This is a genomic window from Flagellimonas okinawensis (genome assembly GCF_029194005.1).
GTDB classification, from domain to species: Bacteria; Bacteroidota; Bacteroidia; order Flavobacteriales; family Flavobacteriaceae; genus Flagellimonas; species Flagellimonas okinawensis.
This window is the reverse complement of the sequence record NZ_JARFVA010000005.1, coordinates 230,685-280,339: the sequence shown is the minus strand read 5'-3', so window position 1 is coordinate 280,339 and position 49,655 is coordinate 230,685. Positions and strand designations below refer to the sequence as shown.

General features: G+C 38.6%; 50 protein-coding genes (1 of these 50 only partly in view). 38 read left to right on the top strand and 12 right to left on the bottom strand.

The features are described 5' to 3' along the window. Positions 1-46: 46 nt before the first annotated feature. Entirely contained in the window at positions 47-1,036 is a 990-nt protein-coding gene (locus tag PY091_RS14840) for an IS110 family RNA-guided transposase (protein WP_136567684.1), read from the bottom strand. Positions 1,037-1,272: 236 nt separating this feature from the next. Here PY091_RS14840 and PY091_RS14835 point away from each other — a divergent pair, with 236 nt between their 5' ends. From PY091_RS14835 to PY091_RS14820, 4 genes are all read left to right on the top strand, one after another. Beyond that, positions 1,273-1,569, top strand: coding sequence for a hypothetical protein (locus PY091_RS14835; RefSeq protein ID WP_275650438.1), 297 nt, complete (start codon positions 1,273-1,275; stop codon positions 1,567-1,569). Positions 1,570-1,574: 5 nt separating this feature from the next. Then, positions 1,575-2,138 carry a hypothetical protein gene (locus PY091_RS14830; RefSeq protein WP_275650437.1) on the top strand — a complete coding sequence of 188 codons (564 nt, stop codon included), beginning with the start codon at positions 1,575-1,577 and terminating at the stop codon, positions 2,136-2,138. A gap of 161 nt (positions 2,139-2,299) precedes the next feature. Further along, the gene (locus PY091_RS14825; RefSeq protein ID WP_275650436.1) at positions 2,300-3,040 is read left to right on the top strand and encodes a DUF6090 family protein; all 741 of its coding nucleotides are present in this window, start codon (positions 2,300-2,302) and stop codon (positions 3,038-3,040) included. A 194-nt stretch (positions 3,041-3,234) separates the two neighbouring features. Further along, positions 3,235-3,984 carry a hypothetical protein gene (locus PY091_RS14820; RefSeq protein WP_275650435.1) on the top strand — a complete coding sequence of 250 codons (750 nt, stop codon included), beginning with the start codon at positions 3,235-3,237 and terminating at the stop codon, positions 3,982-3,984. Positions 3,985-4,074: 90 nt separating this feature from the next. Here PY091_RS14820 and istB read toward each other — a convergent pair whose 3' ends face one another. Further along, positions 4,075-4,812 carry an IS21-like element helper ATPase IstB gene (istB, locus tag PY091_RS14815; protein ID WP_127136784.1) on the bottom strand — a complete coding sequence of 246 codons (738 nt, stop codon included), beginning with the start codon at positions 4,810-4,812 and terminating at the stop codon, positions 4,075-4,077. A 24-nt stretch (positions 4,813-4,836) separates the two neighbouring features. Then, a complete protein-coding gene (istA, locus tag PY091_RS14810) occupies positions 4,837-6,390 on the bottom strand; it encodes an IS21 family transposase (RefSeq protein ID WP_275650434.1) in 1,554 nt (517 codons plus the stop codon). A 467-nt stretch (positions 6,391-6,857) separates the two neighbouring features. Here istA and PY091_RS14805 point away from each other — a divergent pair, with 467 nt between their 5' ends. Beyond that, positions 6,858-7,361: a hypothetical protein gene (locus tag PY091_RS14805; RefSeq protein WP_275650433.1), complete on the top strand. Its 504-nt coding sequence runs from the start codon at positions 6,858-6,860 to the stop codon at positions 7,359-7,361. Between the two features lie 218 nt (positions 7,362-7,579). On the opposite strand, the gene PY091_RS14800 is transcribed toward PY091_RS14805, so the two are convergent. Continuing rightward, entirely contained in the window at positions 7,580-8,569 is a 990-nt protein-coding gene (locus PY091_RS14800) for an IS110 family RNA-guided transposase (protein ID WP_136567684.1), read from the bottom strand. Positions 8,570-8,806: 237 nt separating this feature from the next. On the opposite strand from PY091_RS14800, the gene PY091_RS14795 reads away from it, so the two are divergent. The 24 genes from PY091_RS14795 (at position 8,807) to PY091_RS14680 (ending at position 29,733) form a co-directional block, all read left to right on the top strand. Continuing rightward, positions 8,807-9,289, top strand: coding sequence for a hypothetical protein (locus PY091_RS14795; protein ID WP_275650432.1), 483 nt, complete (start codon positions 8,807-8,809; stop codon positions 9,287-9,289). A 205-nt stretch (positions 9,290-9,494) separates the two neighbouring features. Further along, on the top strand, positions 9,495-10,088 hold the full coding sequence (locus PY091_RS14790; RefSeq protein WP_275650431.1) for a hypothetical protein: 594 nt from the start codon (positions 9,495-9,497) through the stop codon (positions 10,086-10,088). Positions 10,089-10,247: 159 nt separating this feature from the next. After that, entirely contained in the window at positions 10,248-10,568 is a 321-nt protein-coding gene (locus PY091_RS14785) for a hypothetical protein (RefSeq protein WP_275650430.1), read from the top strand. 174 nt (positions 10,569-10,742) lie between these two features. After that, positions 10,743-11,279, top strand: a complete 537-nt coding sequence (locus PY091_RS14780) for a helix-turn-helix domain-containing protein (protein WP_275650429.1) — start codon at positions 10,743-10,745, stop codon at positions 11,277-11,279. Positions 11,280-11,397: 118 nt separating this feature from the next. Further along, complete coding sequence (locus PY091_RS14775) at positions 11,398-13,083, top strand: serine hydrolase domain-containing protein (RefSeq protein ID WP_275650428.1); 1,686 nt, start codon at positions 11,398-11,400, stop codon at positions 13,081-13,083. A 157-nt stretch (positions 13,084-13,240) separates the two neighbouring features. Beyond that, positions 13,241-13,849, top strand: a complete 609-nt coding sequence (locus PY091_RS14770; protein ID WP_275650427.1) for a hypothetical protein — start codon at positions 13,241-13,243, stop codon at positions 13,847-13,849. A 74-nt stretch (positions 13,850-13,923) separates the two neighbouring features. Next, entirely contained in the window at positions 13,924-14,538 is a 615-nt protein-coding gene (locus PY091_RS14765; RefSeq protein WP_275650426.1) for a hypothetical protein, read from the top strand. A 604-nt stretch (positions 14,539-15,142) separates the two neighbouring features. Beyond that, positions 15,143-15,322, top strand: coding sequence for a hypothetical protein (locus tag PY091_RS14760; protein ID WP_275650425.1), 180 nt, complete (start codon positions 15,143-15,145; stop codon positions 15,320-15,322). Positions 15,323-15,630: 308 nt separating this feature from the next. Further along, entirely contained in the window at positions 15,631-16,698 is a 1,068-nt protein-coding gene (gene rsgA, locus PY091_RS14755) for a ribosome small subunit-dependent GTPase A (RefSeq protein ID WP_275650424.1), read from the top strand. A gap of 940 nt (positions 16,699-17,638) precedes the next feature. Continuing rightward, positions 17,639-18,319: an ABC transporter ATP-binding protein gene (locus PY091_RS14750; protein ID WP_275650423.1), complete on the top strand. Its 681-nt coding sequence runs from the start codon at positions 17,639-17,641 to the stop codon at positions 18,317-18,319. Positions 18,320-18,530: 211 nt separating this feature from the next. Beyond that, entirely contained in the window at positions 18,531-19,139 is a 609-nt protein-coding gene (locus PY091_RS14745; protein ID WP_275650422.1) for a hypothetical protein, read from the top strand. Positions 19,140-19,192: 53 nt separating this feature from the next. Continuing rightward, on the top strand, positions 19,193-19,576 hold the full coding sequence (locus tag PY091_RS14740) for a cbb3-type cytochrome c oxidase subunit I (RefSeq protein ID WP_275650421.1): 384 nt from the start codon (positions 19,193-19,195) through the stop codon (positions 19,574-19,576). Between the two features lie 66 nt (positions 19,577-19,642). Continuing rightward, on the top strand, positions 19,643-20,074 hold the full coding sequence (locus PY091_RS14735) for a hypothetical protein (RefSeq protein WP_275650420.1): 432 nt from the start codon (positions 19,643-19,645) through the stop codon (positions 20,072-20,074). 81 nt (positions 20,075-20,155) lie between these two features. Further along, positions 20,156-20,698 carry a DinB family protein gene (locus PY091_RS14730; RefSeq protein WP_275650419.1) on the top strand — a complete coding sequence of 181 codons (543 nt, stop codon included), beginning with the start codon at positions 20,156-20,158 and terminating at the stop codon, positions 20,696-20,698. Positions 20,699-20,840: 142 nt separating this feature from the next. Beyond that, positions 20,841-21,338: a hypothetical protein gene (locus tag PY091_RS14725; RefSeq protein WP_275650418.1), complete on the top strand. Its 498-nt coding sequence runs from the start codon at positions 20,841-20,843 to the stop codon at positions 21,336-21,338. Positions 21,339-21,496: 158 nt separating this feature from the next. Next, the gene (locus tag PY091_RS14720; protein WP_275650417.1) at positions 21,497-22,042 is read left to right on the top strand and encodes a hypothetical protein; all 546 of its coding nucleotides are present in this window, start codon (positions 21,497-21,499) and stop codon (positions 22,040-22,042) included. Between the two features lie 116 nt (positions 22,043-22,158). After that, a complete protein-coding gene (locus PY091_RS14715; protein ID WP_275650416.1) occupies positions 22,159-22,953 on the top strand; it encodes a cation efflux transmembrane domain-containing protein in 795 nt (264 codons plus the stop codon). 630 nt (positions 22,954-23,583) lie between these two features. Continuing rightward, positions 23,584-24,234 carry an alpha/beta hydrolase gene (locus tag PY091_RS14710; protein WP_275650415.1) on the top strand — a complete coding sequence of 217 codons (651 nt, stop codon included), beginning with the start codon at positions 23,584-23,586 and terminating at the stop codon, positions 24,232-24,234. Between the two features lie 249 nt (positions 24,235-24,483). Further along, entirely contained in the window at positions 24,484-24,972 is a 489-nt protein-coding gene (locus PY091_RS14705) for a YybH family protein (RefSeq protein ID WP_275650414.1), read from the top strand. A 26-nt stretch (positions 24,973-24,998) separates the two neighbouring features. Continuing rightward, a complete protein-coding gene (locus PY091_RS14700) occupies positions 24,999-25,583 on the top strand; it encodes a hypothetical protein (protein ID WP_275650413.1) in 585 nt (194 codons plus the stop codon). 32 nt (positions 25,584-25,615) lie between these two features. Beyond that, on the top strand, positions 25,616-26,392 hold the full coding sequence (locus PY091_RS14695; RefSeq protein ID WP_275650412.1) for a gluzincin family metallopeptidase: 777 nt from the start codon (positions 25,616-25,618) through the stop codon (positions 26,390-26,392). A gap of 459 nt (positions 26,393-26,851) precedes the next feature. Further along, positions 26,852-27,448: a Crp/Fnr family transcriptional regulator gene (locus PY091_RS14690; protein ID WP_275650411.1), complete on the top strand. Its 597-nt coding sequence runs from the start codon at positions 26,852-26,854 to the stop codon at positions 27,446-27,448. 74 nt (positions 27,449-27,522) lie between these two features. Continuing rightward, complete coding sequence (locus tag PY091_RS14685) at positions 27,523-28,815, top strand: M20 metallopeptidase family protein (protein ID WP_275650410.1); 1,293 nt, start codon at positions 27,523-27,525, stop codon at positions 28,813-28,815. A 93-nt stretch (positions 28,816-28,908) separates the two neighbouring features. Then, positions 28,909-29,733, top strand: coding sequence for a hypothetical protein (locus PY091_RS14680; RefSeq protein ID WP_275650409.1), 825 nt, complete (start codon positions 28,909-28,911; stop codon positions 29,731-29,733). Between the two features lie 24 nt (positions 29,734-29,757). Here PY091_RS14680 and PY091_RS14675 read toward each other — a convergent pair whose 3' ends face one another. From PY091_RS14675 to PY091_RS14665, 3 genes are all read right to left on the bottom strand, one after another. Further along, on the bottom strand, positions 29,758-31,017 hold the full coding sequence (locus tag PY091_RS14675) for a cysteate-C-fatty acyltransferase (protein ID WP_275650408.1): 1,260 nt from the start codon (positions 31,015-31,017) through the stop codon (positions 29,758-29,760). A 124-nt stretch (positions 31,018-31,141) separates the two neighbouring features. Continuing rightward, on the bottom strand, positions 31,142-32,182 hold the full coding sequence (locus PY091_RS14670) for a cysteate synthase (protein WP_275650407.1): 1,041 nt from the start codon (positions 32,180-32,182) through the stop codon (positions 31,142-31,144). A 71-nt stretch (positions 32,183-32,253) separates the two neighbouring features. After that, the gene (locus tag PY091_RS14665; protein ID WP_275650406.1) at positions 32,254-34,392 is read right to left on the bottom strand and encodes a S9 family peptidase; all 2,139 of its coding nucleotides are present in this window, start codon (positions 34,390-34,392) and stop codon (positions 32,254-32,256) included. Between the two features lie 153 nt (positions 34,393-34,545). Here PY091_RS14665 and PY091_RS14660 point away from each other — a divergent pair, with 153 nt between their 5' ends. After that, positions 34,546-34,872: a YbaB/EbfC family nucleoid-associated protein gene (locus tag PY091_RS14660; protein WP_275650405.1), complete on the top strand. Its 327-nt coding sequence runs from the start codon at positions 34,546-34,548 to the stop codon at positions 34,870-34,872. A gap of 195 nt (positions 34,873-35,067) precedes the next feature. Here PY091_RS14660 and PY091_RS14655 read toward each other — a convergent pair whose 3' ends face one another. From PY091_RS14655 to PY091_RS14645, 3 genes are all read right to left on the bottom strand, one after another. Beyond that, the gene (locus PY091_RS14655; RefSeq protein WP_275650404.1) at positions 35,068-35,364 is read right to left on the bottom strand and encodes a GIY-YIG nuclease family protein; all 297 of its coding nucleotides are present in this window, start codon (positions 35,362-35,364) and stop codon (positions 35,068-35,070) included. 375 nt (positions 35,365-35,739) lie between these two features. Beyond that, a complete protein-coding gene (locus PY091_RS14650; protein ID WP_275650403.1) occupies positions 35,740-36,765 on the bottom strand; it encodes a threonine aldolase family protein in 1,026 nt (341 codons plus the stop codon). Between the two features lie 8 nt (positions 36,766-36,773). Next, entirely contained in the window at positions 36,774-39,176 is a 2,403-nt protein-coding gene (locus PY091_RS14645) for a zinc-dependent metalloprotease (protein ID WP_275650402.1), read from the bottom strand. A gap of 197 nt (positions 39,177-39,373) precedes the next feature. On the opposite strand from PY091_RS14645, the gene PY091_RS14640 reads away from it, so the two are divergent. The 7 genes from PY091_RS14640 to PY091_RS14610 all read left to right on the top strand — a co-directional run bounded on the left by PY091_RS14640 (position 39,374) and on the right by PY091_RS14610 (position 47,348). Then, a complete protein-coding gene (locus PY091_RS14640) occupies positions 39,374-40,840 on the top strand; it encodes a circularly permuted type 2 ATP-grasp protein (RefSeq protein WP_275650401.1) in 1,467 nt (488 codons plus the stop codon). Between the two features lie 4 nt (positions 40,841-40,844). Beyond that, entirely contained in the window at positions 40,845-41,792 is a 948-nt protein-coding gene (locus tag PY091_RS14635; RefSeq protein WP_275650400.1) for an alpha-E domain-containing protein, read from the top strand. A 40-nt stretch (positions 41,793-41,832) separates the two neighbouring features. Then, a complete protein-coding gene (locus PY091_RS14630) occupies positions 41,833-42,690 on the top strand; it encodes a transglutaminase-like domain-containing protein (RefSeq protein ID WP_275650399.1) in 858 nt (285 codons plus the stop codon). Positions 42,691-42,743: 53 nt separating this feature from the next. Continuing rightward, positions 42,744-43,839 (top strand): peptide chain release factor 2 gene (gene prfB, locus PY091_RS14625; RefSeq protein ID WP_275650398.1). Its coding sequence is split into 2 segments (ribosomal slippage): positions 42,744-42,806 and positions 42,808-43,839, totalling 1,095 coding nucleotides; the frame shifts between segments, so codons are not numbered across the junction. Between the two features lie 25 nt (positions 43,840-43,864). After that, entirely contained in the window at positions 43,865-44,206 is a 342-nt protein-coding gene (arsC, locus tag PY091_RS14620) for an arsenate reductase (glutaredoxin) (RefSeq protein WP_275650397.1), read from the top strand. Positions 44,207-44,274: 68 nt separating this feature from the next. Further along, positions 44,275-44,757 (top strand): hypothetical protein, encoded by a 483-nt coding sequence (locus PY091_RS14615; RefSeq protein ID WP_275650396.1) that lies wholly within the window; start codon positions 44,275-44,277, stop codon positions 44,755-44,757. 101 nt (positions 44,758-44,858) lie between these two features. Beyond that, positions 44,859-47,348, top strand: coding sequence for a TonB-dependent receptor (locus tag PY091_RS14610; RefSeq protein ID WP_275650395.1), 2,490 nt, complete (start codon positions 44,859-44,861; stop codon positions 47,346-47,348). 183 nt (positions 47,349-47,531) lie between these two features. Here PY091_RS14610 and PY091_RS14605 read toward each other — a convergent pair whose 3' ends face one another. Further along, positions 47,532-47,705, bottom strand: a complete 174-nt coding sequence (locus tag PY091_RS14605; protein WP_014034293.1) for a hypothetical protein — start codon at positions 47,703-47,705, stop codon at positions 47,532-47,534. A gap of 139 nt (positions 47,706-47,844) precedes the next feature. Here PY091_RS14605 and fumC point away from each other — a divergent pair, with 139 nt between their 5' ends. Beyond that, entirely contained in the window at positions 47,845-49,242 is a 1,398-nt protein-coding gene (gene fumC, locus PY091_RS14600) for a class II fumarate hydratase (protein WP_275650394.1), read from the top strand. Between the two features lie 79 nt (positions 49,243-49,321). Here fumC and PY091_RS14595 read toward each other — a convergent pair whose 3' ends face one another. Beyond that, positions 49,322-49,655 carry the final stretch of a hypothetical protein gene (locus tag PY091_RS14595; RefSeq protein ID WP_275650393.1) on the bottom strand. 557 nt of this gene lie beyond the right edge of the window, so only the last 334 of its 891 coding nucleotides appear in the window; its start codon lies off the right edge, out of view — the gene reads right to left on this strand; the stop codon is at positions 49,322-49,324.

The following is a 49,655-nucleotide window of genomic DNA, read 5'->3' as shown; positions in this document are numbered from 1 at the left end:
TCATAGCCGTATTCCAAGATCAAATCCAAACTTATTTCAACCTTTTTCAAGCAGCGAATTTTTGTAAAACCACGTATGGTGTCCCTCTTTTAACCACAGAGAATGCCCTTGCCAAAAGTTTGTTCCTGACATTGTTCAAAGCAACCATCTTAGGCTTCCCTTCCGCTATTTTCCGTTTATAGTACGCCCTGAGTTCCGGATCATGTTGTATCGCCGATATACCGGCCATGCTCAACAAAGTCTTCATCTTCCTGTCCCCTATCCAATGACACTGTTTCCTTTTTCGCAAACTACTGCCGGATTGATGGTCATAGGGAGCCAGGCCACAATAACTCGAAAATTTTCTCCATGAATCGAATTGTCGGAAGTTTTGGGTGTGATAGAGCAGCTGGCACGCCACCACAAAACCAATCCCACGTAAAGAAAGCAACAGTCCGTAATTGCCCGACAATTCCTCATCCTCCCTTAATATCTGATCCATTCTAGCCTCAATGGCCTTGACCTGTTTATCAAGTGAAGCTATCGCCCTCTTGATGGAAATACAGCCTATATCCGTGGAAGGACTCCCCAACAAATGCTCCATCTCCTTTAAGGTGCCCAATAGCCCCGCCCTATTGCGTACCATTTGATCACGAAGGCCCAATAATCTCCCTAACTCCTGATAAACCAAACTCTTTGCCTCGCTCACGGTCAGTTCTTCCCTGCACAACCAGGCATATCTTGCTATGAGCCGGGAATCCACCTTGTCAGTCTTTTCCCTTACCAGACCCAGGGATCTTTTTATCCTCAACGGATTCTCCTCTACATAATCAACACCTTGCCTACTTAAATAGCAAGACAGTTTCAAGGAATAGTTCCCCGTGTTTTCAAAACAGTAAAAAAAGGAGTCCTTTACTTCTTTTCCCACCCAGGACAACATGGAACGATAACCCCTTATGTCGTTCGTAAACACCTTGTGCTTGCCCAATAGATGACAGCTAACGTCTAAAGTCTTCTTTGATACATCGATACCAATGGCTTCTTTGTAATTTTTCATAATTTTAAAATTGACGGTTAAATTATGTTGCAAAAACTATTTCCTTTATTGGGTGCTACAACACCTGGTATTCCAATTGGTTCTATGCAACTTTTAGGAGAAAAGAGGACTGATACGTCTAGTAAGGCTTAACTTAGAGACCGTTTTAGTTCTCCTCTTTCTCTTATTTAATATATAAATTCAAAGTAAAGGAGACCGTTGCCAGTAATTTAAGCACAGCATTAAGAAAATAAAATATGAACTACGAAGAAGCAGTCGACCTAAAGAATAAAAACGAACATTTAATTGGACAAAAGTACAGAGGTGGAACAATTGAGGAATTAATTATACGTCCGACAAATCAAAAAGAATTTGAAGCTTTCTCGAAGTCATATTTGAGAACAATGGACGCTGAATTATCGATTCAACCTTTTATAGGTAATGATTTGACCGTAGATGCTGTTTGTGATAGAGCAAAAATCAGAACTAATAATATTTTCTTTAGGACAGAAATAGGAAACTTATTGGACGAACAATTAGATGTAAAATTTTAAAAATAATGACAGAAACAGAAGCAAGAAATCATTTATACGAACTTTGGCAGAATGGCGAAATCCCAAACAATTTTGACGAAGACCATTCCGATTACGGAAAAGCTGTGAAATTTACCATTAAGCACGGAGAATTTGACTATGAGAAATTTTATGAAAGTATTGCTATTATAAGATTTGGAATTTGGCAAGTGGAATCGGATGCTTTAGTTGGTAAAGGTGGACGAGATTATATTATTGAATGTAGTCGATTTTGGGAAACAAGAGAATATAATGGACATTTAGTTTGGGATTGGTTAATCCACCTTTGCGAAAAAACTTGGATTACTAAAGAAAATGTGAACGATTTAAATACAGCTTTCTTCTTTTGTCAAGACTATTTCAAAGAGAATAAACCAGCAAATCTTCCATACGTGTCGACAGCTCAAACCCTAAACATCCAAAAACAGTTATTGGACATTAGTGAGGAAATGTCGAAAAGGGAAAAAGTTGATGAACGTGGAATAGTTGATATTGACACAGAAGATATGATGAAATACGGAGAACTATTGAACAATATCAAATATTTATAAAAACTACTGGCAACAATGGCTATAATTAATTGCTTGTTCTCGCCTACTTCTGAAAATCCTCGCGGATTTTCAGTTTGGTGTGTACTTGCAAAGTTAAGTGCTAAACCACGCAACTACTCATAGCCCAACCGTTGTGCTTCATTATCAGAAACCGCTAACCAATGATAAAATTCTTTAGAAAAATTAGACAAAATTTACTTTTAGAAGGTAAAACGGTAAACTATTTAAAATATGCTGTTGGAGAAATTGTGCTTGTGGTGATTGGTATTCTCATTGCACTTCAAATCAACAACTTGAACGAAAGGAAAAAAGAAGAAAAATACTTGAATGTAACATATTCACAAATACAAAAAGATTTAAAGGTGGACACCCTGGAAACCTCTCGAATCATAAAAGTTTATATAGAAAAAATAAGTAGGTTGACCGATATAGTTGAACGCAATACCCCTGCTTCTTACTACGATACCATAAATGAAACCAATTATGCTAATTGCGAAAAATGTCTTAATGCGATTGCCTATGCAGACCCTTTTCTAAAGTTGGACAAGGGATATCAATTGTTAAAATCAATTAATACAAACCAAGCCGGTAAGATTGATTCATTATCCTCTAAAATAGATTTCTTCTATAAGACTTTTAGTCCGCAATTAAATGATATAAATGATATTCTGCTTAAAAATGTTAGTGATGAAGTAGATAGATGTCAAAAATACGATTGGTTTGTAGAATGGTCGTATTTGGAACGCAGAAAATATAATAAGGAGTTTGTTAAATATATTTTTGAAAATGAAGAATACCGAACAAGATGTGCCAGAGATTTAATTTACTCTAAATACTATCTCGGGATGCTAAAAGCTTACAAAAAAAATGCTACTGAAATACTGAAATTGTTAGATAAATAATTAAAACAAAACACTATATAAAACATTGAATAACGAAAGCACAACAATGGCTATAAGTAATTGCTTGTTCTCGCCTACTTCTGAAAATCCTCGCGGATTTTCAGTTTGGTGTGTACTTGCAAAGTTAAGTGCCAACCCACGCAACTACTCATAGCCGAAACCGTTGGCATTCATTATAAAAAATCAAACAAGATTTGAGGACTTTAAAAATCATTATTGGATTTCTATTGCTTTGGGGAACGGGAGCTGAATATGTTGCGGCAAGTCGCGAAGCAGGCTCTTGGTACTCGGCTGGAGTTATTGGAGGAGTTATAATTTTACTTTTGGTTTGTACTTGGTTAATCGGAACTGGATTTTCCGCAACTAAATACAAGTTAACCAAGATTCAATTTCTAAAATATTTTGGAATTGCGTTCGGAATTTTCTTTTGCTTCGCTTTCCTTAATGTTGGTCGCAAAATTGTTCCTTCAAATTTCGTCACCGTAAATGGATTAAGAATACCACTTGGCAAGTGTATAGATGGGAATAAAAGACTTATCCCCGATGACAAGCAACGTGAGGAATTTTGTAAATGTTTCGTCGAAAAGTTAACGGACAATACTGAATTAAAAGAAAAATACAAGAGTCGACTTGAAAGTGACAAAATAATTGAGGTTTTCAAAGAGGTTCAACAGGATTCTATCTTCCTAAGTATTGGTTTAGATGATTGTTATGGTCAAAATATGGAATGGACTGAGCGTTTAGCAGATTCTATGCGCAAAAACTGGAAAAATGAACTTGTTGGGACTGAATTTGAAGAAACAAACGATATTGAGAAATATTGTGATTGTCTAATCGATGAATATCAAAAGTACCCCTTTAAAAAGGTAATGGGGGATAACTTTGCAGATAGTCCCGAAGCAATTTCTATTGATGAAAAATGTACTGAACTGTCCAAAAAATAACGAATGCTGGCTATTTCGGAGTGATGGTGCCACCTGTTTCGGTCAAACAGTGCCACTTTGAAAGATCCTTCAATAATACAAAAAAATGTGTCAATCGTTTTTTAAAATTCCTTTTCTTAAGCTTTCCCCTTTTAGGTCCAACCTGTGGGAGGAGTTCACTATCCTGTCCAATATGGCGTCGGCAATTGTGCTTTCCCCGATAATATCGTACCAAGCCGATACGGGTATCTGGGAAGCTATAATGGTGGAAGCCTTGTTGTAACGGTCGTCTATGATATCCATCATGGCCTCCCGGGCATGGTTGTCAAAGCTCTGCAGGCCAAAGTCGTCCAGGATCAACAGGTCGGTTTTCAGGAGCTTGTCCAGTTCCTTTAGATAGGTGCCGTCCACTTTGCAGAGTTTCAGTTTTTTAAGTAATCTTGCCGTATTGGCATATATGGCCCTGTGTTCCATCATACATGCCTGGTGGCCCAGTGCCTGTGCCAGATAGCTCTTGCCCGTTCCCGAGGCCCCTGTGAGGATGATGTTTTCCTTGCGGGCCATAAAATCCAGGGTCCCCAGGCGGGCGAACATGTTCCTGTCCAGGTTGCGCTGTTGGTCATGTTTCACCTCGGCCAGGTTGGCGGACTGTGCGAACCCCGCCTGTTTGAGCAGCCGCTGGATCTTCCTGTTCTGGCGGTCCTCCCATTGGTGGTCCGTGAGCAGGGCCAGGTATTCGTCCGCGGTAATGTCGGGCGAACCGTTGTCCCTTACGTGCTGTTGGTGCAATTGGGCCATGGCGGTAAGGCGCATCTGTTTGAGTTTTTCGATCGTCTGTTCATTGTTCATAATATATCGGATTTAAGTTAATGATCATTGATAAGCGGAGGCGCCACGTATGTTCCCGTGGTCCGGGATGTGGCTCTTGTCCTCTTCCAGGTCCCTGTAGAACAGGGAGCTTTTGTCCAGGTTGTTCTTCAGGATGTTCCTGATGCGCATATAGGTGGCGGCATCCGCCTGAAGGGCCCTTTTACAGGCATTGTCCAGGCGTTGCGAACCGTAGGCCCTATGGAGCTGTATGACCCCCATCGCCCGTTTATATCCTATCTCCGGGTAGTCCCCCTTTGACAGTATCGTCTCCACACAGCCCAGCACATGGTCGCCATGGCGGGCCGCTTTCCTTTTAAAGAACTCCGGGCTCCAGTCGCTATAATATTTATGGGTACTGCCCAGGTGCTCTTTTTTGGTATTATAGCTGCCCTTTTCCGGGTGGCGCCCGTGCAGCGCGATCCGCCGCTGGTGGTAATGGACCTCCACCGTGGAACCCGTATAGTGGATCGTGGTCTCCTTCCCGATATAACGGTAGGGGACGCTGTAATAGCTCTTGTCCGGGGAGAAGTACACATAGCCCATCTTCTGGACCTTTGCCCTGCGATAGTCCTTTAGCTGGTAAGCACTCCCGGGCAGGGGCTTGAGGTATTCCCGTTCCACGGATTGGAACAGTTCCCTGCGACTGGCCTCCTTGCGTTTGAACAATAGACCGTTATAGGCCACCAACAGGCGCTTTATCTCCCGGTTCAGGTCGGCCAGGGAGAAGAACACCATTTCCCTCATCGGGTAATAGATGCGCTGATAGGCAAGGTGCACGGCGTTCTCCACCAGGGCCTTGTCCTGCGGGGAATACCCCCGGGCGGGGTTTATGGCGCAGTTGTAGTGCCGGGCAAAATCCTTGAAGCTCCGGTTGATGTCCGCCTCATATCTGCTCGCCCTTGTCACCGCGGATTTCAGGTTGTCCGATACAATGGCCTTGGGCACGCCACCGTAATAGTTCAGGGCATTGGTGCAACAAGCGATCAGGTCCTCCCGTTTTTGGCTCCTGCAGGCCTCCACGTAGGTATACTGGCTATTGGGAAGGATGGCCACGAACACTTCCACCGGGACCACTTCCCCTGTGTCCCTCTCGACCATATGCAGTTTCTTGCCCGCGAAGTCGATGAACAGTTCCTTGCCGGGGTCGTGCTCGAGCTTCATCGAGCCTTTTATCTTTGCATATTTACGGTGGTAATGTTCCAGGAACTGGGTATAGCCATAGGGATCCTTGGCCGTTCCGACATAATCCCGGTAATGGTGGAGGAAGGTGAAGCCGGGGTGGTTCCTGGCCCTGTTGATTCCCTCGAAACAGCGCATGAGCTCGTCGTAGCGAACATTGTCTATGGTCGTATGGGATGGGAAGAGTGCCTCCAGGGCCCCATTGTCAAGGGCGAGCAATTCCTTAAGGGAGCGGTCGCAGGCCCCGAACAGGCGCATATAGCTGTTCACCGTGTTACGGGATATCCCTAGGGTGGCACCTATCTTGCGGTTGCTCAGCCCATCGAGGTGAAGGGAAATAATCTGTTTTAGGTCCATCGGATCAAGTGTATTGGCCATATCGCTTGTTTTTGAGCGACAAGGTAATTGTTACTTGATCTTTCAAAGTGGCACGGATCGAACCGATATCACTGGCACAAAACGAACCGAAACGGATCGGGCCGCCCGCCAAAAGTGGCACAGATCAAACCGAAATGCCTGGCACTATAACTCCGAAATGGGTGGCACAAAACGAACCGAAGTATCCAAATGCCAACACTGGCTATAATTCATTGTTCCCTCCTTCCCTGAACTAAATTCCCTATTTTTAAGAAAACTATAAACCACGGGAATGCTTTTGTTAAGCGGCATTGGCTCGCTGGAAAATCGCACCGGCCCGCGCCGTCGCTCACCAGCCGCCAGCCACAACGAAATCATAGCCGAGAACCGTTACCCAACATTTGAGAAAACGAACTTTCATATTAATTTTAGGTCTGATTTTATCGTTTGGAGTCTATTCACAAACTTACAACGGACAAATCATTGAATTGACAAAAAACAAGGACGAAATAAAAGTTCCCGATTTCAATTATGCGATAATCTACATAGAAACTGACTTACAAAAAATTGAACAAAAAGAAAGTGGGACAATAATTCCATACCAAACTCTTGTTGAAAAGAACGGGAATTTTAAAATTGACATATCTGAATTAAAAGGCGAAACTCTAACTTTATATTTTAGTTCGGAAAATTACTCTTATGTGATTTTAAAAAATATCCCAAAATCAAAATTATCGGAATTCATAAAAGTAGTTCCGATTGTAAGAAATATTTGGAAACCGACTTGTGGACACGACTGTTTTACTGTGGACAAGAAAAAAACCTATAAAAGAAAAAAAATAACAGTTGACAACGGAAAAAACAAAACCGAATTTGAAAGAAAAATAATTGAACCTAAAATAGATAAAGAAAAAGGATATTTAATTCCTCTTCCATTTATGGACATTTGGCCACCTGACAAAGTCTACTTTTACGAATATAAATTTGAATAAAAAACGTTGGGTAACACTGGCTATAATTCATTGTTCCCTCCTGGCTTAAAGTAAATTCCCTACTTTTAAGAAAACAATTAACCAAAAGGAATGCTTTCGTAACGCGGCTTTGGCTCGCTGGAAAATCGCACCGGCCACCGCCGTCGCTCACCAGCCGCCAGCCACAACGAAATCATAGCCGTATTCCAAGATCAAATCCAAACTTATTTCAACCTTTTTCAAGCAGCGAATTTTTGTAAAACCACGTATGGTGTCCCTCTTTTAACCACAGAGAATGCCCTTGCCAAAAGTTTGTTCCTGACATTGTTCAAAGCAACCATCTTAGGCTTCCCTTCCGCTATTTTCCGTTTATAGTACGCCCTGAGTTCCGGATCATGTTGTATCGCCGATATACCGGCCATGCTCAACAAAGTCTTCATCTTCCTGTCCCCTATCCAATGACACTGTTTCCTTTTTCGCAAACTACTGCCGGATTGATGGTCATAGGGAGCCAGGCCACAATAACTCGAAAATTTTCTCCATGAATCGAATTGTCGGAAGTTTTGGGTGTGATAGAGCAGCTGGCACGCCACCACAAAACCAATCCCACGTAAAGAAAGCAACAGTCCGTAATTGCCCGACAATTCCTCATCCTCCCTTAATATCTGATCCATTCTAGCCTCAATGGCCTTGACCTGTTTATCAAGTGAAGCTATCGCCCTCTTGATGGAAATACAGCCTATATCCGTGGAAGGACTCCCCAACAAATGCTCCATCTCCTTTAAGGTGCCCAATAGCCCCGCCCTATTGCGTACCATTTGATCACGAAGGCCCAATAATCTCCCTAACTCCTGATAAACCAAACTCTTTGCCTCGCTCACGGTCAGTTCTTCCCTGCACAACCAGGCATATCTTGCTATGAGCCGGGAATCCACCTTGTCAGTCTTTTCCCTTACCAGACCCAGGGATCTTTTTATCCTCAACGGATTCTCCTCTACATAATCAACACCTTGCCTACTTAAATAGCAAGACAGTTTCAAGGAATAGTTCCCCGTGTTTTCAAAACAGTAAAAAAAGGAGTCCTTTACTTCTTTTCCCACCCAGGACAACATGGAACGATAACCCCTTATGTCGTTCGTAAACACCTTGTGCTTGCCCAATAGATGACAGCTAACGTCTAAAGTCTTCTTTGATACATCGATACCAATGGCTTCTTTGTAATTTTTCATAATTTTAAAATTGACGGTTAAATTATGTTGCAAAAACTATTTCCTTTATTGGGTGCTACAACACCTGGTATTCCAATTGGTTCTATGCAACTTTTAGGAGAAAAGAGGACTGATACGTCTAGTAAGGCTTAACTTAGAGACCGTTTTAGTTCTCCTCTTTCTCTTATTTAATATATAAATTCAAAGTAAAGGAGACCGTTGTGCATAATGTCCGAAAAACGAAATCTGAATTAAAATTTGAGAAAAAAAGAAACATTTTGGCTAATCGGAACAATAGGTTTCGTTCTGATTATATTAATCGGAGTTTTTGGAATTAACGGACTGAAATCAGACGCAGTTACTGACATAAATGTTCACGACACATATTATCTGATTGGGAATATTCATCTGATTGTTCTGATTGTGTCGCTGACTCTCTTTGGTGTTTACCTAATCCGAATGTTACGGCGGAATTTTAAAAACTTGACCGCAAATCTGATCTTTATGATTTCGGACATAAGCCTGATATTGATTTTTACATTTCTAATCTCATTGGTTAATTCTATCCGAGAAATTCCTGGCTCAACCGAATATCCAACTTTGAGTGGGGGAATTGTGGAAAATGCTGGAAATGGATGGAATAATGCTTATTACATTTTATTAATAATCCAACTGATTTTAATAATTCTGCTAACAATAAGCGGAATAAAAACTGGACTGAATTACAAACGAACTGAATAAAAAAAACACTATGCACAACACTGGCTATAATTCATTGTTCCCTCCTGCCTTGAACTAAATTCCCTACTTTTAAGAAAACTATTAACCACGGGAATGCTTTCGTAACGCGGCTATGGCTCGCTGGAAAATCGCACCGGCCCTCGCCGTCGCTCACCAGCCGCCAGCCACAACGAAATCATAGCCGAGAACCGTTGGCACCAATAATATGAAAACGATAACCACGATATTTTTTCTTATAATTTTTGGCAGTTGCTATTGTCAAGAAAAATCCGACTACGAGATTTACTCAACAATTATTGATAACTATTTTAATCGATTAGATATTAAAAAGAAGTATTCTAAAAACGCGGTTATTATTGATAGATTGGATACATTGACTAACTGGGCATCTGAAGGTTACGAATATGTTGATTATGCGTTGTTTGAGACCAGAATTGATAGTGTGACAAGATATGTTTTAAAGGATATGCTATCTATCTTAAAAGAATCATACATTGATAGTCCCAAAATAGATGCAGATAGCTTAAATTGTTCTATTCAATTATCTGAGATTTATCTTAATGAATTCCACGATTTATTCTCAAAAGATATAAATGAAGGTTGGGAGAGATTTTATAAAACTTATCCAAAATCATTAGGTGCATTTTCGTTTTCCAATATAGTTTATTCAGGTGATTTAGCGATACTTTTTGTTGATTTTAAAAGACACGGTTTATTTGCTAGTGGAGACTTTTATATAATGAAAAAGATAGATGATAAATGGATTATTTATAATCTATTTAATATGTATAAAGCTTAATAAGAATTACTGGTGCCAACAGCCAATATAAAACATAGCGGGGACTGTGCTCTGCAGAGCATTGGTACATTTACTATAAATTATCTGTATCTTGATACAGAATTACTTCTAAATCCGCTACGTTTCATATCGGCAAAACGTTGGCTACAATTTAAAGAAATGAGCGGAATTAAAGTTTCAGAACTGAAAAAGATATTTGAGAAGATAATTGAAAAACTCGAATTCGAATACGGAAACGATTCTGAAATGGAATTGAAAACTATTACTTACAGGTTAATTCCCACAGAAAAGTGGAATAAGTTTGAGAAACCTGAAGATTGGTATTCAGCATCTGAAATTGACCAAGGCGACTTGCAAGACGATGTTATGGAATTAAAAAAAATGATTTCTGATGATGAACGTATTGCCACATTTGTAGATTTTGATAGACTAGCAAGCATCTTGAGAGAAATTAGCCAAATTGAAAACCCAATTGAATAATAAAAAAACTGTAGCCAACACTGGCTATAATTCATTGTTCGCTCTTGTCTTAAACTAAATTCCCTACTTTTAAGATTTCATCCTGCGGCTCTGGCTCAACAGCCGCTGGACAAAACGCAATTATACACGCAACGTTGTATGTCGAACAACCATCCTACAAGTTGACAAATAGATATGTCGAAATTAACGGAATATAGAGAGAAGCAAAACTTAACTCAAGAAGAACTTTCAAAGAAGTCAGGAATCTCTGTAAGAACTATTCAGCGTATAGAATCTGGAATAGACCCCAAAGGTTTTACCTTAAAAGCGTTGGCCAAAACACTGAATATAGATGAAATAAATCTGATCAAACAAAAACCGCTCATAACTGAATCCAGCCAAAAATGGGTGAAAATAATTAACTTATCGTCTTTACTTGTTGTATTTATTCCAGTTCTAAATTTTGCCATACCCCTAATCATTGCTTTGAGCAAAAAGCAATTAAATGTGCTAACAAAACAGATAATTACCATACAAATTCTCTGGACACTATTATGGTTAACAATATTCCTTTTAGGTAATATCATCAATTTAGGTGAACTGGGTAGAGATATTGTTATAGCAATTATGGTGATCCTAGTGCTCGCAAATGCTTTTATTATCCTCAGAAACAGTGCCGAAATAAACAAAAACAACCAACTTTTCTATAGCCCTAAGTTTAGTATTATTTAGCCTGAACCCTATGTTGGCATGCCATTGGCGGCCTAGTGGCGGGTAATTGGCGTGGTCTTTTTTTTTATCGATTTGGTTAGTTATTGACTTTTGCATTTTAATCATGTAAAAGAAAATAATGATGAAAATAAGAGTATGTTTTTTAAGCCTGTTTATTCTTTTATTGCACGTCTTCACTAGTTATGGTCAAACAAATCAAATACAGATCCAAAAAATAGATAGTCTTTTTACTTCTTGGAATTCACCAAATCATCCAGGTGGTGCGGTATTGGTTTCAAAAGACGGAAAAACTATTTTTTCAAAATCCTATGGTTTAGCAAATATTGAATATAACATTCCAAACTCCAACCACACACTTTTTAATATTGGCTCTATATCAAAGCAATTCACAGCTATGGGTATTGTGTTGTTAGAAGAACAAAACAAACTTTCTTTCGATGATGACATTAAAAAATACATTCCTGAATTGCCCAGTTTTGGTGAAACCATAACCATTCGCCATTTATTGCAGCATACAAGTGGAATGAGAGATTTACATGGTTTATTAGGATTAGCTGGCTGGAGAAGCGGAGATCTAGAAACAAATGATGATGTATATAGAATTATTAACAATCAAAAAGAACTCAACTTTAAACCTGGAGAAGAATTTTTATACAGCAATACCGGCTACATTCTTTTGGCTAAAATTATTGAGAATATTAGTCAATTAAAATTTGACCAATGGATGAAGCAAAATATTTTTCATCCATTAGGAATGAAAAACACTTATGTAGAAACTTCTCTTAATAAGATTGTTGCAAATAATGCTACATCTTACTATTTGCGAGAAGAATTTGAAAGAGCTTTGGAATATTGGGGGTACTTCGGTTCTGGAAATATACACTCTACCATAGAGGATTTAAATATTTGGTTGCAAAATTTTAGTACCCCCAAAAATAATTGGGAGACAGCGTTTAAAAAGTTGCTATCCACCACACCACTACATAATGGTTTTGAAACCAATTATGGTTTTGGGGTTCGTATTGAAGAATACTCTGGAAGAAAGGTAATACAACATGGAGGATCTGTAGGTGGTTTTAGAGCGTTAGCAAGAACTTTTCCGGAAGAACAACTTAATATTGTAATTCTAACCAATTATTCAAGAAGTAACATTGGCTCTAAAGCAAACAAGATTTCTGATATTTTATTAAATAAAAAGAATAATTCACTAACAAAAACCGCAACTACATCTACCGAATTACCAGCTAAATTTATCAGGTTAACAAAGCAAAGACTTGAGGAGTTTGAAGGTGTTTACTGGAGTGCTTCTGAGAAATCTGGACGAAAAGTTTATATAAAAAATGATACTTTACAATACTCAAGTTCAGCAGGAAACCAATGGCCATTGTTGCCAATAGGCAAGCATACGTTTATAATGAATCATCCATCTATAAAACCAATGGTAAAATTTGATAGTATAACGCGTCAAATGATTATCACAACTGAAAATAATTTACCCGGAATCTTCACCTTTCTTCAAAGTAACCTGGATATAACAACAAATGGCAATAACATTCTTGTTGGAAAGTATTACAGTCCAGAACTAAAAACCATGTATTCAATTTCTATTGATGACAATTCAAATATTTACCTCGAACATGCAAGGCATGGCATATTAAAACTAGAACAATTATATAACACTATTTTTTCAGGTGATTGGCCAGTAGGTACTGTGGAAATCAAAAAAAACGAAAAAGGAAAAGTTATGGGTTTAAGAATGTCAAATGGTCGCACTCGAAATGTATGGTTTAAAAAAATACGCTAATACTGCCTATAAATAATTACTAATTCACACCTACTTCGGAAAATCCTGACGGATTTTCTATTCGGTTTTAATTTGCTAAATTAGGTTCTTAACACGGCACTAATCACGCAACACCTTTGGTCATTGTTGTCAGTATTTTGACCTGCTCAATATTGAAATGAATCTACAACCCCTAAGAATTGAAGCTGGTTGGACGGTAAAATACAACCAACTATATGAAATTGAACCTGTAGTTGGTTTCGAGGATTATTTTGATGGTTCAAGTTTGTTGATGTTAGAAAATTATAGTCGATTAAAACTCATAGATGTAGAGTGGCGACCAGAAAGAGATTTAAATGGTGAATATGAAGTCCAAGTTGTAAACTTCATAGAAAATTTCAATCCAAAAAATAATGAATTTGACATTGTCCCAGATTGGGAGGATCCATTTTTGACTTTTACGACCAAATCAAGAGTAAAGCTTGTTGAAAAACTAGAGGAATTAATGCGGGTACTTCCTGTCCATAAAGACCCAAGAATAACAAGCAAAAGAGGAATTGTTTCTGAGCCATCGGAAACCTACCGTCTGAAATTGCAAGACTCCGGAATCTCAAATGAGTTGGTAGAAAATATCTTAACAAACGGAAATGCTGAAATTCAGAATTTACTACTCGACCATCGAGATATAACACGAAAAATTATAGAGAGATTTGCAATAAACGGGTTAAACAAAAAAGTAAAAAATAAAGCAAATCAAAAATTGAACAACAAAAGATTTAAAGAATAAAAACAACTGGTAAAAACGGTAATAAGTAATTGCTTGTTCATTGCCGAGACCGTTGTATGTAATATGAAAATAACATGAAAATTAAATTTACACTCTTACTTTTTATTACAGTTTTTATTTCTTGCAAAACCGACCCCAACAAGCAAATTGATGAGGGAAAAATTACAGAAAACATATACCATAGTAAAGAAATTGGTTGGACTATGGAAATCCCAAAGGGATGGGAAGTAACTCACAGGAGTATTTTAGATAAAAGAACCGAAAAAGGTTTAGATGCCATAAATGAAACAGCTGGTATAGAATATGATGTCAGTGGATTAAAGCAACTTTTGAACTTTCAAAAAAACCAATTCAATGCTTTTCAATCAACATCCGAACCCTTTGAGTTAGAATATGAAGGTGAATGGGAAGAAAATAATGCTGGATTAAAAGAGCTTATTTACAATACCTATCTTAATAGAGGAATAAAAACTGATTCGACAGAAACTAGAACAACAAATATCGGTGGACTTGAATTTCAGTTTTACGAATTTACCATTTACAGTCCACAAGGAGAGGTTATTCTTAATCAAATTATGTACAGCCGATTAATAAATGGCTTGGACTTTGGTGTAAACATTAACTACAACAATGAATCTGACAAAAACGAAATGTTAGAGGCTTGGTTAAATTCTAAATTTCAAAAATAAAAAGCGTAACCGTTTAGGCAATAATTCATTGCACCCTCCTACCTTGGATTAAATTCCCTACTTTTAAGAAAAGGAAATGATTTCATCCTGTGGCCCTGGCTCATTAGCTGCAAGCCAGAACGACATCATAGCCGACCGTTTGTAGTACATTGGATAAATGAATTGGATCAAGAACATATCTAAACTATTTATTAGTCTTCTCGTTGTAGTATATTCAACTATTTCGTTTAACTATGAGCCAGTTCATGCGTCTGCCATTGAAATCAACAGAACAGAACTTCTCGTATTAAAAAAAGATGTTTCGTCCGCGGTAGCGTATGACTTCGCAAAAAAATTCCAGTTTTTAAACTACGCGAAAGCGGACATAATTATATTCGATCGGCTTACCCAAACACAACAATTAGGCACTAATTCTTTATTAGAATATAAAATACAGAACAACAATCTTTTAGCATACAAATCAAACCTTCTTAAAGTCGTCTTAAACGATATTATTCAACAAAAATCGCATTGGATTTAGTGTGACTCATTTGTTCGAGTCTCGCATTTGAATTTTAAACTCCCTCGCCTTTTGAGGGAACTTATCAATGTAAATCCATTTAAGATGAAGCTAAAAAAGTTTGTACGCTTTGTAATGCTACTCTTCTTTTTCATCATTGCTGCCATAGTTCCAATTCCTATTTCCTTCCATAAGAAAGATAATTTGCCAACTTATGAAATAGAACAACTAGACAAAAAAAAGGATGAAGACGATGAAAGCGAAGAATATCAAGCATTTTCATAATTAAACAATGTACTATTTCAACATTGATAGTGCATGTCCACAGATTTCCTTTTCGAAAAATTATTACTCTTATTTATTGCCAGTTTTAATTTGTTAACTTAGTGTCCAACCCCTGCAACACAGCATACAGAGACGGCTGTATATCATTTTAAATATGAGCTGAAGACCAAAACAATTATGACAATCATTGCCAAATATTTTGTAATCCTCATCAATAAGAGTGCTATCACCATTTTCAATACTCTTGGGAATCGGAATAATTTACTCCACGGTTTAAATGGAAAGTATTTAATTGAGCTGAATCAAAAATGAAACTGGAAGATTTAGGATATACCAATGAATGGGAAGACCATAGAAAGCAATTAAATCTAGACGCTTTTGATGTTGGGAGAGTAATCGCAGAGCATAAAGAACGATACATCGTAAAAAATGCCCAAAAGGAATTTGATAGCGAAATCATTGGGAACCTAAGATATACTGCAACCAGCAGAACCGACTTTCCAGCTGTTGGGGACTGGGTCGCTTTTTCACAGTACAATGACGACGAAGCGCTCATCCATGCTGTACTTCCGCGAAAAACAGTGATTGAAAGACAAGCTGTTGGCAAAAAGGGAGAAAAACAGCTCATTGCCACCAATATTGACTACGCTTTTATAGTACAGGCCGTTGATAGTGATTTTAACATCAATCGTATTGAACGATATCTTACGATTTGTCATTCATCCAAGGTAAGCCCAATTATTATTTTAAATAAAATTGATCTGATTGAAGCATCTGAATTAAAAGAGATACTCCATAAGGTAAACGAAAGAATTAAAGACATTCCTGTTTTTACCTTAAGCAATGAAACTCTCGAAGGCTTTGAAGCGATTAAGAATAGCATACTAAAAAGTAAAACCTATTGCCTATTGGGGTCATCTGGGGTTGGAAAATCAACCTTGTCCAACTTGTTGTTGAACAAACAAATAATGAAAACAAGCGCCATAAGCAATAGTACCAACAAGGGAAAACATACAACAAGTCATCGAGAGTTACTGGTGTTGGAAAACGGCGGAATAATTATTGACAATCCTGGAATTCGAGAGGTTGGACTTACAGACTCATCCAATGGAATAGAAACTACCTTCGACACAATTACAAATCTTTCTGAACAATGTAAGTTTAAAGATTGTACACATACAACAGAAACAAATTGTGCTGTAATCGATGCTGTTAAAAATGGAGTTATTGATGAAACAACGTATCAAAACTTTCTAAGAATGGGTAGGGAAAAAGAACATTTTGAATCTACAGTTGCCGAAAAACGAAAAAAAGGAAAGGCATTTAAAAAAATGGTCAAAAACATGAAATCAAACCATTCCAAGTATGGCAACTAAGGGCAACATAGTATTTGAAAAAAGCTGATGAAAAAATATTTTGTTCTTCAATATAAAATGCTCAATCGAAAAATGATTGCGTTTGGAATACCACTTTTGTTAGGGTATTCGCTTATTCCATTAGCGTTCTTTTTTCTCTCTAAAAGTCTTTTCTCAAAAACAGAATTCGCAGGATACCTTTATGTTTTTTTGGCCCTTGGTATTATTTCCAAAACAAGCGAACCGAAGAAAAATGACTTTCTAAAATCCATTTTCAGTCAACGGAAATACTTAATTGTAAGAAGCGTTGAAAACTTTATTTGGAGCATTCCTTTTTTAACATTTTTGTTGTACAAAGAACAGGTTGCGTTTGCATTGGCGTTGGTCTTATTATCTACATTTATGGCATTGTTCAACTTTCGAGCTAACACTAATTTCACTTTACCAACACCTTTTGGTAGACAACCGTTCGAATTTACTGTAGGATTTAGAAAAACGTATTTCATTTTTCCGATTGCCTATTTTTTAACCTTTATGTCAATATCGGTGAACAACTTTAATCTTGGTATTTTTTCCATGATTTTGGTTGTGTTGGTTTGTATTTCCTATTACACAAAACCGGAGAACGAATATTTTATATGGAACTTTAATCTGTCACCAAAAGACTTTTTAATACAAAAAATAAAAACCGCTATAACCTATTATACATGGCTGTGCCTGCCAATAATCATTGGACTGTCTATATTTTTCATTGATGATATTTTATTCTTGATCGGCTTCTTCCTATTGTCCTATGTCTATTTAATAACCACTATATTGGCTAAGTATTCGGCTTATCCCTACGAAATGAATGTACCGCAGGGCATTTTAATAGCAGTAAGTTTAATTTTCCCACCCATCTTGATTGGCGTAATTCCCTTTTTTTATGCTCAATCTGTCAAAAAACTAAATTCGCTCCTACATGATTCAAATTAAAAATTTGACCAAAAAATATGGACAAAAGACGGTTTTAAATTCCATCAACATCAAGTTCGAAAAAGGAAAAGTTTACGGAATCGTTGGAGAAAATGGAGCAGGAAAAACTACACTGTTTAGATGTATTGCGGGGCTCGAAAAATACACGGGAGAAATATTGTCGGATTTTGAAATCTTAAAAAACAGGCTAGGACTTTTACTGACCGACCCCTTCTTCTTTTCCAAAATTACAGGTAGAGAATACATCCAACTACTTGCTAACGCCCGACAAATACAATTAAACGATATTGAATCGAAGAATCTTTTCAATTTACCATTAGACCAATACGCTTCAACCTATTCTACCGGGATGAAAAAGAAATTGGCATTGACTGCCATTCTACTGCAAGAAAACCAGGTTTTTGTATTGGACGAGCCTTTCAATGGTGTAGACATTCAAAGTAATCTGGTTATAACTGAATTGATCAAAAAGTTAAAAGCTACCGAAAAGACAGTATTGATTTCATCTCACATCTTCTCTACTTTGGCAGAAACATGTGATGAGATATTCTTGATAAAGAACGGTGAAATACTCAGAAAAGTAAATCAAAAGGACTTCTCAGATCTGGAAGCGGAAATGAAAGAATTTTCGATAGGAGATCGAATAAATAAATTAGAACTGAAGTAGTATTTGTTGGTATAAACGGCTCTAATTCATTGTTCCCTCCTACCTTGAACTAAATTCCCTACTTTTAAGAAAACTACTAACCAAAAGGAATGATTTTGTGCTACAGCACTGATTCGTTGGGAGAAGATATCAACCAAGATCGTCACTTTATAGCTTTCAGCCTTAACGATATCATGGTGGACAGTTTTAGTACATATTAACAAACATCAATATGAGGTTAAACTTTGCAAAATATTTAATCATAACATTTCTTTTGGCAAGTTGCAGAAATCAGGAAAAGGCAACTCAAGAATATGGGCTTAAAATCAAAGGGGCGAATGATTTAAATGTGGCGGTTCACATGTCTGATTTTGATAATTATAAAATTTTTCTGGATCGCCTTAATGAAATTGTCTGCTCAGATAGTATACCAAAAATTGTTTTAGAAACAGAAAACAAAATTCGCAATATCTATCCTATTGTATATTGTGAAACACCTCTAGTTCATCCAATATTTAAAAACACCTTTTTTATTCGAAGAGATAGTATTGTCAAAAATGAACGAAAAGTTAAATTTTCGGAATTAAGTATACTAATGAAGGAGAACTTTGAAAATATGGGGGAGAAAGCGGATTTTGCTGAAAGTCCTGAGAAAGTTTTATTCATTTTTGAATTCTACAGAAATACAGGAGTTGACGGAATTGAAAGATACCTAGAAATAATAACAAAATCTTATGATTCATTGAACACTAAAGAGGATTTGAAAATTACTTTTTGGCCAAAAATTGATGTTATCATTGAACTTGAAGATGGCGAATTGAAGTATGATAAAATCGAATGAATAAACGCATCACAAAACCACAGCTAATTTTTTTACTCCCTATTCCAATAATTATGTTATTTGGAATCTTGAGCGAAGATGCGGTTTTGGACATCAATGTTCACGATACCTATTATGTGATTACCTATTTACATTTGGCTATACTGCTTTCTGTATTTTTTTTAATGATCGGAGTCGTCTACTGGGTCATGCATAAAGAGAATGGACCACTATCAAGATGGCTTACTTGGATACATATTGCATTGACATTTGGAGGACCAATAGTAATCTGGGTTCTATCCCAATTTTATAGGACAGGAATTATGGAACATGGATTCAACAGTAATCTGACCATAATTATAAATCTGATTCTATTACTGGCAATTATTGGACAAATACTATTCCCGCTAAATATTATTTACGGGATAACAAAAAAGAAAAACAAAACCAGGAGCTAACCAAAAAAATCAAGAACTTAATACCTGAAAATAATGGATATACAAACTGTTAGCGCCCTTTGAACAATGAACGAATCTGAAATCAAAACTGTATTGGAGTTGGAGGAATGGTTAAAAGAAAATTGCTTTTCCCTCCTTAGCTACAGCATAAATGGAAACTTCATTTATGAAGGTTTCGGACTGGAGAACAATGGTGGACTTTTTCAATGGTATTACACAGAAAGAGGTGAAAAAAAGGTATTGGAATACTTTGCTACCGAAAAAGATGCTGTACAGTATGCCCTAAAAACAATTAAAGCAGACAAACACGCAAAGCGTAATTTTTTAGGAATGTATAAAGCTGACAGTGAAGTTAAATCCATCCTTCTGGAACTGAAAAAGCGTGAAATTGAATATTGGACCGATAGAATCCCGTATGGCGGACTAGATGATTGGCGAACAAGAATCTTCGTAATCGGTTGCGGTATTAAAAAAGCAAAGGATTTGATAAAAAAATGAGCTGAAACCATATACATCACAGCGCAAAATTCCCTGTGTATTATGCAACCAGAATATAACATCTTAAAGAATTACAACATCATGAAAAACATAATCCTCCTGACTTCGATTATTCTGATTTCTTGCCAATTCAATTCACTTTGGGCCCAAGAGAACGTCTTTATCAAAGAGTACGTGGAGCGTCTGGAAACTTCAAAAAAATATATGATTCTTGTTGCCGAAACTATGCCGGAAGACAACTATGAATTTAAAGCAACACCGGAATCCATGAGTTTTGCTGAGCACTTGATGCATATTGGATGGGCCATGGATTGGCACAGTCAATCATTAATGGGTGGACGCGAAGCCAGGGATTGGAATACCGATACGGAACTCAAAGTGGACAATAAATCAAAAAAAGAAATGATTGACAAAATCAGTGAAACCTTTGATAAAACCATTGCCTTTATTTCAAATTTTGACCAGAATCGCCTTGGTGAAAGATTGGACTATTTTGGAGCGGATAGAACCAAGAGACAAATTTTGTTGCTACTGGCCGACCATATCACCCATCACAGAGCGCAAATGCTCGTTTATATGCGATTAAATGGACTAAAACCACCGAGATATGTACTTTTCCAATAGTACAAAAGAGAATATAACTTGGTAAGGACGTTCCGAACCTTAACAAAAAAGACTTAATTTAAAAGTGTGAAAAACAACCGACCAAACAATTATGTCCGCTAATAATGCTACTAAACCAATCCTTAACGTAAACCACCTAAAAATGAAAAAAAAGTACGCCCTTGCAACAGGTCTTTTACTCTTAACCCTATGCCTAGGTAATATTTCTGCCAAAGCTCAAAGCAAAACAGGTCAATTTGGTGATGTATTGCCACCCGAATTAAATTCTGAAATATTCTTTGGAATAAGCTTGGCCGATTTTAAAAACGTAAATGGGAGTAACCTTAAACTAGAAAGCGAACGCAATGATGATTTTAGGCTAATTTACACGCAGCCAAACTATTCTCCGGACATTACCTACATTGTTTATTACTTTAACAATGAACAGCATAAACCATTTTATGAGACAATTATAAATTATCGATACGAAGAACAAGCTAAAAAGGCGGGTACTAGGCTTTTTGGGCAGCCCAACTACAATAAAACCGAATGGAGAATTAAGATGGCAGGTATGCCTGAGATTTGGAGTTGGATTTATAAGACAAAACTGGTAATAGTGGCCAAAATCCCCGGTAGTGAATGGTATAATGAATGGAATTAGTATGATTACCCAGATGTTATAACTTTCCATTCCAACCAAAATAAACAATCAAAGAAATCACGGTATAACCATTGGCTTGATCAATAATGAGTCCGCAGCGCTTAAGAATTTTTCAAAAAAAGAAAGGGTTTTATATGTATCCCTATCAATGGTTCGGGGTGTTTTTTACATTGATTCTCGTTGGTACGGCTTACTATTTTTATCAATTCGGTGAATATGATATCCGAAAACACTTGTTTAAAATTGGAGTTGTTTTGTTAATGTACTGGATAGGGTTTGAGATTTATAATTATTTCAGATATCAGAAAGAACGAGGTGAATACAAAGGCGAGCTCATATTTTATAAGGACAAAATACAAGTGGGTTCAAATGAATTTCTCATTACCAAAATTTCAAAAATAGATTTTGTCATGGCCTCTGACATTCGTGGTAGACACATTTGGGGAGATCCATACCGCTTGGGTCCACAAAAGTCTAATGGGCTTGGTAACAAATTTATTTTAAAGCTGAACAATGGAGAGGTTATAAGTGACAACTTTCTACAAACGGAAGGGCAGCGACTTAAACTTTTTAAACACATTTTAATCCATTATTATAAGGTTGGAATACTTGATTGGCTGCAGTTAATTGCCATTCTTGGTATTAAGGACTTTCAAAAAATTCAACAGTTTAAAAATGAAGTTGAAGACCTATCTGAAAATTGAAGTTCAACCATTGTATTCAATAATTTATCCATTCCTAACCTTACTGTTAACTGTTTTATGGAACTTTACATTTTAAGTAGGATTGATTTTGGTCCGAAATCCAAACAATTGTATAAATGAACAAATCTATATTTGAGATAACAAAAATGGATTGCCCTTCTGAGGAAAATCTAATCCGAATGAAATTGAGCGGGATTTCGGATATCGCGAATTTGGATTTTGATATTCCAAATCGAAAACTGACCGTTTTCCATAATGGACCAATTGATGAAATTGAAAAATCCATTCTGGAATTAAACTTGGGCGGCAAGAAAATTTCTAGCGAACAAACCGATCAAACGGATTTTAATGACGACTCCGACCAGAAAAAACTACTCCTAACAGTTCTTGCAATAAACTTTGCTTTTTTTCTAATTGAGATGACAACAGGTTTAATCTCAAAATCAATGGGGTTGGTTGCTGACAGTTTGGATATGCTTGCCGATAGTTTTGTTTACGGAATTAGTTTGTTAGCAGTCGGTGGATCGTTGAGCAAAAAAAAGCAGATAGCAAAGCTTGCCGGTTATTTTCAAATAACTTTGGCAATTATCGGTTTTGTGGAAGTATTGCGGCGATTTTTTGGCCATGAGAATCTTCCGGATTTTTCCACCATGATCATCGTTTCAATTTTTGCCCTTATCGCAAATGGATTCTGTCTTTATATTTTACAAAAATCAAAAAGCAAAAAAGAGGCTCACATGAAAGCAAGTATGATTTTTACTTCAAATGATGTGATCATCAACTTGGGAGTCATCATTGCAGGCTTGTTGGTAAACTGGTTGAATTCCAGTAAACCGGATTTAATTATTGGAACAATAGTGTTTATTCTTGTAATTCAGGGTGCATTTAGAATTTTAAAACTGAGTAAATAAATTAAAGTACCCCGCTCCTCCACTAATAACAGTGTCCTGCACGGATTGCGAATTCAGTTAAATCACATGTACTTCATAATTCATGCACAACTACTCTTAGTTAGAACCATTATATTAGTAAAGTTGAAATTAACCGATAATGGAAAAACTTATTAGTTTCCAAAGAGCGACAAAATTGAGTAGAGACATCTTCATCCTTCTGGCTTTATTTCATTTTTTGGTAATAATCGGGATTGTATTTTTCAACTATGTTCCCAGTGATTTTCTTTGGGGCGGACAAATACAGGCAAAAGAGGAATTTTTAAAATTTGAAATTATCTCCATGTTAATTGCTGTTTTTTGTGTGTTCATCGTGTTAATAAGGTCCGAATCCATAAAAATACCCGCTCTATTGGTTTTTTCACGTGTTGTGCTATGGTTGCTATTTGCTTTATTTCTCTTTAATACCATTGGCAACATACTAGCAAAAACAACCTTTGAAAAGCTATTTGTAATCGTGACATTACCCATATCGTTTTTATGTTTAAGAATGGCACTGGAACCAATTCACAACACATGACATCTTACTTTATTTAGCGCGAACACTTCCCAAATATGTGGGTGAAAATGATAAATCCATTCAAATTTCAAATGAAGAAATCAACAATAATCCTGTTCCATCTTTTATTGATAATCATACAAGCTGGATGCAGTCAACCCAAAACTTCTAATGCCAAAGTAGAGGACCGTTTTGTAATTACATCCGATATTTTAAATGAGGATAGAACCTGCCTTTTACGTCTGCCCGATTCGTACCATGATTCATCCAGAATAAGTAAAAAGTACCCGGTGATTATTCTTTTGGATGGGAATACGTTTTTAAAAACCACCGAAGGAGTTGTACATTTTATGAGTTCGGACATCAACCGGAACAATTTAATGCCGGAAAGCATTATCGTGGCAATAGCCAACGTGGACCGCGAACGTGACTTTACCGTAACCAAGTTAAAGACCAAACGTCCAAATACTATGGGAGGCGGTAAAAAGTTCCTGGATTTTATTCAAAAAGAACTGGTGCCCTTTATAGACTATAATTATAGAACCCTTCCGTCCAGAACGCTAATTGGACACTCTTTGGGTGGATTGCTTACCCTGAATTCCTATATGGACCCCAATAGCATTTTTGATGCATATATCGCAATTGACCCAAGTATTTGGTGGGATGAGGAAACTATGAAGAACAAGGTGGACTCCATAAAACCTGCCTCATTTCATAAAAAAAATATATATCGCCACCGCTAACCAAGGCGAATCAAATTATGAAAGGAATAAAAAGAGACATGATGACTTCTATTCCTTGCTAACGAACAAAGTGCAGGGCATGAATAACGTCCAACTGGAATATTTTGAACATGAAAATCACAGGTCAGTCCCATTGCCAGCATTATACCACGGTTTAAAATTCTTGAACAATCACAACCAATAAAATCGGCAGGGCATTGATATCACATTTTTTAGAAGTAAATTAGGATTCTAATAATTTGAATAGCAATGAAGTATATACTCACATCAATTTTCTTCTTAGGAATAATTTTATGCAGTTCTTGTAAAGATAAAGCACCAAAAAACACCGAAATTGAACAGCACACAGAGGCTTTTGTTGGTATCATGGAAAAACATCTGAATGCCGTGACCAATCGTGATTTACCCACTTTGCAGAGCACCATGCATCCTGGAGGGAAAATGCAATTGATACTTCCCGGAATGGAGATAATTCATGGAGTGGATGGGTTTATGGAGTATCACAAAGATTGGTTTAGCGATGAAAATTGGACATTTGATACCAAAATCCTCAATACCGATGTTGGAGAACAATTCGGAATGGCCATAACGGAAATTGTATATCGGGAACCGGAACGGGATGGAGCTCCCTATTTTAATAGAATGATCGTTAGTTATGTTTTAGAGCATGTAAATGGCAACTGGTATATTATTAAGGACCATGCCAGTTCAATCGAAAAATCCACCGATCAACAATAAACATCTAGCCATCCAACTTTTAAAGTATGAAGTATTGTCCCGGAACAATTAAACTAATATTCATTCCATTTTTTTGCTTTTTGATGGGTTGCCATGGAGAACCTCGGGATAAGGCCGACCAAATAAGAGCATTCTATCAAGGATTTCAAAACTCGGATTATACTCAAATTAAATCCACCATTTCGGATAGTCTTGCCATTACAGAAGGGGATTATGTAATGCGCTTTACACCAAAAAGTTATTATGAACAATTTAAATGGGATTCCATTTTTGAACCTCACTACACCATAATCTCAATAAATGAGGTGAAAAACGCATACGAGGCCACCGTTGCCGTGGAATCCAAACGATTTGATTTTTTAAAAAACAACCCATTGACCTGTACTCATCGGTTCAATTTTAAATCGGACAAAATCAACATGATTGAAAATTTGGACTGTAGCAATGCCAATTGGCAAATTTGGCAACAGCAAAGGGATTCTCTAGTTACTTGGATTAAAAAATATCACCCTGAACTTGATGGTTTTGTACACGATCTTAGCATGAAAGGTGCCCAGAATTACCTCAAGGCCATTGAATTATATAAGAATCATAAGGATACCATCCAATGAACACCTTAAAATTACTTGTGGTCTCTTTTTGTATGATAGTATTAACCGCATGCCATAGGCAAAATAAGGTCGATGAAAATCAGGGTGATGATTGGACCCAAGTGGGTCAAGTTGAGCGATTAATCAACAACATAAATTTTACGTTTCCCGACAGTGGATTTGCCTTTGAAAATAAAGAAGCCTTGGTACAAGAAACTTTTGATGCCTTGCAAGCTAACCAAGAGTTAATAGGGTTCAAAGAGTTTAACGACACCATTTATGTAAGATTTTTACGATCAAGGGACGAAATGTTTCCAATTAGCGCCACTACGGCCAGTGGCAATGCCTGGCCCCATATAAAAACACTTTATGTAGTAGCAAACAAAAACTCCAGACCTCCCATAAAACATGAACTCATGCATTTAATGTCCTTGTTGGAATGGGGATATCCCCCGGCCTCATCTACTTGGATGAATGAAGGGTTGGGCAGTTTGGCAGAGAATAATTGTAGTGGTTGGACCGTAGAAGAAATATACAGGCATTTTATGCACACCAATGAATTGATTTCAATGGATTTACTGGTTACCGATTTTTACAAACAACCTGAAATGTTCGCCTATCATCAGTCTGGTTATATGGTAGCATACCTATTGAGCCATTACAGCATAGAACAATTCGAACAACTATGGAAAAATGGGTTTGATGCTTTTGAGAATATTTATCAAGAACCATTTGAATCGATTTTGTTTAAATTAGAAGAAGATTTAAAAAAGAGGATTCCCGACCCCCCTAATATTGAATCCGATACCTTTTTTAGACCTTGTGAATAACACCTCAATGTAAATCCGTATGATTACCATCCATAGACCCATACAATCCGGAACTGGAACCCAGCATTTCCACATTTACGCAGACGGCAATAAAATTTGTGAAATCGGAAACGGCCAAAAAATACAAGTTGATCTACCACCGGGGGAATATATGATCAAAGGCAAAGTAATGTGGTTTGGATCCAAAACCCTAACCACCACTGTTAAAGAAGGACAAGAACTTATCGTCCGAGGACCAAAATATGTGGTTTGGCTAGGTCTTTACCCAATGTTTATCTATGCAATCTTAATGTTTTTGGATTTAGATTCCGATACAGTTCTTTACACTTTTCTGGGGCTTACATTATCCACGTTGCTAATATTTTTTATTCCTCCCATTCGTAACAACTATATTAAAATTGAAACACGGTAACTATCCGACCATCAAAATTATTTGAACCCAAACAAACCTGTATTAATTTGGATTTAAAAGCAGACCATCAAAAATACCTTGCGGCCTACCTTGAACATTTTTCACACTTATCAAAAGAAGAACAAGACCTGTTCAGTTCTCAATTGAATTTTAAGAAGTATAATCCAAAAGAATTCTTTTTTAAAAACGGAGAAACCCAAAAAAATATGGGCTTTGTCTGCCAAGGTTTGTTAAGGCGCTATTACATCAACGATAAAGGAAAGTCCATAACCACAGGGTTTGTTAAGGAAAACGAATATGCCACGGATTACCCGGCCTTTATTCAACAGCGTCCCAGTAAGTACTATATGGAGTGTTTGGAGCCCTGTTTAATTATCGAATTTTCCTATGATGACATACAAAATGGCTACCGCAACTTTAAAAGTCACGAAAAGTATGGTCGGCTCATCGCTGAGAAGGTGCTGACCATTCAAACGGACAGGGTCGAGAGCTTTCTTTTTGAAACTGCAGAAGAGCGATATCTGAACTTTATACAAGAACACTCCGATCTACTCAACAGGATAAGTTTAACGCACCTTTCCTCCTATCTTGGTATTGAAAGGCAATCCTTAAGCAGGATTCGAAGTAAAATTGCTAAAAAATAAGATTGTCACATATGTGTCAGGTAGCACCCAATTTTCAAATGCATCTTTGTTGCATCAAACAAAACAATAATAAAATGATGCCCAGAAACCTATCTAACACATTGACTATATTCTTTTTTGTTTTAGTATCCATTGCTGCTTTCGGTCAACAATCGACCGAAAGCATGCATATGGACATTCAACAACGAACAGAGGAAATTTTTGATAGTTTAGTTCAAATTCGCAGAGATTTTCACATGTATCCAGAAGTTGGTGGAAATGAAAAAAGAACTTCGCAGAAGGTTGCCGAGTATTTAGAGGCACTTGGCCTAGAAGTTAAAACAGGAATCGGAGGCTATGGAGTGGTCGGTATTTTAAAAGGCGCCAAACCCGGAAAAAAAATCGCATGGAGGGCCGATATGGATGCAATGCCCTCGAAAGCTCCCGATATGGTGGAGTTTAAATCAAAATATGATGGAGTTCGGCACATTTGTGGACACGATGTGCATACGGCTGTTGCACTTGGAATCGCCAATGTTTTATCAAGTCAAAAAGAGGATTTGGAAGGAACCATCTATTTTGTATTCCAACCTTCCGAAGAAAATATAAAAGGGGCTTTGGCCATGATGGATGATGGATTGTTCAACATTATAGATCCAGAAGAAATGTATGCCATGCATGTAACGCCGTTCCCAGCTGGAACCATCGCAGCCAAACCTGAGGAAATGTTTTCGGACTATAAAAGAGTGGACCTGCTTTTTGATGAATCAATTGACCAAGATTCATTGTTTTCTTATGCCAAAAAGACCATACTATCAATGGAAAATGTTGACCCGGGCAGCAAGTTTTGGAATATGCAAAACATGGGAGATCCAGAAATAGGGATAGCAGGCCCAAAGTCCATTTATAAAAACTACACCACCGTGGATAAAAACAATTTCTCCATCAAGGAAATCAAAAACGGTATTCTGATAAGTGGTTATCTGAGTTTTAGTGATAAGCAGCAAAGGGATTCCGTTGTACCAAAATTAAAATCAGAATTTTCCAGTAGTCAATTTAAAAATGGACTCAAAGAGGTGAGTTTGGTTAATGTCTTCCCTACCCTGGACAATAATGAACAATTGACCCATACAAGTTTGGAGCAATTGACCCAAATCTATGGACCAAACAGAGTACTGGAATTAACTGGGGTTGTTGCGGATGGACGAAGTGATGATTTTGCCTTTTTTCAGCCCAAAGTACCCACCGTATACTTTTTTATGGGTGGTTCCAATTATGAAAAAGGAATTATAGCACAAACACATTCACCTATTTTTAATGTAGATGAAAGTTGTATTAAAACTGGGGTGAACTTGTTCTCTTCCCTTCTTGTGGAACGACTAAAATAAGTAGTAGTTTACTGCTATTTTGCAAGCTCAAAGCCTAATTTAATTGTAGATCATTCTTCTTTTTGATAGTTTTATAGGTATCAACCATTAGCTATGAAAAAGATTATATTGACTATTCTCGTTAGCGTTTGCGCTATAATGAATTCTATTGCCCAGAGTTCAAATTTCACTGGAACATTTATTAATGGCACCAACAGTATCTCCATTCAATTTAAGCGTGTAGGGGACGAATATCACGGTATGCTGGCCGCTGTTGGGGCCAGTTTTGCCATTAGGGCAACAGGGGCGGGAAACCGTATAAATGGAGAGATCTATGGATTGGACGGACCTGTGGATTTTGAGGCCACATTATCGGGCACAAATATGAGTGTGCGCGCCACAGGCTACAACGAACCCTTTTATAAATATTCGGACATGCACAATCTGGGGAGTTTTGACCTTACACCTTATATGAGGGACAATAGTGGTGTTACTGCAAACACCAATCAAACTTACAACCCACCTACTCCGCAAAATAACAATACCTCCCAATATCCTACGCTGGACAATCAAGGATTGTTCAATATCATTTCTGGGAGCCAATTGGTTTTTTATCAGCGTACTTCTTATGTAAATGATAGTATGGCGAGTTCCATCACCTATGTAAATTTCTGTTCCAACGGTACCTTTACCATGAATACCGATGGCTCCTTCAGTGTAGAAGGTTATTATGGAGGAAATGCCCAAGGGGCTTCTTATGGCAGCAATTCTGGAACTTGGCAGTTAATTTCACACCAAGGTAAACCTGCTGTTTTCATGAAATATTATAATGGGGAAACCAGTGTAAACGTCTTTAACGAGAATGAGCTCCGGCAGGGAAGATGGCGCAGAGGAAACACCCAATACGCATTGCAGCGGAACAAAGTCCGCTGCAATTAAAAATGGTAGTTATATTTTTAAAGGTTATTCACCCATCGCTGCAGCTACGGCAGCAGAAAGTCTCTTATACGTTCCGTTCTCCAAACGCTCCCTGATCGCAGAGAAAGCATCAAGGGTTTCCTCGATATCTTTCATGGTGTGGGTAGCGGTCGGTATTAGACGAAGAAGAATCAATCCCTTTGGTATCACGGGATAAACCACAATGGAACAGAAAATTCCGTGGTTTTCGCGTAAATCCTTTACCAAGGCCATTGCCTCTGGAATACTTCCGTTCAAGTAAACAGGAGTTACACAGCTGGTAGTTGTCCCGATATCAAATCCTCTTTCCTTGAGACCATTTTGGAGTGCGTTCACATTCTCCCATAGCTTGGCTTTAAGTTCGGGCATGGTTCGCAACATATCAAGTCTCTTTAATGCTCCCTTTACATAAACCATTGGCAATGATTTAGCGAACATTTGAGACCTTAAATTATATTTTAGGTACTCTACGATTTCCTTTTGTGCGGCAACAAAAGCACCGATACCTGCCATGGACTTGGCGAAAGTGGCCAAATACACATCAATCTGATCTTGTACTCCCTGCTCCTCACCTGCTCCGGCTCCTGTTTTACCAAGAGTTCCGAAACCGTGGGCATCATCTACCAACAATCTAAACTTGAACTTTTTCTTAAGCTCTACTATTTCCTTAAGGATCCCCTGCTCACCACGCATACCAAAAACACCTTCGGAAATCACTAAAATTCCTCCACCAGTTTCGTTGGCCAATTTGGTGGCACGCTCTAGATTCTTCTCTAAACTTTCAGGATCGTTGTGCTTAAAAGTAAAGCGCTTGCCCATATGCAGACGAACACCATCTATAATACAGGCGTGGCAATCCACATCGTAAACAATAATATCATCTTTGGCAACCAAAGCGTCGATTACGGACATAAATCCTTGGTAACCAAAATTTAAAAGGTAAGAGGCCTCTTTATTTACAAACTCGGCCAATTCTTTCTCCAATTGCTCGTGATAATCGGTATGACCGCTCATCATACGGGCACCCATGGGATAGGCAGCTCCATGTTCCAATGCAGCCTCTCCATCCACTTTCTTGATTTCTGGTAGGTTGGCGAGACCCAGATAGTCATTGATACTCCACGTTATCACCTCTTTTCCTTGAAACTTCATTCTATTGGAAATGGGGCCTTCCAATTTTGGAAAAACAAAATAGCCTTCTGCCTGTGAAGCCCATTTACCCAAAGGTCCTTTGTTCTCAATGATTCTATCGAATAAATCTCTCATCTACATTAGTATTAATTCAACTGCAAAAGTATAGATTTTTATGAACCTCGCATAACGAAATTTTGATATAAAAAAACGGCAATGAAATTTCATTGCCGTTTTTGAGGTATTATAAGGTACTGGTTTATTTTATATACTTGATTTCTTCGGGTACTTCAGCATCTTGAATATCGAAAAAGCCTTGGTTTTCCATCCATTCGTTACTGTAAACTTTGCTCATGTACCTAGAACCATGATCTGGGAAAACAACAACAACGTTACTGTCTTCTGTAAACTCACCTTCTGTGTTCAATTGATACAATGCTTGGGTAGCTGCACCACTGGTGTATCCAGCAAAAATACCTTCGGTATGTGCCAATTTACGGGCCATGTGGGCGCTTTCGCCATCAGTAACCTTTACGTATCTATCAATTGCATTGAAATCTGTTGCAGAAGGAATCAAATTCTTGCCCAGACCTTCAATACGGTAAGGATAGACTTCGTTGTGGTCAAATTCTCCTGTTTCGTGATATTTTTTCAATACTGAACCATAAGCATCCACTCCCAAAACTTTAATTTTTGGGTTCTGCTCCTTTAAGTAACGCGCTATACCTGAAATTGTTCCTCCAGTTCCACTACAAGCTACCAAATGGGTAATCTGACCATTGGTCTGCTCCCAAATTTCGGGTCCTGTACTGGAGTAATGTGCATTTATGTTCAACTCGTTAAAATACTGGTTGATGTAAATGGAATTAGGTGTTTCGCTGTGCAGTCGTTTGGCCACCTCGTAATAGGAACGTGGGTCGTCGGCACTAACATGGGCCGGACAAACATAAACGTTTGCTCCCATGGAACGTAACATATCAATCTTGTCTGGGGATGATTTTGAACTTACGGCCAAAATACATTTGTAACCCTTAACAATGCTCACCATGGCAAGGCTGAAACCTGTGTTGCCAGATGTGGTCTCAATAATGGTGCTACCCGGCTTAAGAATACCTTTACGCTCGGCCTCTTCTATGATATGAATCGCAATTCTATCTTTTGAAGAATGTCCAGGATTAAAGCATTCCAGTTTAGCATAGAAATTTCCGGTAAGTGGGGCAGTAATTCTGTTTAGCTTAACTAAGGGGGTACTTCCAATTAGGTCTAGGATATTGCTGTACGCATTTATCTGTTTCTTCATAACTGGTATTAGGTATGGAACATTCCTATAGCAAGAAGGAAAATGTTCCGTGCAAATGTAACATTTTATTTTTAAAGGGCTTTTCCTTCTAGGTCTAAAATAAACGCATATTCCTTTGCCGTTTCTTTTAAAGCTTCAAATCGGCCCGATGCCCCACCGTGTCCTGCATCCATGTTGGTGTCCAAAAACAAGAGGTTATCGCCTGTTTTGTACTCTCTTAACTTGGCTACCCATTTGGCAGGTTCCCAGTATTGTACTTGGGAATCGTGCAATCCTGTGGATACATACATATGTGGGTATTCCTTTGCCTCCACATTATCATAGGGTGAATAAGACTTAATGTAATCGTAATATTCTTTCTCGTTCGGATTGCCCCATTCGTCATATTCTCCGGTCGTCAATGGTATGGTATCATCCAACATGGTAGTAACTACATCCACAAAAGGAACGGCAGCTATAACCCCATGATACAATTCAGGTTCCATATTGATTATGGCCCCCATTAAAAGTCCACCTGCAGAACCACCCATGGCATATAAATGTTCCGAGCTCGTGTAATTACTCTCTATCAAAAATTTGGAAACATCCACGAAATCGGTAAAGGTGTTCTTTTTGTGCAATAGCTTACCATCTTCGTACCAAGGTCTTCCCAAATACTCTCCACCTCTTACATGGGCGATAGCATATATGAATCCCCTGTCTAATAAACTCAATCGAATGGATGAAAAATAAGGGTCGATCGTAGCGCCGTAGGACCCATAACCGTATTGCAACAATGGACTTGTACCATCCAGTGGGGTATCCTTGTGGTAAATAATTGAAATAGGCACTTTTTTACCGTCTCTGGCCGTAGCCCACAAACGCTCAGTTTTGTAATTGTCCTTATCGAATTTACCGCCCAAAACTTCTTGTTGCTTCATAACGGTTTTGGTCTGGGTTTCCATATCAAAATCGATAATGGCGTACGGCTCTCCCATTTCATTGTAGTAATAGCGTAGCACTTTGGTGTCAAAATCCAAATTCACGGATGGTCCTGCAACATAGGTTTCACTTCCAAAAGGAAGGTAATAGCTATTGGAGCCGTCCCATTTGGAAATTTTCATTTGATTGAGGCCATTGTTTCGCTCGGTCACCACGTAATAGTCCCTAAAAATCTCAACATCTTCCAACAATACATCTTCTTGGTGTGGGATAAATTCTTCCCAATGTTCCGATGATGTATTGTTTTCGCTTGTTTTCATCAACTTAAAGTTGGTAGCACCATCTTTGTTGGTCAAAACATAAAAGTCACCCTCAAAATGAGAAATGGAATACTCCACTCCTTTTTCCCGAGGAGAGAACACCTTAAATTCTCCCTCGGCATCATCAGCGTCCAAAATTCTGTATTCGGAGGTAAGGGTACTCCCAGAACCGATTACGATATACTTTCTTGATTTGGTCTTATAAACAAAGGTATTGTAGGTAGAATCCTTTTCATGGAAAACCAGTTGGTCCTCCTCTGAAGAGGTCCCCAGAACATGCTTAAAAATTCTATCTGAACGTAAGGTTACAGGATCCTTCTTTGTATAAAAAAGTGTCTTGTTATCATTGGCCCAAACAGAGCTGCCTGTGGTATTCTCAATGATATCAGGGTAAATTTCACCCGATTTTAGGTTTTTAATCTGAATATTGTACTGCCTTCTGGAAATAGTATCCGTTCCAAAGGTGGCCATGGTATTGTCCGGGCTGATGGAAACTCCTCTTAAGTTAAAAAAGTCATGGCCTTCGGCCATTTCGTTACAATCGAACAACAATTCTTCGGCTGCATCCAAGTTTTCCTTTTTTCTGGAATAAATGGGGTATTCCTTACCCTCCTCGTATCGGGTAATGTACCAGTAACCATCCAGTTTATAGGGAACAGAAGAGTCATCCTCTTTGATCCTACCCTTCATTTCTTTGAAAAGTTCTTCCTGAAACTTCTCGGTATGGGCAGTCATCTTTTGGAAATACTTGTTCTCAGCGTTCAAATAGTCGAGAACCTGCTGGTCTTCCCTATTGTTCATCCAGTAATAATCATCGATTCTAACATCTCCGTGCTTTTCAAGTTGGGTTGGATGTTTAGGTGCCACAGGTGGAGTTATACTCATTGATTCGTCTTTGTTGTTTTTACAAGCGGTCGCAAAAATAAGGCATAAAACCAGAATAGAAATTCTTGAATTCGTTTGTTTCATTGGAAAGTGTTTTAGCCAATTTACTACTTTTGAACTTACCATTTACAATGTTTAATGTTTTGAGTAATACTTAGCGCAGTTGAAGGGTGAACGACTAAACTACGCTCGACACGACAGCTACATTGAAAAAATAAAAACTAAAAATTGAATGATATGTTTGGAGATTTAATGGGAATGATGGGTAAGATAAAAGAAACCCAAAAGAAAGTTGAAGCAACCAAGGAACGATTGAACAGCGTGATGATCGATGAAGCATCCTCCGATGGATTGCTGAAAGTGACCTTGACCGCGAATCGCGAGATAAAGTCTATAGCTATTGATGATTCCTTACTCGAGGATAAAGAGCAATTGGAGGATTATCTAGTGTTAACGTTGAACAAAGCCATTGAAAAAGCCACCAAAGTGAATGAAGCTGAATTGGCGGCTGTGGCCAAAGAAGGCATGCCAAACATTCCGGGCATGGATTCTTTTATGAAATAGTACTCAGACAGTTTGAGTGATTCCGAAGTGTATTAGTCCATGTGGATGTATTGAGAACTTGATACCATTTATTTATAATGGTAAAACATAATATACTTTAAACATACTTCTCGATACAATTTTGGCTTTACCAAAACCACTCGAAGTGACATTTCAGTTATATTTTGTCAGTTCGAGTGCGAAGCGTATCGAGAACTAATTGCCTTCAAAATTTTTCTTAGATAAGTTGGGAAGTTTGTCAAATTCGCCTGCTATCAAAGCTTGCTTTTTATTTTTGGACCATTTTTTTATCTGCTTCTCGGTCAAAATAGCTTTGTTTGGGTCTGTAAATTCACAATGATATACTAACTGTAAAGGTCTTCGTGAATACGTATAACTATTTCTATGTTTACCATTTTGATGCGATTCAAATCTTTCTATTAAATTGGAAGTTATTCCAGTGTAATACGTATTATCCGAGCATTTTAAGATATAAACAAAGTAGGTTCTCATAGAAATTGTTCATTGATAGATTTATTGTCGCAATTTGGGTTTCATCAAAGTTACTCAAATTGGCAGTTCAAATAAATCATGTCAGTTCGAGTGTTTCCGAAGGAAACGTATCGAGAACTCATATACTATAATTATGGCAATATATACTGTAAACTACTTCTCGATACAATTTTGGCTCTGCCAAAACCACTCGAAGTGACATTCCAGCTATATTTTGTCAGTTGGAGTACGAAGCGTATCGAGAATTGATTTGGTTGATTGGAATTTTAGATTTTGGAAAGTTGAATTCTCTTGAACCTGATACTTTAACTTTAATTGTCAGGCCGAGCACAGTCGAGACCTTTTTAGACTTCTCGACTGCGCTCGAAATGACAATCACCCTATACTTTTCAAAACAGTTAGGAAATGCTGGTGCATAGCATCGGTGTAGTCCAAATGGGTAACAATACGCAATTTTCCTTGTCCCATTCCAATGATGGAAACCTGATTTTTGGTCAATTGATCCAAGAATGCTTCAGATGACATTTTATCCTCATTTATTTCAAATATGATGATATTGGTCTCAATGGGCTCCACTTTTTTAATAAAGTCCAAAGATTGTAGCACCGCTCCTATTTCTTCTGCTTTTTTATGGTCTTCGGCCAGTCGGTGAATATTGTTGTCCAGCGCATAAATGCCCGCCGCTGCCAAATAACCTGACTGACGCATTCCACCGCCAAACACCTTGCGAATTCTCAAGGCTTTGTCTATATCGGCTTTGCTTCCTACCAAAACGGAACCTACTGGACAGCCCATACCTTTGCTCAAACACACACTAATAGTATCGAACAACTTACCATAAGCTTTTGGGTCTTCGCCTTTTTTCACTAAGGCATTCCACAATCTGGCGCCATCCAAATGGTATTTTAAATTGTGCTTATCACATACCTTTCGAATCTTCTTCAGTTCCTCAAAATCCCAACAAGCACCACCACCTTTATTCGTTGTATTTTCAATACAGACCAAAGTAGTTAATGGGCTATGATAAAAATCGGGGGGATTGATGGAGGCTTTCACTTGTTCGGCGGTCATCATTCCCCGGTCTCCATCTACCAATCGGCACGAAACCCCACTATTGAAGCTTACTCCTCCCCCTTCGTAATTGTAAATGTGGGCATATTTGTCACAAATCAATTGGTCTCCGGGTTGGGTATGTATCTTAATTGCAGTTTGGTTTGTCATAGTGCCACTCGGAAAAAACAGAGCAGCTTCCATTCCAAAATACTCGGCCACTTTGGCCTCCAATTCGTTTACCGTAGGATCGTTTTTAAATACATCATCCCCTACTTTGGCATTCATCATGGCCTCCAACATTCCTGCTGAAGGTCTCGTGACGGTGTCACTTATCAAGTTTATCTCCATAAAACAATTTAATCCATGCAGTCCATTCCAATGGGCGAGCCATCTGGAATTGTGGAAACTGGAATAAGTTTGAAATCTGATGGTTTCTTCATAAACGCATCGATTCTCTTCACCATTTCGGCAGCTACCGCGTTTTTACCATTGCTCAGTAATTGAGTTTTTAAATTGTTCAATGCCTCATTGGCCACAGCATTTACTTGTGGGTGGACATCGTTATGGGCTGCCAAATTCATAATGTGGTACAGTACCCTAAAATTGATGGTGTTCTGTACTTCTTCTTCATAATCATCACGGTGAGAAAGGTCAAAAGTGCCTTTGATGGTCTCTTCCAACACTTCTTTTAATCCCATTTGATTTTTATCCAAGCTTTTTTGTTGAATCAAACGGGAAGCACGCTCTGGATGAAGCAGAAGTTCCAAGGTCATATCTGCAGCGGTCTCTGCCACTGAAAGTGCATCGAAGCTTACACCTGTTCTTCCTTTGAAGGATTCCCTGGAACGACCAAAACCAATGGCCCTAGGTGGGAAAAGGTCTAACTTGTCCTTGGGCACGGCTATTACTTCGGCATCCAAAGTTTTAAGTATGGATTCCATAGCTGCTACTTGTGTAGCTTCATTTACGGGCTTAACCGGGGTTTGACCACCGTCTTTAACGGCATAATTGTAATCCAATCCTCCTATAATTTTAGAAACAGCTTCTGTTTGGTATCTGTGGAAAAAATAAAGTGGAACAAAAACATCTTCTAAAACGGAGTATGCCTCTCCGGTTTTAATATTGTCCACAGAAAAATTATCGATGGCCGTTTTTCTTATTTTCAGCATTTCTTCCAATTCTTGACTGGCACTTTTGCCATTGTCCCATAAATGCGCCAACACATGTGCTCCTCCTTTAGGACGGGCATCTTGGTCGGAAATGTATCTTAAACCATCTTCTTGCGCTTTCTCCAAAATGCCATTCAATGCTTCCTTTTCGTTGGTACCATTGGGAAAATCCGAATAAGCATAGGCCACAATTACCTTATCCCACTCTCCGATTCCTGTATCATAAGCATTGGCAAAGCTTATTTCGTTACCATCCAGTTCAAATTGTGGATGAGGATAATCCATAACGGATGCCCTATCGTTGGTACTAGCTGCAAAATTGTGGGTAAATCCTAATGTATGTCCAATTTCATGGGCAGAAAGCTGACGGATTCTGGCCAAGGCCAATTCCAACATGGGTTGGTAGTTGTCGTCTCGCTCTTCAAAAGGCTGGTTCATTAATGCTTGGGCTATCATAAAATCTTGACGAATACGCAAACTTCCCAAACTTACGTGTCCTTTTAATATTTCTCCAGTTCTTGGGTCTACCACACTTGCTCCATAACTCCAACCACGAGTGGAACGGTGCACCCACTGCACTACATTATAACGAATGTCCAGAGGATCTGCATCATCCGGAAGTATTTTCATTTGAAAGGCATTTTTATAGCCTGCTGCCTCAAAGGCTTGGTTCCACCATTTGCCCCCGTCCAAAAGTGCAGAACGGATTGGTTCCGGAGTTCCATTGTCCAAATAATAAACAATTGGTTCAACTGCTTCACTCATTTCTGCATTGGGGTCCTTCTTTTCTAGCCGATGTCTTCTTGTGGACCTTTTAACTAGCGATTCCTGCACTGGTGTGGCATAATCGTAATAAGAGAATGGGTATCCACCACTTCTGGGGTCAAAATCTCTTTTCTCGAAATTATCATCTGGCAATTCTATCAAGGAATGGTGTTGTGCTACAGTTACCAAACTGGCCGTAGGTGCAACGGAACGAATCCAAGCGCCCTGTGGTTCACCTTTGAATGTTAGGGTAACATCGAACTCCACATTTTTAGGAAATGCCTTGGTTCGGTCGAATGCCCAAGCACTCTTCTTTTTATCCAAACTGTACGAACCTTGTTTTGCTCTTTTCAATCGATTGGAAACGCCATGGGCATCTCGCATCAAGAAATCAGAAAAATCGATCAGGTAACTTCCTTTGGATTCTTCAACGATCTCAAATCCTTCCAAAATGGATTTGGCAAAAGCTTGCTCTACGGATTTTCTTTCCAATTCGTTATCGGTAATAGCCCTGTAATCCAAATTGGGCTGCACCAACAGCAACTTTTTTCCTGCTTTGCGGAAAAAAACCACTTGCTCGTTACCCAACTGACCACGGTCAAGGCCGATATCGTTACTTCCCACACCACTACTTAGCGCATAGACATATAAAAATTCCTTCTCCAGGTCATCTACCTGCAGGTAGATTTTATCCGTGGAGTCATCATAATAGAAATTGAAATAACCACTGAATTTTTGAAAATCCTTGGCTTTCTCAAAGGTTTGGGCTCCCAACGAGGAGCATACAAAATAAAATAAAGCGATGAGGGTAGTTGTGTTCTTCATAATTTGGTTGAAATATTGCCTTAAAAGTATGGAAATCATTTTAATTATTCCTGCCCCCGAACCCAGCGGAATGCTTAATGAATAAATTGATAAAATTCCATATCCATTTTTAAGCTATTCTTTTTTTTGGCCATTGATTTTTAAATTTTGTTAACCCTTTAAGACAAGTAAATTCCATATCTTAAAAGAAAAACAATATGGCCACAATCGAGGATAAATCCATCTTTTCCAGTTACATAAAAAAAGAAGGCTTATTTGATGAGGTTTTTGATAAGAATGGTGAGGTTAAAGAGGTGTACCAAAAGCTTTTAGACTTATATGGCACCAGAACCATAGATGATTATGTGGATCTGAACAACAAGGCTAAATCATCGTTCTTTAATCAAGGGATCACCTTTCAGGTTTATGGCGACAAACAAAGCCAAGAGAAGATTTTTCCTTTTGACCTTTTTCCCAGGATTATTTCTACCGACGAATGGGAAACCATAGAACAAGGCGCCATACAAAGAAACATTGCGCTCAACCATTTTCTTTGGGATGTTTACCACGACAAAAAAATAGTAAAGGACAAAATAGTTCCGATTGAATTATTGAGCTCCTCCCCTAATTACCTGCACCAGATGATGGGTGTAGATCCACCCAATAAAATCTATAACCACATCTCTGGAACGGATATCATAAAACATAGTGATGGAGATTATTATGTATTGGAAGATAACATCCGCTGCCCATCTGGGGTAAGTTATGTAATCTGCAACCGTACTGCGTTAAAAAGGGCGTTGTTTGGTGTATTCAATCATTATAAGACACATTCGGTAACCAACTATGCTGAAAACCTATTGCATTTGCTGGAAACCGCCAAACCACCGGGGGTGGATATGCCGGTAACTGTGGTAATTACACCCGGGATGTTCAACTCTGCCTACTATGAGCATTCTTATTTGGCAAAGGCCATGGGCGTTGAATTAGTAGAAGGTCGCGACCTTTTTGTGGAGAATGATTTTGTGTACATGAAAACTACGCAAGGCCCAGTTCGTGTGGATGTGGTTTACCGTAGGATCGATGATCTTTTCCTTGACCCGATGGAATTTAGTCCAGACTCCGCTCTAGGTGTACCGGGAATCTTTGCCGCCTATCGTAAAGGCAACGTTACCATAGCCAATGCACCGGGTACCGGTGTTGCTGATGACAAGGCTATTTATACCTATATGCCGGATATCATAAAATATTATTTGGGTGAAGAACCCATTCTAAAGAATGTACATACCTATCACTGCAGTCGCCCAAAGGAATTGCAGTACGTGCTGGACAACATCAAAGACTTGGTGGTCAAACCTGTAGATGAAGCCGGTGGATACGGGATTTCCATTGGAAATAGATTGACCAAGGATGAAATTGAACGAGTGAAGTCGGAAATTAAGGCCAATCCTCGTAAATATGTGGCCCAACCCATTATGTCGCTTTCCGTTCACCCGACCTATATAGACCAAAAAGAATCCTTTGAACAACGCCATGTTGACCTCAGGACATTTACGGTACTGGGTAAAGATGAGCAGTTTGTACTAAAAGGAGGGCTTACCCGCGTAGCCCTAAAAGAAGGAAATTTAATCGTGAACTCCTCCCAAGGTGGTGGTTCCAAAGATACGTGGGTCCTAAAACAATAATCATATGCTTTCAAGAGTTGCCAACAACCTATTTTGGATGGGTAGATATATAGAACGTGCCGAACACATTGCGCGCTTTATGAACGTAAATTATTTTGCTTCGTTGGATGCACCCAACCAACTTTCACAATCACGGAATTTTGTTCTGCAATCCATGCTGTTCATGGTCGGCGACCCCGTGGCGGACCCTGAAAAAGAACTGAATGAAGAAGAAGTGCTGTACGATCTGGGATTAAATCCTGAAAAATCCTACTCCATCATCAGTAGTATAAAAATTGCCAGGGAAAATGCTAACAGTTCCCGTGATTTAATTTCCACTGAACTATACGAAAGTTTAAACAAGTTCTATCACTTTGTGATGAACTACCCTACCGAAACCTATAAAAAAACAAACCTTTACGATTTTACCGTAAACATTACCGAGATTACCGCTGTGCTGCGGGGAAAAATCAGAGGAACATTATTGCACGATGAAGTTTATGCCATCATTATGATGGGGGTCAACATCGAAAGGGCCATTCAGATTACCAGAATCATCAATACCAAATATAATGATGCCCTATTGGCAAAAGGAAGTTATAAGGACCCGATCGGCAATAGCTATGAATGGACGACTTTACTGAAATGTGCAGAATCCTACGATATGATGCGCAGATTGTACAAAAAAACACCAAATGGAACCTCTACACTTGAATTCCTGCTATTGAATGGGAAATGTCCACGATCTTTTATGAACTGTATCAACCAAGTGCACAAACATATTTTGGAGATTGATAAAAAGGTGGAATATTCCCAAAGCTCTACTGCTTTTTTGGTCGGAAAAGTAAAAGCAGAATTTCAATTTAAACAGGTTGATGAAATAATGGAAGACATTCAGGGGAACTTGAATATGATCCTTAATAAAATGTTCAAAATTAGTGAGAGCATGGAGAAAGAATTCTTCAACTACTGATGCTTTTTTAAGTATCTTGGCCCGATTGAAATTTACCTGAATGCTGTATGAATATGAAATAGATTATGACACTCGAAACTCCTACGAAAAGGGGTTGAACGAGGCATTTTGGCAATTTCTTGTCATTCCGGAAGAGAATGACACCCAAGAACTTACCTACTGGCACTTCGAAAATGATCTTGGTGAAAGAAATAGCGTCTCACAAAACGGACTGGGATTTAAAACCGTGCAGGTTCGATCTAAAAAAGAGTTGGACCATATCAAATTCAACGCGCATTTTAAGCTCACAAAAAAAGAGATCAATCCGTTCGACTTTGAATTACCTTTAGACATAAACGAAGAGCGAAAATTAGTGGATAGTCTCGATTTTAGGGTTGACCATGAACCCTATCTCAGAAAGACAAAATTTACACAATTGCTCGAGGAGCATAAAACCATTTATACCTTCGACCCCAAAAAATCAATTTTTGAAAACCTGACGGAGCTCAACCATTGGGCTTACGGTCATTTATACTTTAAAACTGGGGTGACCGATGTAAATACTTCTTTGGACGAAATCATTGAAAACAGACATGGCGTTTGCCAAGATTTCACCCATTTATTCTGTGCCATAGCCAAACATCATGGGGTTCCGACCAGATATGTCTCGGGCTATTTGCATCAGGGACATGGATTTTTTGGTGATTCCCAAATGCACGCTTGGGCAGAGTCCTTTGTTCCCAACGTAGGCTGGATCGGGTTCGACCCAACCAACAATGTTTTGGCCAATCATAATCACATAAAAGTCTGTCATGGAAAGGACTACACCGATTGTGCTCCATTAAAGGGAGTGGTTTACACCCTGGGCAAAAACGAAACTGAATATTCCGTGTTTGTAAAAGCATCCCAACAACAGTAAAATACCTAAGGTATTCTGCAGAAAGAAACTTATTTTTACCCAAAATACATTACATGACAACTACAGATCAGCAGAAAGATCTTATTGAGCGCCTTGGTGCGTTAAGGAGGTATCTTTGACATTGATGCCAAACTTATTGAAATAGAGAACGAGGAAGAAAAAACACTCGCTCCCGGTTTTTGGGACAATCCACAGGAAGCCCAAAAACAAATGCAGTCCATCAAATCCAAAAAGAAATGGGTAGAAGATTTTGAGGAAGCCAAAACATTGATTGGCGACCTTGAAGTACTCATGGAATTTCAGCAAGCTGGTGAGGTTTCCGAAGAAGAGGTTACCAAACAATACAACAAAGCGCTTTCCGCCATTGAAAAATTGGAGTTCCGCAATATGTTGTCGGACGAAGGTGATGAACTTACCGCTGTTCTACAGATAACCGCAGGTGCCGGTGGTACAGAAAGCTGCGATTGGGCGTCCATGCTCATGCGTATGTACATGATGTGGGCCGAGAAAAACGGATATAAAATAAAGGAACTCAATTACCAAGAAGGCGACGTGGCAGGTATAAAAACAGTGACCTTGGAAATTGAGGGCGAATATGCATTTGGTTGGCTAAAAGGTGAAAACGGAGTACATCGTTTGGTGCGCATCTCCCCTTTTGACAGCAATGCCAAGAGACACACCTCGTTTGCATCCGTTTATGTATATCCGTTGGTGGATGATAGCATCGAAATTGAAGTGAATCCATCGGATATCGAAATAACAACGGCTCGATCTAGTGGTGCGGGAGGACAAAACGTGAACAAGGTGGAGACCAAGGTACAGTTGGTACACAAACCAACAGGAATACAAATATCCTGTTCAGATTCTCGTTCACAGCACGACAACAGGGCAACAGCTATGAAAATGTTGAAGTCACAGTTGTATGAAATAGAGCTACGTAAAAAGCAAGAAGCCCGTGCCGAAATCGAATCCTCCAAAATGAAGATTGAATGGGGGTCGCAGATCCGTAATTATGTGATGCATCCCTATAAATTGGTAAAGGACGTTCGTACCGGAGAGGAAACTGGAAATGTAGACGCTGTAATGGACGGTGATTTGGATGCATTTCTGAAGGCATATTTAATGATGATGGGGCAAAAAGAAGAGTAGAATCAGAATTCAGAAATAAAAAAGAATGATCAAAATATACCATAATCCAAGATGTAGAAAATCCAGGGAAGGTTTGGCCATCTTGGAAAAATCAGGAAAGGAATTCGAAGTTGTAAAATACTTGGATGACGTTCCCAGTAAAGAAGACTTAAAACAATTGATTAAATACTTGGGCATTGCACCAATAGATTTGGTACGAAAAACCGAAGCCATCTGGAAGGAGAAATTCAAAGGCAAAACTTTATCCGACGATGAGGTAATCACTGCCATGGCCGAGAACCCAAAATTGATTGAGCGACCCATAGTTGTTAACGGCGAAAAAGCCGTTGTGGGAAGGCCTCCCGAGAATATTGCTGGTTTGCTATAAATCTGATTACCAATTAGATTTAACAATCAACGAACAAATAAATCAAAGCGAAATATTATATTTACCCCATGAAAACTAAGCAGACACTGTTCTATTTAACCCTAATGATCGGCATTTTGGCCATCAATGATATTTCTGCCCAATATGGATATGGATCTCCTTATGGTTATGGTGGTATGTACGGGAGAGGAAGAAGTTATGTTCCACAGGCTGGCCCTGTAGATAACCAAAAACCGGAAACACCCCCAACGGCAGAAGAAATTGTAGATGAGCAAATGCCCTCCATTACGGAAGCAATCGGTTTAGATCCTTTTGAGCAAGCAGTTGTCCGCACTTCACTGGTACAATCCGTACAACAAAGAATTGAACTTCAAATCCTTGAACTTGAACCTCTTAAAATGAAAGAGGAGATAGAAAAAATAAAAATGCGCCAAGATGCCGAGCTTAAGGCAGGGTTGCCAGAGGATAAGTTCAATGCCTTTATGGAACTTCAAGAAAATCAGTTCAAGGCCAAAAAGAAAAAGAAGAAGAAAAGAAAGAACAGGGATTAACAATTCTTTAAGGTCATTCGCAGGTACAATTACGTTGTTGGGGGAGTTATATTTCGTGCACTCCTTTTTTACTTCAATTTTTGCAGCGTAAAAATCAAACTATGCACAGGATAATAATCCCGTTGCTGCTATTGACCTTATCAACCTTTCAGGGAATAGCACAACAAAACCAAAAAAACATAACAATTACGGGAAAAGTAATTGACTCAGATTCTGGACAACCTCTGGAATATGCAACCTTCGTACTTCAGAATGCGGAAAAGCCAGATCAGGTCACAGGCGGAATTACCGATACATCCGGTAACTTTGAAATAGAAGCCAGCCCGGGTACTTATAATATTAGTGTAGAATACATTTCGTACAAAACATATTCTCTAAAAGGACAGACTTACGATTCATCCGTTAATCTAGGGTCTATTACCTTATCTCCCGATGTGGCACAACTTGCCGAAGTTGAAGTTGTAGGTGAAAAAACAACCGTAGAAGTACGATTGGACAAAAAGGTGTACAACATCGGAAAGGATATTACAACAAGTGGTGGTAACGTAAGTGATGCTCTTGGAAACATTCCCTCCGTAGCGGTAGATGTTGAAGGAGGTATAAGCCTTAGGGGGAACGACAACGTTCGTATCCTTATTAATGGCAAGCCATCGGCATTGGCCGGTTTTGGGTCCACCGACGTATTACAACAATTACCTGCCGATGCAATTGAAAAAGTAGAGGTAATCACCAGTCCCTCTGCGCGTTACGACGCTGAAGGTACGGCAGGTATTTTGAACATCGTACTTAAAAAGGAAAAAACACTTGGTATCAATGGTTCCGTGAATCTTACTGGTGGAATACCTTTTAACGCTAGAGCCACTACAAACTTTAATATTAGAACGGAGAAATTCAATATCTTCAACACTCTCGGGTATTTTCACAGAGAATCTCCAGGAGGAGGAAGAAACGATAACACCTATCAATCTGCACAGAGTGAGTTCGACAGGATTATTGAAGACAGAGATGTTAGCAGGAATGATGATGGATTCAACATCAATATTGGAATGGAATATTTCCTAACTGAAAAGTCTTCCGTAACCGGTAGTTTCTTTTATCGCTGGTCCGATGAAAATGACTTGACCGAAAATGACAACCAACGTTTTGCAGACGGAAACCTAAACAGTAGAACATTTAGAACCGAAGACCAAAACGAAAACGATAATAGCCGTCAGTTTTCTTTTAATTACACCAATAACATTGATGATGATGGCCAGAAGTTGACAGCGGATTTCCAATATTCCTATGACAACGAAGATGTGTTGACCGGTATTCGTGAAGATAGAACTATACCAAGTGATAGTTTGATCGCACTTGAGAACATTTACGAAAAACAGAAACAAGACGATATCTTGGCTCAGATTGACTATGTGTTGCCTATGGGCGATGCGCAATTCGAGGCCGGATACCGCGGTACTTTTGAAAAAGAGGTGAACGATTACCAATTGGACACACTGGACCAAGGAACCGGAAACTTTATCACCAATCAAGATTTAACCAACATTTTTACTTACCACGAAAATGTAAATGCCCTGTATACCCAGTATGGCAATAAATATGGCAAGTTTTCCGTATTGCTTGGATTGCGTTTGGAAAATACAGAACTACGAGGTGAGGTAGATGCAAATATAGATAGTCAAGCCTTGGAAGAACTGGTGGGTGAAGATGTTGACCTTAACTTTGACAAAAATTACTTGGGCCTATTCCCTACCATTAACTTGGTTTATGAAATCTCCAAGACACAGAATATCTCCTTGGGATACAACAGAAGGATCAACAGACCAAGAGGTTGGTTCATTAACCCGTTCCCATCTAGATCAAGTAGAACAAACGTTTTCCAGGGTAACCCCGATTTGGACCCTGCTTTTGCCAATGCATTTGACCTTGGCTATATGAAGAGATGGCAAAAACTGACTTTTACATCCTCTGTGTATTACCAACGTGAAACCAGATCGTTTGAATTTATTACCGAAGAAACAGGTCAGTTTACTTCCGATGGTATCCAGATCATTAGATCGGTGCCCATCAACCTTTCCACTAATGAAAGAATTGGTGCGGAAGCCGGTGTGATCTATAGTCCTGCAAAATGGTGGAGAATGAACGGTAGTTTTAATTTCTTTACCTTCTCAACAGATGGTTCTTTTAACGGAGTTGACTACGGTACAACCAACTCTAGCTATTTTGCTAGGTTTAGTTCCAAGTTCACCCTACCCTCTAAAATTGAATTGCAGGCCAATTCATTTTATATGGGACCGAGACAGAACGCACAAACCGATACCAAAGGTATGTTCTCTTTGAACTTGGCCTTGAGTAAAGATCTATTTAAGGATAAAGCAACTCTTTCTTTGAACGTGAGCGATTTGTTCAATTCAAGAAAACGCCAATCATTTACACAAACACCAACCTTTACCACTGATAGTGAATTCCAGTGGAGAAGAAGACAAGTAAATTTATCGTTCATTTATAGATTTAACCAACCTAAAGAACAACGCCAAAGAGGTAGACAACAACCTGGCGGAAATGACGATGATGAGGGCCAATACCAAGGGTAACCATATAGAGTTCCCCTGAAACTTAAATGAAAAAGCAGCCTTAGGGCTGCTTTTTTTATGGTAATGATTCTGCTTAAGTGGTAACAACTGGCACAAAAAAATTAGTTCCCATATCAATGAAAACTAATTCCTTATTAAAACCCTTAAACAAAAAAGAAGCCAATGAGGCTTCTTTTAAAAATCTTATTCTTCTAGTTGGGCACGCTTGGCCTCTTTTCTTTCTTTAAACATTTCCCTTAGGTTGCCGATCAACCAATAAGGTACTACAAAGGTCAACAAGAATATCATCAACCAAAAACCGATTGTCAAAATTGTTAGAAAAGCTAAAAAACCTAAATATTGGTCAAATTCGAACATCTTAAATCCTTTTGTTTTAACAAAGATACTTTCTTCTATTGAAAAAAAACAAATGAAGGGCAAAAAAAAGTGTATTTCTCCCAATCAACTACCATATAAATGCCCTATATCCTACCTTTGTAGGACTAAATTTTAAATTATGAGTTTCAGGATTGAAAAAGATACCATGGGCGAGGTAAAAGTACCCGCCGACAAATATTGGGGCGCCCAAACCGAACGTTCCCGAAACAACTTTAAAATTGGTGCTCCTGCTTCCATGCCTTTGGATGTGGTGTACGGTTTCGCCTATCTAAAAAAGGCAGCTGCCTATACCAACCATGAGTTGGGCGTACTAAGTCAAGAAAAAAGAGACCTTATTGCCCAGGTTTGCGACGAAATACTGGAAGGCAAACACGATGATCAATTTCCTTTGGTTATTTGGCAAACCGGTTCAGGTACACAAAGCAACATGAACGTGAATGAGGTTATTGCCAACCGTGCCCATGAAATTGCAGGGAAGAAAATCGGGGAAGGTGAAAAAACCATTCAACCGAACGATGACGTTAACAAGAGCCAATCTTCCAACGACACTTTTCCTACGGGAATGCATATTGCAGCGTACCAAAAAATAGTTGATGTCACTATTCCCGGTGTTGAACAGCTTAGAAATACGTTGCAGAAAAAATCCGAAGAATTTAAAGATGTGGTTAAAATTGGTAGAACCCATTTAATGGATGCCACTCCCCTAACCTTGGGCCAAGAATTCTCAGGCTACGTTAGCCAATTGAACCACGGTTTGAAAGCATTAAAAAACACCTTGCCACACTTAAGCGAACTTGCTCTTGGGGGTACCGCTGTGGGTACAGGTTTGAACACCCCTAATGGATATGATGTTCTCGTGGCCAAATATATTGCCGAGTTTACCGGAAAACCATTTGTTACTGCCGAAAACAAGTTTGAAGCCCTAGCTGCCCACGATGCCATTGTAGAAAGTCATGGAGCTCTGAAACAATTGGCCGTATCACTGAATAAAATTGCCAACGATATCCGAATGATGGCCTCAGGTCCACGTTCCGGTATTGGTGAGATTATAATTCCGGCCAACGAACCTGGAAGTTCCATAATGCCCGGCAAAGTAAACCCTACCCAATGTGAAGCCATGACCATGGTGTGCGCACAGGTAATGGGGAACGATGTAGCTATTAGTGTTGGAGGAACGCAAGGCCATTATGAGTTGAATGTATTTAAACCGGTTATGGCAGCCAACATATTACAATCTGCCCAATTGATCGGCGATGCTTGTGTTAGTTTTGATGTGAATTGTGCCGTTGGTATTGAACCAAACCATGAGACCATTAAAACATTACTGAACAACTCCTTAATGTTGGTTACCGCTTTGAATACTAAAATTGGCTATTACAAAGCTGCCGAGATTGCCAATACAGCACACAAAAATGGTACTACGTTAAAAGAGGAAGCCGTAAACCTTGGTTATGTTACCCCAGAAGAGTATGATGAGTGGGTAAAACCTGAAGATATGGTTGGAAGCCTAAAATAAGATTATAAGTTAAGCGTAAATAAAAAAGGCCCGTCCAAATTTAGACGGGCCTTTTTATTATGGTGATAGTGTGTGTTTTTTATTTCAATTCGAAGCTGGAAGTACCCAACAATTTCAATTTGTTGTCATAAACATTTACCATGTAGTTTCCTTTCTGGAAATCACCACTTGGCTTGTTTATGTAATCACATACATCCAAAGCATCGTTTTCGTAGTAAAAGTTGGTTCCTTTACTATAAGTAAGAGAGCTTCCTTCTTCAGTTGTTTTGGTCAAACCTTCGCCCAAAACGTTACCTTGTGGTCCAAGAACTTCAATATAGAATTCTCTGTCACCTGCTTCAGCAATTACGTTATCGGCAATAGTGAAACAAACTTTGAATTTATCAGTAGCTCTAGCTCTGGAAGTAGAAACC

Excerpts from the sequence above, each read along its gene's own strand:
- PY091_RS14750 (WP_275650423.1), top strand. The coding sequence starts at position 17,639 with ATGATTCAAATTAAAAATTTGACCAAAAAATATGGACAAAAGACGGTT.
- PY091_RS14650 (WP_275650403.1), bottom strand. The coding sequence starts at position 36,765 with ATGGAGATAAACTTGATAAGTGACACCGTCACGAGACCTTCAGCAGGA.
- PY091_RS14740 (WP_275650421.1), top strand. The coding sequence starts at position 19,193 with ATGTTATTTGGAATCTTGAGCGAAGATGCGGTTTTGGACATCAATGTT.
- rsgA (WP_275650424.1), top strand. The coding sequence starts at position 15,631 with ATGAAACTGGAAGATTTAGGATATACCAATGAATGGGAAGACCATAGA.
- PY091_RS14790 (WP_275650431.1), top strand. The coding sequence starts at position 9,495 with ATGAAAACGATAACCACGATATTTTTTCTTATAATTTTTGGCAGTTGC.
- PY091_RS14825 (WP_275650436.1), top strand. The coding sequence starts at position 2,300 with ATGATAAAATTCTTTAGAAAAATTAGACAAAATTTACTTTTAGAAGGT.
- PY091_RS14710 (WP_275650415.1), top strand. The coding sequence starts at position 23,584 with ATGAAGAAATCAACAATAATCCTGTTCCATCTTTTATTGATAATCATA.
- PY091_RS14610 (WP_275650395.1), top strand. The coding sequence starts at position 44,859 with ATGCACAGGATAATAATCCCGTTGCTGCTATTGACCTTATCAACCTTT.
- PY091_RS14665 (WP_275650406.1), bottom strand. The coding sequence starts at position 34,392 with ATGAAACAAACGAATTCAAGAATTTCTATTCTGGTTTTATGCCTTATT.
- PY091_RS14605 (WP_014034293.1), bottom strand. The coding sequence starts at position 47,705 with ATGTTCGAATTTGACCAATATTTAGGTTTTTTAGCTTTTCTAACAATT.
- PY091_RS14725 (WP_275650418.1), top strand. The coding sequence starts at position 20,841 with ATGAAAAAAAAGTACGCCCTTGCAACAGGTCTTTTACTCTTAACCCTA.
- PY091_RS14655 (WP_275650404.1), bottom strand. The coding sequence starts at position 35,364 with ATGAGAACCTACTTTGTTTATATCTTAAAATGCTCGGATAATACGTAT.
- PY091_RS14775 (WP_275650428.1), top strand. The coding sequence starts at position 11,398 with ATGATGAAAATAAGAGTATGTTTTTTAAGCCTGTTTATTCTTTTATTG.
- PY091_RS14830 (WP_275650437.1), top strand. The coding sequence starts at position 1,575 with ATGACAGAAACAGAAGCAAGAAATCATTTATACGAACTTTGGCAGAAT.
- PY091_RS14645 (WP_275650402.1), bottom strand. The coding sequence starts at position 39,176 with ATGAAGAACACAACTACCCTCATCGCTTTATTTTATTTTGTATGCTCC.
- PY091_RS14765 (WP_275650426.1), top strand. The coding sequence starts at position 13,924 with ATGAAAATTAAATTTACACTCTTACTTTTTATTACAGTTTTTATTTCT.
- PY091_RS14760 (WP_275650425.1), top strand. The coding sequence starts at position 15,143 with ATGAAGCTAAAAAAGTTTGTACGCTTTGTAATGCTACTCTTCTTTTTC.
- PY091_RS14635 (WP_275650400.1), top strand. The coding sequence starts at position 40,845 with ATGCTTTCAAGAGTTGCCAACAACCTATTTTGGATGGGTAGATATATA.
- istA (WP_275650434.1), bottom strand. The coding sequence starts at position 6,390 with ATGGCCAATACACTTGATCCGATGGACCTAAAACAGATTATTTCCCTT.
- PY091_RS14840 (WP_136567684.1), bottom strand. The coding sequence starts at position 1,036 with ATGAAAAATTACAAAGAAGCCATTGGTATCGATGTATCAAAGAAGACT.
- PY091_RS14780 (WP_275650429.1), top strand. The coding sequence starts at position 10,743 with ATGTCGAAATTAACGGAATATAGAGAGAAGCAAAACTTAACTCAAGAA.
- PY091_RS14675 (WP_275650408.1), bottom strand. The coding sequence starts at position 31,017 with ATGAGAGATTTATTCGATAGAATCATTGAGAACAAAGGACCTTTGGGT.
- PY091_RS14715 (WP_275650416.1), top strand. The coding sequence starts at position 22,159 with ATGAACAAATCTATATTTGAGATAACAAAAATGGATTGCCCTTCTGAG.
- PY091_RS14835 (WP_275650438.1), top strand. The coding sequence starts at position 1,273 with ATGAACTACGAAGAAGCAGTCGACCTAAAGAATAAAAACGAACATTTA.
- PY091_RS14735 (WP_275650420.1), top strand. The coding sequence starts at position 19,643 with ATGAACGAATCTGAAATCAAAACTGTATTGGAGTTGGAGGAATGGTTA.
- fumC (WP_275650394.1), top strand. The coding sequence starts at position 47,845 with ATGAGTTTCAGGATTGAAAAAGATACCATGGGCGAGGTAAAAGTACCC.
- PY091_RS14800 (WP_136567684.1), bottom strand. The coding sequence starts at position 8,569 with ATGAAAAATTACAAAGAAGCCATTGGTATCGATGTATCAAAGAAGACT.
- PY091_RS14730 (WP_275650419.1), top strand. The coding sequence starts at position 20,156 with ATGAAAAACATAATCCTCCTGACTTCGATTATTCTGATTTCTTGCCAA.
- arsC (WP_275650397.1), top strand. The coding sequence starts at position 43,865 with ATGATCAAAATATACCATAATCCAAGATGTAGAAAATCCAGGGAAGGT.
- PY091_RS14785 (WP_275650430.1), top strand. The coding sequence starts at position 10,248 with ATGAGCGGAATTAAAGTTTCAGAACTGAAAAAGATATTTGAGAAGATA.
- PY091_RS14640 (WP_275650401.1), top strand. The coding sequence starts at position 39,374 with ATGGCCACAATCGAGGATAAATCCATCTTTTCCAGTTACATAAAAAAA.
- PY091_RS14615 (WP_275650396.1), top strand. The coding sequence starts at position 44,275 with ATGAAAACTAAGCAGACACTGTTCTATTTAACCCTAATGATCGGCATT.
- PY091_RS14685 (WP_275650410.1), top strand. The coding sequence starts at position 27,523 with ATGATGCCCAGAAACCTATCTAACACATTGACTATATTCTTTTTTGTT.
- PY091_RS14700 (WP_275650413.1), top strand. The coding sequence starts at position 24,999 with ATGAAGTATTGTCCCGGAACAATTAAACTAATATTCATTCCATTTTTT.
- PY091_RS14630 (WP_275650399.1), top strand. The coding sequence starts at position 41,833 with ATGCTGTATGAATATGAAATAGATTATGACACTCGAAACTCCTACGAA.
- istB (WP_127136784.1), bottom strand. The coding sequence starts at position 4,812 with ATGAACAATGAACAGACGATCGAAAAACTCAAACAGATGCGCCTTACC.
- PY091_RS14660 (WP_275650405.1), top strand. The coding sequence starts at position 34,546 with ATGTTTGGAGATTTAATGGGAATGATGGGTAAGATAAAAGAAACCCAA.
- PY091_RS14670 (WP_275650407.1), bottom strand. The coding sequence starts at position 32,182 with ATGAAGAAACAGATAAATGCGTACAGCAATATCCTAGACCTAATTGGA.
- PY091_RS14680 (WP_275650409.1), top strand. The coding sequence starts at position 28,909 with ATGAAAAAGATTATATTGACTATTCTCGTTAGCGTTTGCGCTATAATG.
- PY091_RS14695 (WP_275650412.1), top strand. The coding sequence starts at position 25,616 with ATGATAGTATTAACCGCATGCCATAGGCAAAATAAGGTCGATGAAAAT.
- PY091_RS14705 (WP_275650414.1), top strand. The coding sequence starts at position 24,484 with ATGAAGTATATACTCACATCAATTTTCTTCTTAGGAATAATTTTATGC.
- PY091_RS14745 (WP_275650422.1), top strand. The coding sequence starts at position 18,531 with ATGAGGTTAAACTTTGCAAAATATTTAATCATAACATTTCTTTTGGCA.
- PY091_RS14770 (WP_275650427.1), top strand. The coding sequence starts at position 13,241 with ATGAATCTACAACCCCTAAGAATTGAAGCTGGTTGGACGGTAAAATAC.